Here is a 53,343-nt window from a genome sequence, read left to right as displayed (position 1 = left end):
GGCGCTGGCCGGAGCGCTGGGAGGTGACGACGCCGGCACGCTCAAGGGCCTGCAGGTGCTTGGTCGTCTGTGGCTGGCGCGCCTGGGCGAGCTGAGCGAGAACACCGACCGGCCGCGGCCGCTCGGCAAGCAGGCCCACGAGCCGCCAGCGGGCCGGGTCGGCCAATGCGGTGAACAATGCGTCTATGGACGGAAGTATTCACTATAACGAATATTCGTGCTAAGGAATATCTGGGGAGTGGTCGGGCAGGATCGGCAGGCCGCTGTTCGGGATCGAACACACCTTCTGAGGTGCCGACCTTGCCGTGAACGCAAGAGGCCTGATCCGAGTCAGCACCGACAAGCAGAACATCCAGCGGCAGCACGACGCCCTCCATCCCATCTGCTGGTAGGTCTTCGAGGAGAAGATCAGCGGCAACTCGCCACCAACGACCGGCCCGATCCGCTGAATACTCTGTCCTACATCCGCGACGGCGACCCGCTGACCGTCCAGGAGGTCGACCGGCTCGGCCGCAACCTCCTGGAAGGGCTGATCGTCCTCAACGACCTGTTCCAGCGCGGCGTCGGCGTCAAGGTACTGGAGGGCATCGCCGCCGGAGTGGAGGTCTCGTCGGCGTCGTCCACAAGACCCTCGCAGCCGCTCGGTCCAAGACCGAGCCCGCCGCGATCACCTCGGACAACTCCTAGCCACCGACCAGAAGGCCGGATGCTCGGGTAGCCGTATGAGCCCCCAAAAGTAGCGCTGAGTAACCGCGATCGCGCGGACGGCCGCCCGCTCCCGGCTCGGAGCGGGCGGCGGTGCGGCTAGGCGCAGTTGAAGCCGACGACCTCACTCGGGATCCTGCTGGCGTAGCCGGCGCCCTTGTTGGGGGCCAGCCAAAGGTGAGCCCGAAGTCATGCAGCGGTCGTACCGACTACCTAGGCGACGGAGAGTCGAGAGATCATCCGCAGGGGGCGGTGGTGACGGCAGAGGTGTTCGGGGTCCGCGGTCAGACACTGGCCGTGCCTACTGCTGCGGGTCCAGATCTTTCCCTGCGGCACGCCGTCGAACTCCATGAACCACTGCTGCTCCGGCGTTTGGGCCGCGGCAAGCGATGGGTTGACGAGAGCCACCCTGGCCGTCGCCACGGCGACGGCCAGGGTGGTCAGACCGGCCAGCGAAAGTGGTTCCCCTTTTCGGGTCTCGGTAGTGTCGACTTCTCAGAATTATGACTCTCTGCAGTAAATCAACTGCACGTAGTTAGCTTGCCGTCGCCGAGCCTCGCTGGTCGACCACCCGCATCAGAACGGCCAGTGGCGATAACCCGAGCCCCGAACGGCGACCTCCACCCATCCGCCTCGGCGGCGCGGCGCGCCAGCCAGCTCCGGCACTCCTTGAAGCACTGCGGTTCGGCCCGCTTCCACATCGACGCGGCGGTGCTCTCACGCTAGATCACGCCGCCCGTGGCGTTGAGGTTCTGTCCCGTTATCCAGCGGGCGGCGTCGCCGGCCAGGAACGCGATCACGTCGGCGACGTCCGCAGGCGTGCCGATGCGGTTGAAGGCGGACATGCCTGCCGCGACCGCCCGATCCCGCTCGGGAAGGAGATCGGTGTCGGTGAAGCCGGGTGAGACCGCGTTCACCGTGATCTGGCGCGCTGCCAGTTCCCTTGACAGCACACGTACGAACTGCTCGACAGCCCCCTTGCTGCCGAGATAGAGCGCCAGTTCGGTGAAGAACATGCGCGTGCCGGCGGTGGAGACGGCGATGATCCGGCCTTGGTCGCACGTGCGCCGCGCGGCCTCCTGCAAGGTGAAGAACACGCCTTTGGTATTGGTGTCGAAGACCGTGTCGAATTCCTCCTCAGTGCATTCGACGACGGGCTTGACGAGCGCGGTAGCGGCGTTGGCGACGACCACGTCGAGCCGGCCGAACGCCGCCTCCGCCTCGTCGAACAACCGCTGAACCTCGATCCGCCCCGACAGGTCCGCCTTGATCTGAACGGCCTTGCCCCCCGCGTCGGAAATGGCGGTGACGACCTCTCGCGCGGCGCGCTCGTCGTTGACGTAATTGACGACCACCGAAGCGCCGTCCGCGGCCAGGCGCCGGGCGGTCGCTCGGCCGATACCACGTGAACTCCCGGTCACCAGCGCGACCTTGTTCTCCAGAGAAAGAAGCGGCATCGAATCCCCACGGTTCGTTGGCAGGCGTGGCGAGAACACCGGTCTTCGCCGACGCCCCCGCAGAAGTCAGCATGCGCGCCCAGGCCGGCTTGATCAACGGCGATCTATGCAAGGATCGATACCATGGGCGCATGGATCTGGCGCGCGGACGCGAACGAAGGCGGCGGTGAGTGAGGTGAGGTTCACCCTCGTCCATGTCGAGGCGTTCTTGACGCTGGCCGAGGAACTCCACTTCGGACGCACCGCCGAACGACTCCATCTATCCCAGCCACAGGTGAGCAGGCTCATCGCCTCGCTGGAACGGGAGATCGGCGCTCCACTCTTCGAACGCACCAGCCGCCGTGCGCGCCTCACCCCTCTGGGCCACCGGCTCGCCGATCGGATGAAGCCCGCCTACGGGCAACTGCTCGCGGCCGTCCACGATGCCCGTACAGAGGCGAGGCAGCCCGCCGGACTGCTGCGGGTCGGGTTCGCCGCGACCGCCGAAGGCCAGGCCTTGACGCAGGTCGTCGAGGCCTTCGAGGCACGCCATCCTGACTGCCGGATCGCCCTGTGCGAGATCAACGTCACCGATCTTTACGGACCGTTGCGCCGGGGCGAGATCGACATCCTGATCAGCTGGCTCATCCTGGACGAGCCCGACCTGACCGCCGGCCCGGTGATCGACTCACGGTCCCGCGTGCTGGCTGTGGCCAGCGCCCATCCGCTGGCGGTCCGGCGATCGGTGTCCGTCGAGGACCTCGGTGATGAGGAGATCGCGATCATGCCGCAGTATCCGGCGGCGCTGCACGACGCCATCACGCCCTTGTACACGCCATCGGGCAGAGCCGTCCACCGCACGTACCGCGTCGGCACCATTCATGAGACGGCTTCCCTGGTGGCGCGCGGACGCGTCATCCATCCCACCGTCGAGCACATGCCGCTGTTCCGCCGCTCGGACATCGTGACCATCCCCATCCGGGATATGCCACCCCTGCCTCTGGGGCCGATCTGGTGCACCGCGCACGAGAACGCACGCATCCGCGCCTTCGCCGAGATCGCCGCCGGCAGGGGGCCGGCACCCTCGTAAGACACCCACCTCACGAAGGTGCCGGTGCCCATCACGGGTCCTTGGCTCCGACCGGTGCCGGCGCGCCGAAGAGCCTGCGCGCCGTCCCGTTCCTTGCGTCTCCCCTCGGATGAGCGGCCGGTCGCCGCGCATGGCGAGGGCGAGTACCGCGGCACCTACCACCATCTGCGGCGCAGCGCCGACCTGCTCGACGGCGAGTATGCCCGAAAGCGGCTGTTCGGCGCGGCCGGCAAGGTCATCGCCGACCACCGTCGCGGCGCCGATCGTCGCTGAATGACGCTACTCCGGCGAGTTCGGTGCGGTTGGCGACACCGAGTTTGGCGTAGATATGGGAGAGGTGGGTCTTGACGGTGCTTCGGCTCATGAAGAGTCGTGCTCCGATCTGCGGGTTGTTGAGGCCGGTGGCGGCCAGCTGGGCCACGCTCACCTCGGTCGGGGTGAGGCTGTCCCAACCGGTGGCCGACCGGTCGCGGGTACCCCGGCTGCGGCGGACGTAAGCGACCGCGTCGTCGAGGGACAGCTCGGCGCCCGCCGCCCATGCCGTCGCGAACTGTTCACCGAGCCTCTGCCTGAGCCGGGCGAGCAGTTCGTCGTACTCACGTCGTTCGGCCACGGCCCGTGGATATCCCAGGGCCGCGCGTGCCGTGGTGCTCGCGGCCAGCGTCCGCACCGCGTTCGGCGGGGGCAGCCAGGCGGCGATCGCGTCCAGGCTGTCCACCCAGAACGTGCGCAGCCCGTGGGCGACGCGAATGGTCAGCGCCTCGTGGTGCAGGTCGGGATCGCCGGTGAGAAGGGCCTGTTGCTGCAGCACGTCCGCGAGGACGCGTGGCATGCCGAGCTTGCCGGCGATGGCCGCCGCCCGGTCGAGCTCGCCGCGGGCGTCTTCGTACCGGCCGGCGCGTCGTAGGGCCTCCGCGTAGCCGGCGTACGCCTGCGCCGCGAGGTAGGTCGGCGCGACGTGCTCGGCCTGGCCCACATCGTGCTCGAACCAGCGCAGCGCCCCGTCGAGATCGCCGCCGGCCATCAGCACTTGTGCGAGTGCCGACCCCATGCCGGGCACGAAGACGGCTGCTTCGGCGTTCTCCATGAGCAGCAGCAGGGGCCGCATCGCCTCCAGCGCCGCGCTCACGTCTCCGGACGCGGTGTACGCCGCGGCCAGGGCACCGCGTGCCATACCGACGCGCAGGTAGTCGCCGAGCGGCTCGGCGAGTTCGAGCGACTGCTCGGCCAGGCGGCGGGCCTCGGCCGGCCGGCCGGTCGCGAGCGCTCCGCTCGACAGGTAGGCCAGCGTGGTCGACGCTATCCCGCGGTGACGGTGGCGCAGGCCGTCGAGTGCCGCCTCCAGCAGCGGGCGGGCCTCGTCGTGCCGGTCCTGCAGCTGTCTGATCATGCCCTGCAGCGCCAGCTGAGAATGTTTGAACAACTGGTCGCCCGCGAGGTCGGCGGAGCGGATCGCCTCGACGGTCAGGTCCCAGGCGGCGGTGAAGTCGGTGTAGAACCGGCCGACTGCTGCCAGGGAAAAGCACTGGCCGCGCAGGCTCTCGTCTCCGTGGGCGGTGGCCAGTTCGAGCGCCTGCCGTGCCACGTCGTATTCCATGTCCAGCGGGCTCGTGGTGTCCGCGACCAGCGCTAACCCGGCGAGCAGCCGCGCCTGCAGCAGCGATCGGTCCGCCGGCACGCGGTCGATGGCGCGGCGCAGGAACCCGATGCCCTCGTGCCCGTGCCGATGCAGATGCCACAACCACGACAGCTCGGCGGCGAGGCGGCGTCCCCTGTCGGGATCGGTGGCCAGCCCCCATTCCAGGGCGGCGCGCAGGTTGTCGTACTCACCCTCGAGCCGGGCGCGCCAGGCGTCGAGATCGGCGGCCCGCTCGGGGCCGCCGGCAAAGGCCAGGAAGTGGCCGAGATGGCGGTCGCGGACGAGGTGGACCTCCCCGGCCTCACGCAGCCGATCGGCGGCGTAGTCGCGGATGGTCTCCAGCAGCAGGAAGCGGGACACGCCGCCGCGGGTCTCCGCGACCACCAGCGACTTGTCCACCAGGCGGCCGATGGCGGCGAGCACGTCGTCGCGAGCGACCACTCCGCCCGCGCAGACCGTCCGTACGGCCTCCAGGTCGAAGCCGGAAGGAAACACCGCGAGGCGGCGGAACACCGCACGGTCCGGCTCGTCGAGCAGGTCGTGGCTCCAGGCGATGGACGCCGCCAGGGTCTGCTGGCGCGCGGCGACGCCACGCGGGCTGCGGACGAGCAGGCCGAACCGGTCGTCCAGGCCGCGCTCGATCTGTTGCGGGGTGAGTGAGCCCAACCATGCGGCCGCGAGCTCGATGGCGAGCGGGACGCCGTCGAGCCGGGAGCACAGCACCCGCGCGGCGGCCGCACCCTCCTGGTCCAGGTCGAACAGCTGCCGCACCTGGCGGCCCCGCTCGACGAACAGCCGCAACGCCTCGTCCGGGACCAGCGGCGGCACCCGCCAGACCACCTCGCCCGGCACGGCCAGCGGCTCGCGGCTGGTGATCAGCACCGACAGCTCCGGGCACGACGACAGCAGCGCGCCGGTCAGCTCGGCGGCGCCGTCGATGACGTGCTCGCAGTTGTCCAGGCAGAGCAGCGCGCGGCGGCCGCGCAACTGTGCCGTCATCGACCGTACGGGACCTTGGAGGGGTTCGACGAGCACGCCGAGCCGCGCCGCGACCAGCTCGGCGAGCCGCGCCTGGTCGGTGACGGCCGCCAGTTCGACCCACCAGACACCGTCCGGCCGGCGCGCGACCTCGGCGGCGGCGATCTGCGCGGCGAGCCGGGTCTTGCCGACGCCGCCGGTGCCGGTCAGCGTCACCAGCCGCCCGGTGTCCAGCAGCGCGCGCACCGCGGCCAGCTCGGACTGCCTGCCTACGAAGGTGGCGAGCTGGACGGGCAGGTCAGGGGGCGTCGCGGACGTCATGGCAGGGCTCAGTCTGCCATCGAAGAGGGGAAATCGGCCACCGGGGAGTCCTGGCCTCGGCCACCTGGCCGATGTTCTGCTCAGCCGCCGAAGGCAGGCTTGCCGCGAACAGCCGAACCCGACGACCAGGGAGCGACGTGATGGGGTCCGTCATCGCCAGCATGTCCATGTCTCTCGACGGCTTCGTCGCCGGTCCGGACGACGAGGTGGACCCCGTGTTCGCCTGGTACGACGCGGCGCGGCCCAGTGCCGAGGTGTTCCCGCCCGGCGCGCTGGGCTCGCTGGTCTGTGGCCGCAGGCTGTTCGAGCTGACCAACGCGTGGGGCGGCAGACACCCGATGGGCGCGCACGTCTTCGTCGTCACCCACAGCGTGCCGGACGCCTGGCCGCGCGAGGACACGCCGTTCACCTTCGTCACCGACGGCGTGGCCAGCGCCATACGGCAGGCCAAGGATCTCGCCGGCAGCCGCGACATCGCCATCGCCACCCCCACCATCACCCAGCAGTGTCTCGACCTGGGGCTGGTCGACGTGCTCGCGGTGGACCTGGTGCCCGTCCTGCTGGGAAAGGGCATCCCCTTCTTCGCCGGGCTCGCCAGGGCTCCGGTCGAGCTGGGCACCCCGGCGGTCATCGAGGGCAAGGGCGTCACGCACCTGCGCTACCCGGTCCACCACTGACACAGCCGCGACTCGAAAGGAGACATCATGTCGGATGTATCGACCTACCGGGATCGGATGCCCGGCCCGCTGGAGGTATCCGCGGACAACCCGCGCTACTTCACCGTACGTTCGGACAACCGGGCGGTGTATCTCACCGGCTCGCACATCTGGAACAACTTCCACGACGGCATGGGGCCCGGCGCGAGCGCACCGGCCGAGCCCGAGAAGATGGACTACCGCGCCTACCTGGACTTCCTGGCCGCTCGCGGGCACAACTTCATCCGGCTGTGGCGCTGGGAACAGTTCCAGTCGCAGGCCGCCGGCGGCGCGTACCACCTGAACATGAGCCCGCAGCCATGGCCGCGCACGGGACGGGGTACGGCCAAGGACGGCGAGGCGAAGTTCGACCTGTCCCAGTTCGACCCGGCCTATTTCCAGCGGCTGCGCGAGCGGGTCACCGCCGCCGGCCGGCGCGGCATGTACGTGGCGGTGATGCTGTTCGACGGCTGGGCGCTGCACCTCAGCCCGGCGCCGGACAACGTCGAGGGCCATCCCTTCCACGCCGGCAACAACGTCAACGGCATCGCGATCACCTCGATCCTCGACCACCAGGTCCTGCCGCTCGACCCCGCCGTACAGGCGTTGCAGGAGGCCTACATCCAGCAGGTCGTCGACACCGTGCACGACCTGCCTAACGTCCTGTACGAGGTCTCCAACGAATCATCCGGAGGTGGCGCGGTCAGCCCGGAGATGGCCGACGCGCTCGGCGTACCGCTGGAGACCGAGTGGGGTGACTCGACCGGCTGGCAGTACTGGGTGATCGAGTTCGTCCGGCAGTACCAGCGGCAGCGGGGATATGACCCGCGCCCGATCGGCATGACCATGCAGTTCCCGGTGGCCGACCAGACCCTGGTCAACGCGCCCCTGTTCGACGGGCCCGCCGACTGGATCTCGCCCGGCTACGATGACGAGATCTTCCGCGAGGGCGGTCACCCCGGTGCTCCGGGCAACCCGCCATCGCGATGGCTGGACAACCCGCCGCCCGCCGACGGCCGCAAGGTCCTGCTCAGCGACACCGACCACTTCGCCCCTGGCCAGGGCGGCGCCCTCTGGGTGTGGAAGGCGTTCCTGCGCGGCCACAACCCGATCTTGATGGACTACGGCCTCATCGACGGTGTCCCGTCGGCACAGGACGCCTTCGAACCGGCCCGCCAGGCGATGGGCGACACCCGGCGCTGCGCCGAGCGGATCGACCTCATCGGCATGGCCCCTCGCGGCGACCTCACCTCCACCGGCTACGCGCTCGCGGACCCCGGCAAGGAGTACCTCATCCTGCGGCCGGACGGGACCAGCGAGGTGTTCACCGCCAAGTTGTCGGCCGGCGGCTACACAGCCGACTGGTACGCCATCGACGAACGGACATCCCTGCCCGGCGACGAGATCACGGTGCCGAGCGACGGCCCGGTGAAGTTCACGGTACCGGCCACGATCCACGGCCCGGCCGTGCTGCATCTGGCGGCCACCTGTGAGTGATCAGAGCCGGTCAGCGCTGTCCCCTCACGCGTCTCGTCCGGCTCTTTCCCCATCTCCAGAGCTCAGGTGCCGAACCAGTGCGTCGAGAACCACCAGGTCCTCCCCCGGCTCGATCGTCTGCGGGTTCAGCGCGATCGCGTCGCCGGGTACGCCGGACACACCGACCGCGATCCGCGGGTCCCCGTCCCACAGAGCCCGCACCAACCCGTCCCGGGTCCAGCCGCTGGTTGTCAGCAATCGGACGACCGCTCGCCCGTGCGGCTGGCCCGCCTCACTCGGGTACCCGCGCTCGGCCACGACACCCGGCACTCCGCGCAGGCCGACGATCCACCGGTCGACAATCTGCTCATAGCTCGCGAGCAGTGCCTCCTCGTCCTGCTCCAGCGTCCACTCGACCGCGGCGTACAGCCCGAGCAGCTCTTCCTTCCCGACCTTCATCCCGCGCCCGATCTCCTGATTCGGCGACGCATGCGCCCGGCACCTGTCGACGATCCACCGCTTCCCCAGCACCAGCCCACTGGACTGCGGTCCGCGCAACCCTTTCCCACCGCTGAAGATCACGGCATCCGCACCGAGCTCCGTGGTGAATCTCCACAGCGAGGAGACGGGTGGAATCTGGGCCGCCGCATCCACGATCACCGGCACGGCCGGTGGACCGGTGGGGCCGGCCGAGGCGAGCTCCCGGGCGACGCGGATCACGTCCTCGATCGGCAGAGCAGCCGCCGCGTAGTGGGCGCCGGCGAACCACAGTACGCAGGCGGGGCGTCGTACCAGGGCGGCTCGGAGTTCCTCGATCGATGGTCCGACTTCTACGACGCGGGCGCCGGTCAGGCGGGCCGCGTAGTCGTAGCCGTTGCGTTGGCTGCTGAACATGACGACCTCGGCATCGGCCGGGAACGCCCGCGCGGGCTCACCGACACACGACGCGACCGTGAGGGTGATCGCCGCCGCGGCACCGGACGTCACGCAGGCCGCCTCGTTGCGGGTGAGCGCGGCCAGGCGCTCACCGACGCGGTCGTGGAGTTCGGGCAGGTCGACGAAGTGGGCCGCCCCCTCCGTCATCGCCTTCAGCGCCGAAGGCGGCATCAGCGAGCCGCCCAGTGCGGTGAGTGTCGCGGAGGCGTTGATGACGGGCCGGACCCCGAATGGATGGGTCATACGAGGAATCTCGACATCGGTGGTACGCCGGAGAGTTCGGCCAGCCAGGCATCCAGGAAGTCGTTGTCGGTGCCGTCGAGGTGGGTCAGCTTGTAGACACTCGCGGCGGGCAAGGCCCCGATCAGTGCGGCACACCAGTCGGGATCGTCGACGGCGAGCAACGTCCGAGCGGTCACCGCGGACGCATGCCGGACCGGATCGAAGTAGGCGAGAGTCTTGTCGACGATCTGCGCCGACGAACCGGCGCGGAGGTGATCGTTGAGCTCCTCGAGCGGATAGCGGCTCGACTTCAGCCGTGCCTCTGTCGCCCGGTAGAACAGCAGCTCCGAGAGCCGGACCGCGCTGAACCCGGGCCGCCGCGCGGCCGTCAGCAGCGCCAGGTCGTCCCCGCTCACGGCCACCCGCGCCGGATCGACCTCATCCAGGCTCATCAGGAACTCCGCGGCCCGCAGGCAGTCCGCCGCGATCCCGCGATAGATGTACGACGCCGGGTCGTCGATGCCCATCGTCAGCAATCCCGGGTACGCCGCCGAGAACCCTTCGTCGGCCAGCCGCTGACCACGGTGCGTCAGGCAGAACACGACGTACCGGCTCCGATCGTTCGGGTGCGGCACGAGGTTGACGCTCCCGTGGCGCGGCGTCCGCAGGAGCGCGGGGAACGGCCCGTCACCGGCCGGGATGCTGAGATGACCGAAGACGCGGTACGGCCCGGTGCTGGTGAGCCGCACGGTGTAGCTGGTCGCCTCGTCCGTCGTCCGCGCCGGCACCAGGTCGAGCCCGGGCCGAGCGGAGATCACGGCCAACTCCTCGTCGACGGCGGACCAGTAGCTGTCGAAGTTCATCGGTTCACCGTCCCGGCGTGAGGTGCTCGGCAAGGAAGTCCTCCACGATCCGCATCACGCCCGGCAGGCCGGCGTGGTGCGCGCAGTGCGGGTAGGCGTGCAGGGTGGTCTCACAGGTCAGCACCCGCCGCAGCGCGAACCCGGTCTCCGGCGGGCACACGTCGTCCTCGAGCCCGAGGTACAGCAGCGTCGGCGCCCGCACCTTCGGCGCGAAGTTGAGCCCGTCGTAGTACGCGACCGTCTCCCGCACCCGGTCGGCGTCCTCCGGGTGCACCCGCAAGTACTCGTTGATCTCCTCGTACGGATACGACCGGGTCAGCGTCGGCGCGGTCATGATCCCGCACAGGTACGGCGCGCCCGCCGCGACGCACCGGATCACGTCCGGCAGGAGCGCGGCCGTCGAGATCCCGAGGCCACCGCCCTGGCTCGACCCCTGCAGTCCGATCCGCAGATCGTCGACTTCCGGACGATCGAGCAATACCTCGACCGCCCGCACCACGTCGAGGTAGAACCCGCGATACCCGTACGTGTTGTGGTCGATGATGTTGTGCGTCAGCAATCCCGGGTAGCCCGGGTTGAACACGTCGTTCGACCGCAGCTTTCCGCGCGGCGCGACCGCGAGCGCGGCGTACCCGAGCTCGGACCATTCCTTCGGGATCGTCGGCTCGGAGATGTAGCCGGGGATCGTCACCAACGCCGGGTGCGGGGCCGGCCGATCGCGCGGGACGGTGTACCAGCCGGCGATCCGCAGACCGCCATAGCTGGTGTAGCGCAGATCGTAGACGATCACCTTGTCCGTGGACAGCGAGGGCATTTCGGTGAGGACCGGGTCCAGCGGGTACGACGCGCAGTCCGCCAGGCCGGCCGCCCAGAAGTCGTCGAAGTCGTCCGGCAGCTCGACCTCGACGATGGCGTTCTCGGGGTCTCTCAAAAGCGTTCTCCTCGATGGGGGGCGGTGCCTACACCCGCTGCGGTGCGTGCAGCGCGGTGTCGTCGGAGGCCCTGAACAGATGCAGGCGGTTCTGGTTGAAGCCGACGTACACCGTGCTGTCATGACCCAGCCGGAACGGCACCGGGACGCGGGCCTTCAGCAGCTCGCCGTCGATCCGGACCGTGACGAGGACGTCCGGACCGAGCGGCTCGGACACGAACACCTTCCCGGGCTGGTAGCCCGCGACCGGGGTCGGCGACAACGTCACGTCCTCCGGCCGGACGCCCAGGACGACGGCCGGGTCGTCCGGCGAAACGTCGTACCGGCCCAGCTCCTGGCTCAACGCGCCGCTGCGGAAGGTCCGGACGCCGTCGACGTCGGCCAGCTCACCGGTGACGAAGTTCATCGGCGGCGAGCCCATGAACGACGCGACGAACCGGTTCGCCGGTCGTTCGTAGATCTCCCCCGGCGTCGCGCACTGCTGGATGACGCCGTCGCGCATCACCGCGATCCGGTCCGACATCGTCATCGCCTCGACCTGGTCGTGGGTGACGTAGATGAACGTCCGGGCGACATCCACGTGCAGCCGCTTGATCTCCGCGCGCATCAGCACCCGCAGCTGCGCGTCCAGGTTGGACAAGGGCTCGTCGAGCAGGTACGCACCGGCGTCCCGCACGATCGCGCGACCGAGCGCGACCCGTTGCCGTTGACCACCGGACAGCTCGCGCGGCTTACGATCCAGCAGGTCCTCGATGTCCAGCGTCCGGGCCGCCTGCAGCACCTGCTCCTCGATCGTCGCCTTGGGCACCCGCATCATCTTCAGCGCGAACCCGATGTTCTGCCGGACCGTCTTGTGCGGGTAGAGCGCGTAGCTCTGGAACACCATCGCGACGTCGCGCTTGTTGGCCGGCAGCCAGCTGACCGGCTTGCCGTCGAAGAAGATGTTGCCCTCGGAGGCCCGTTCCAGGCCGCAGATCATGCGCAGGGTGGTCGACTTTCCACAACCGGACGGGCCGACCAGGGTGAGGAACTCCTGATCCTCGATGGTCAGATTCAGGTCGTTCACCACGGTCTTGCCGCCGAACGACTTGGTGATGCCTTCGAGTCGAACCTCTGCCATCTGTCAGCCCTTCACGGATCCGGCGGCCATGCCCTGGACCAGCTTGCGCTGGAAGAGCAGGGCCAGTGCCAGGGGTGGGACGACCGCGAGCACGCCGGCCGCGGCCATCACGGTGAACTGGGTGTTGAAGTCGGTGGCGAAGTTCGCCGCCACCACCGGGATCGTCTTGGCCGCCCTCGTGCTGGTCAGGAACAACGCGAACATGAACTCGTTCCACGCGGTCATGAACGCGAACACCGCGGCCGCGACCAGCCCCGGCGCCGCGACCGGCAGGAACACCGACCACATGGTCCGGAACCAGCCGCACCGATCCACCCGGGCCGCCTCCTCGAGTTCGCGCGGCACCGAGCGGAAGAAGTCCTTCAGGATCCAGATCGTGATCGGCAGCGCGAACGTCGTGTACGAAAGGATCAGCGCCAGGTAGGTGTCCAGCAGCCCGAACGTCCGCATCAGCAGGTAGAACGGGATGATGATCGCGATCCCCGGCACCATCCGGGTGAGCAGGTAGAGCATGAGCAGCACCTGACTGCCACGGAACTTCAGCCGCGAGAACGAGTAGGCCGCGAACGTGGCCAGCGCGAGATTCAGGATCGCCGTCGAGGTGGCGACGATCAGGCTGTTCCGCAAGGAGTACGGCGTCTCGTCGATCGCCCGGCCGCCGACGAGTTGCTGGGCCTCACTCGGATGAATGAAACCGAGATAGTTCTCCAACGTCGGGTGGACCGGAATCCAGTGCGGCGGAACGGAGATCGCATCCACCTCGTGCATGAAGCTCATCGCGACGATCCAGTAGAACGGCAACACCAGATACAACGCGAACACGACCGCCAGCACGTACAGGACGATCTTCTTCCAGGGGATGCGGTAGCGCAGGGGAACCTTCACCACGGTGCTCATACCTCGAAGTTCCCCTTCCGGTAGAGCAGGCCGATGTAGCCGACCGAGATCAGCAGGGTGATCGCGGTGATCACCCAGGCGTAGGCGCTGCCCAGGCCGAAGTCGGTGAAGGTCAGGACGGTCTGCACGTCGAGCAGGGCGATGGTGGTGGTCGCGTCACCCGGTCCGCCACCGGTCAGCACGTAGATGGTGTCGAAGGCACGGAAGGCGTTCATCGTCTCGAGGATCAGCACGATCAGCAGGGGGTGCAGCAACCACGGCAACGTCACCTGGACGAACCGCTGCACCGCACCCGCTCGGTCGACGGTGGCGGCGTCGTACAACTCTGAGGGGATCGTCGACAGTCCGGCGAGCAGGATGATGACCGAGAACGGGAGCGTGTTCCACACCTGGGCCAGTGCGGTGAACAGGAACGCGCCGGTCCCGGACGTCAGCCAGGCGTGATAGTCGTCGATCAGTCCGAGCTGCGTCAGCAGACCGTTCAGGGCGCCGGTCTTGGCGTCGAAGATGGTCCGCCACATCAGGCCGTTCACCACCCCCGGCATCGCCCAAGGCAGCAAAGCCAGGCTGAGCAACAGCCCGCGGCCGCGGAACCGCTCGTTCAGCACCAGCGCCAGGATCAGCGCGAGTACGACGGTCAGCCCGAGCACCACGAGGACGAACACGGCCGACACCTTCAGCGCGGACAGGAAGGCCTGATCGCTGAGCAGGGCCTGGTAGTTGTCCAAGCCGATGAACTTGTTCGCCCGCGGGCGCTTCAGGTTGTTGCGTTGCAGGCTGACCCAGAACGAGTACGCGATCGGGTAGGCGATCAGCAGGGCGATCACGATCATGGCCGGCGCGTTCAGCGCCCAGGCCTTGGCGTTGTCGCCCAGCGGCCGGCGTTCGGCTTGGACGGCCATCCTCAGCTGTACTTCTTCTTCAGCGTGGCAGCGGACTGCGCCAAGCTCGCCACCGCCGCGGACGGCTGCGTCTGGTTGCTCAGCACGCCCTGCACGACCTTGTGCATCTCGGTTTCGAACTCGGTGTACCACGGCACGCCGAGCACGTTGCGCGGCTTGGCGATCTCGCCCAGATGGGCGTAGATCGCCGGGTCGGCGAACTTCTTCAGCGACGCGGTGATCTCCGGGTCGGTCGCCATCGACCTGTAGGCGAACCCGAGACCACGCTGCAGGAACCAGAACTTCGCGGTATAAGGCTGCTTGTTCGCGTCGAGTCCGCCCAGGTAGGTGAGCAGCTTGAACGCGTTGTCCTTCACCTCGGTGTCCTTGGCCAGCGCATAGAGCCGGGTGTTGCTGACCGTCCCGTGCACCTGACCGTCGAGGCTCGGGATCAGCGCCATCCGGATCTTGCCCGCGGCCTTGGACTTGGTCGCGTCGTTGTAGTCGCGACTCGCGTACCGCGCGCCGATCGTGTACGCGTACCGGTTCGCCTTCATCGCGTTGTCGATCGGGACCGCCAGCAGTTGCAGGCAGGCCGGGTCGATCACCTTCGACTTGTTCGCCGCCTGCTGCAGCCAGGCGAAGACGTCCTTCACCACGGTGTCGGTGGTGTTCATGATCGGCGCCTGCTGGTCGTCGAACATGTTGCCGCCGCTGCCGAAGACCAGCGCCCACACCCAGGACCACCAGGTGTCGGACAGTTGCGCCGGTACGCCGATCGGGTATTTCAGGAGGCCGGCGTTCTTGATCTTGACCGCCTGCGCTTCCAGCTCCTCCAGGCTGGCGGGGGGTTTCGTGATCCCGGCCTTGGCGAGGATGTCGGCGTTGTAGGTCAGGCAGTTGGAGTCGGTGTAGTACGGCAGGCCGTAGCGCTTGCCCTGGTACGTCATCGCGGAGGCGTTGCCCGGGTAGATCGCGTTGTAGACCTCGTCGACGCCGGGCAGGCCGTCGAGCGGCTGGAGGTAGTCCCCCTCGACCCAGCCCGCGAGGGAGTCGTCGTACACGTAAAGGGCGTCCGGGCCGCCGCCACCGGTGAACTCGGCGACTATCTTCTGAACGTACTGCGCACTCGTGATCGGGGTGTAGTCGACCTTGATGTTGCTGGTCTTGGTGAAGTTGTCGAGGTTCTGCTGGACGAGTGCGGCCTCGTAGTCCCAGCCCTCGAACTTCACGCTGCCGTCGCCGGAGCCTCCGGACTTGTCGCTGGAGCAGGCGGACAGCAGGGGCGATGCGGCGGGCAGGGCCAGCCCGAGGCCTGCGTACTTCAGGATCTGGCGGCGATTGAGCTCCATGGTTGTCCCTTCAACGCGATGAGCGCAGTAACGCTTGGGAGATGCGTAGCCGGTACAGACGGGTCGGGCGTCCTTTCGGATGGTGCTGAGCAGTGCCTTCGACGCTCACCAGGCCCCCGGCGTCGAGCGTGCGGATCAGCCGGCGGCCGCTCTGATCCGTGATGCCGAGATGGTCGGCGAGCTCACCGGGCGAGATCGCGCGACCTTCCAGTTCGTGCTCCAGTGCCGCCAGGCGGGAGACGGTCGCAGCGCTGAGGCCGACGGACTTCGCGAGCTGTTCGACGTCGTCGCCGTGCTCGCGGTAGGAGTAGCTGAGCGCCGCCCGGACCGGGCCCATCGGGCCGATGATCACGCCGCTGTCCTCGATCAGGTAGCCGCACGGCTCGCTCTCCCGCTCGGCCCGGGCTGCCGCTTGTTCGGCCAGGGCCACACAGCCGCGGGCGGACGCTCCGACGCCGAACCCGGCCGAGACCTGCGCACCGAGCGCCGCGGCCGCCTCGGCGAGCGCGGGTACGGCGACCCAGTTGCGGGTGATGCGCTCGAACAGGGCCTTGTGGGCGAAGACGACGACGCCGCGCCGGCCGCGGTCCTCGATCCACGCGCCGGCGAACTCGGGAGTGTTGAGCAACAGATTCATCAGGCCGATCCGGGCCCGTTCCTCGTCCTGCGAACGTGAGATCAGGAAGACTCCGGCGGCGAAGCGTTGTGCGCTGGCTCGCTCGGACTCGATCCGGAGCGCGAGCTCGTGCAGCTCGGTCCGGATCGTCGCCGGCACCGGCATGCCGCTCATGATCGGGATCTCGCCGGACAGTTGCTCACGGACGGCGGCGCGGACGCTGATCACGTAGCCGCGGTCGCCGAACCGGTGGTACGCGGAACGGTGGAACTCGACGATGTCCGCCACGGACTGCGTGGGCGCGTACGGCAGGCAGTCGATGGCGTCGGCGTCGAGCTCGAGCGCGGTGGCGACCGCCTCGACCGCCTCGGCGGGAAAGGTGTCGATGCTGACCGGGGCGCGACCCCAGCCACGCTCCTGGGCGCGGTAGAGCGCGAGGGTCAGGTCGAGCGCCGACGAGCGGATCACGCCGACCGGGAGGCCGGGCGGGAGGAGTTCACGGCTGGCCGTGTACGGGACCGGGCCGGCCAGGAAGCCGTCGAGCCGGGTCGTGCTCAGGAACTCGGCGACCTTGGCGCGGATCTCGTCCTCGTGGTCGTAGCTGACCCACTCCAGGTCGACCCCGCCGAGCGTGTTCGCGGCTTCCCGGAACAGCTCCCCGTGCATCGAGTGGGTCACCACTCCGATCACTATCGCCACGGCACCCCTTTACGAACCAGGTTCGTAAGTGACTCGTAAGTCCGATGCCGACCAAACTCTCCCTTCCGGGGGGTCTAGGTCAAGGGATCAGCCCAAAACCGTGATCAGCTGGGCCGGTTGCCCGTCGGGATCACGATCTTGGTTTGTGCTCCCTTGGTGAGGTAGTACGTGGTCCACTTCTTGACCATCTCGTCGAGGAGCCAGGCGGCGGCGGGCACCAGCGGCAGCCCGATCAGACCCTCCCGGAAGCGCACCAGTAGCGGCCAAGCGGTCTTGACCGCCGGGTCCCACAGCGGCTCGCGTCGGATGCCGTTCCAGTCGGCCACCTGGTCGCCGGTGAGGTACCTGGAGAACGCGTTGACGAGAGGCTTGTCGACGCCGCCGGGGCTGGTCAGCTCCGCGAGCATGTCCCGCAGGATGGCGTTGAGCTCCACCCCCTCCGAGGTCGGCCCCATGTTCCTGGGCAGGACCAGATCCGACTGGGCGTAGGAGGAGCCCCAGGTGGCGGGGAGGAACTCGTCCCTGATGCCGAGCATGTGCCCCAGCATCTGTACCGAGTGCAGGTACGCCGCGGCCTCGGTGGAGGAGATACGCACCTGCCACTCCCGCATCCCGCGCATGGAGTAGGTCGCCAGGGTGTGCCACGTGACGAGCATGTCCTCCTGGCTGATCGGGATGGGGCCGGACCAGTGGGGAGACGACTTCAGCAGGTGCCGCACCGCCGCGTGCACCAGCCGGGTCTTCACGGCCTCGACCACGGCCGTGCCGCCGGGACCCCAGGCGTTCTGGGGTCTGACCGCGTACGCCAGGATGTTCGTCTTGGCGATCCGGTCTTTCAGATCCGCACCGCCCGCGGAGTAGTAGACAGCGCGTGCCTCCTTGGGGATGGCGGTGGCCAGCATCCCGGCGCCGACAATGGTGAGGACGACGATGTAGTTGCCCTTGAGCGCGTGGAAGCGGCCCGCGGCATCCAGCATGGCGGGGTCGGCCCACGACGGCAGCTGACGCGCCTGCTCGATGAAGGCCCGCAGATCCTCCGGCAGCCCCGCGGGCAGGGGCTGGTCGTTGCGGTTCCAGTCGTGCAGCAGCCGGTTGACCTCGGGTATGGCACCGCGGTCGAGCAGGGAGGCGAGAAGCGGATCGGCCACGTCGTCCCACACCCATCGGGGGTCGGCGCCGCTGCCGGAACCGGCGATCGAACCACTGGCCGGCCAGCCCCAGTCGCCGGACAGGGAGTCCGCCTGGGCCGGGGAGGCCATCCCTAACGCGCCGAGGGCCCCCAAGGCGGTGCCCGACATCAGTACCTCGCGCCTGCTCAACTCTGCCATGCTCGGCACTCCTTCGAGGTGGGGGGGTTCTGCTCAGGGCATGCGAGAAAGGGTTGATACGGAGAAACAAGTCATGAGTCTGTGTATCATCATCAGAGCACAGTGTGACGAGCATCACAAGACCGCGTTTGAGGCAGAATTCCTACAGGAGGTGAGCGTGGACTCTGTGCTGTCCGGATTCATGGCGCCGTCGGACTCGGATTCGTTGCTGGAGCGCGCCTACGTCGATGCCGTCGAGCGCGTCGACGACAGCGACGAGCTACGGGCGCGCATCCTCGACGCGGCGTACGAGCAGTTCTGCCGGATGGGCCTCAGGCGATCCACCATGGAGGACGTCGCCCGGCTGGCGAAGGTGTCGCGGATCACGGTCTACCGCCGCTTCGACACCAAGGACACGCTGATCGAACACGTGGTACGCCGGGAGTTCCGCCGCTATTTCGACCAGTTCCTCATCGACATCGAACAAGCCGGCACCGCTGCCGACAGAGTGGTGCTGGGCTTCGTGACCTCATTGCGGGCCATTCGCGGCAACCCCCTGATCGGCGGACTCATCGCTACGGAACCGGACCTGCTGGTCCCCTCCATGACGGCTGACGGGGGCCGGACCCTCGCCACCGTGCGGCATTTCGTGGCCGGCCAGCTCCGCAGCGAGCAACGCGCCGGCAACGTGTCGAGCAGCCTTGACGTCGATCTCGTGGCCGAGATGATGGTGCGGGTCTCCACCTCTTTCCTGACGATCCCCAGTGCCATCATCGACCTGGATGACGACGACGAACTGGCCGCGGTGGCCCGGCGGTTCCTCGTGCCCATGCTGGAGCCACCAGCCGGGACGTCAGCTGCCGGATCCGTCTGAGTAGCGGGCAACGAGGGCCTGGAGGCCACGGACGAGAGCGCTCCGGACTTCTACGCCGAGATCACCTTCGACGGGTTCGACACCTACACCACGCCCCGAGCTCCGGACGACCAGGTCCAGGTCGCGCCGAACTGGTCGCTGACCAAGCAGATCCCGACCACCAAGACCGAGCAGAAGAAGCGTCCTGATCAAGGATTACGACTACACCAGCCCCGACGACTGGGGTAACGCCTCACCCCGCCACGACGACCCGTACGCCCGCTTCACCGTGAACCTCATCCACGGCACCGTCACCGGCGACCTGACCTCCTCGACGGGCTGCGTCGCGGGCAACGGCGAGCCGGGCGGCGGGATCTTCGGGCCGGACCCGAAGCTCTCGGCCCAGGTCTGCGTGGACATCACGCCGTACCCCAGCGCGGACACCGACGGGGACGGGTTCACCGACTACGAGGAGTACTGAGCCGGGACTTCAACAACGACAACGTGGTCGACCTGACGCTGCCGGGCGCGGACGCCGAGCGCAGGGACGTCTACGTCGAGGTGGGCTGGATGCGGGGCGAGGACCCGCAGTCGGGCGTGCTGCAGGACGTCGAGAGTGTCTTCGACAACGCGCTCGTGATCAACGACCAGCACAGGACGGGCATCGGACTGCACCTGCCGGCCGACGAGGTGGTGCCGCACGTCGCCATGCCGACGCCGAGGGTGAGGCGGCCGCCGCTGAGCCGATCCAGCGCCGCGGTCTCTCGCGCGACCTTGGCCGGCCGTCGACGGGGAAGCGGCGACACCATCGGGCCGAGCCGTAGCCGCTCGGTCTTGGTCGCGATCGCCGCCAGCGCGATCCATGGATCGCCGACTTGTTGAACCGGCGCCCGCCAGCACAGCTGATCCCACACGAAGCAGCCGTCCCATCCAGCCTCCTCCGCGTCGGCGGCAAGGCGCGCGACCACTCGGGGGTCGGCGAGGTCGTCGAAGAGCGGCAGCCAGAGCGCCGATCGCAACCGGTTCATGAGCGGCCTTCTTCCGCGTGCTCGACCAGGGCTTCCGTGTGCTGTACCAGGGCCGTCACGAGGTCATCCCACACCCGCCCCGGCAGGTCGTGTCCGGCCCCTTCCAGGACCATCAGTTCGACGCCGGGGATGGCGTCGCGGAGCGCCTTGCCGTGCGGCAGCGGCAGGAGTGGGTCGTGGTCGCCATGGGCCACGAGTGTCGGGGCCGCGATGTCGCCGAAGGTCTCCACGCACAGCTCGACGTCGTTGATCGGCTGGAGCTGCTCGCCTTGGGATTGATGAGCGTTCATGTCTGGAAGGCTAAGTACCGCGACTTCATCGTGAAAAGCGATGATTATCGATAAATATGATCGCCTTCAGCGATGTTCACAGAATCTGGCTGGCCAGCTCTTTGGCGCCTTCGACAGCGATGGCGATGGCTCGGGTCGCGAGCGGCGACTGGGTGCGGCCGGCCGGCCAGTACAGATACCACGTGGTGGCCGGCGATGGTCGCAGTTGGTGGATGCTGAGCCGGTCGTCGGACCAGGCATCGGATCCGTGAAGGGCGAGCCACGGCAGCACCGCCGACCCTATGCCCGCCCGCACCATGGACACGATGGTTTCGTGGCCGGCGGTTCGGAACACGATCCGTGGCCGCGCGCCGGCGCCGGCCAGCTCCCGCTCCAACCATGTTTGGTGATAGGTGGGAGGCCAGGCGACCATCGGAGCATCGTCGAGCAGCTTCACCCGCACCGGACCATCGGGGAACGCGCCGGCGCCGGCCACCAGGAGGTAGGGCTCGTCGAGCAGCTCGACGTGCTCGACGTCGCCTTCGATCCGGCCGTAGTGGAACAACAGGTCAAGATCTCCGATCTGTGGATCCTCCGGTTTCACCTCCGAAAGCCTGATGTCGCAGCCGGGGTGCTCGCTCAGCAGCCGGCGCACGACGGCCGGCAGGATCACGTTGGTCGCGCCCTGAAAGGTGCCGATGTCGATCCGGCCGTTACCCGCCCTGAAGCGATCGACGGCGTCGGCCAGCGCCTCCGCTCGCGTGAGCAGATCGCGTCCGTGGGCCAGGACCACCTCGCCAAGGCGAGTGATTCGTACCGGCCTCGGGCCTCCAGGCCGATCGAAGACGGCGCCACCGACGGCCTTCTCCAGCGCGGCGATCTGCTGGCTCACCGACGATTGGGTGTAGCCGAGCCGGAGCGCTGCCCGCCCGAATGTTCCTTCCTCGGCTATGGCAGCCATGGTCCTCAGGTGGCGTAGCTCGACGTCAGCCATGACGTCGAGCATAGCGAACAGCGATCGACTCAATCCAAAACAATCGCTTCTCTTAATGTGTTGACACTTCCAGGGTCATCGACATTCAGGACGACGCCGCTCCGCCAACCTGACGCGCGGCCTGTTATTACGGGTCGGGGTCGGCGACCAGCTCGAGGGTAAGACCGGATTTCTTCGCCATGCGGACACGCTCGCGCTGCTGGCAGCCGGACCCACCGCGAGCGAACAGGCGCACGGACTCACCACCGACGTCCCGCCCGAAGCCGCCCCGTTCTCGGTGACCGCCGCGCCAGGTCGTCAGGCCGGCCACTGGGCGATGAACCCGTCCACTCCGGCCGACAAACTGTCCACACTGGCCGTGGAGCAGATCGTGTGCACGGCCGCCGCCACGACACCGGAAAGCCCTGTCCAGGTCACCGTCGTCGGTGCTGGGCAGGACGTCGGCCGCCGGAACGGCCCGGGGTAACGGTACGCCCGCGTGGCCATCGGTCAGATCGTCAGTCCATGATCACAGCGGCACGCAGGGCGGCGCGGATGCTGGTGGCCGGGTCGTCGAGGTGGTAGATCCGCTCCGACGGTTCGATGCCGTCCAGGAACTCCTGGTAGCGGACGGCGTAGTGAAGATGGGACAGGGGTTCGGCAATCGCGAGTGCTCGCGCCGCGTCGCAACCGGGCACGTGGGCGGTCCAGGCCGCGATCCAGGCCTCGGCGGCGGCGGGTCGGCTGGCGGGAGGAAGCCAGTCACGAGCCCGTATTCCGTCCAGCACCGGGTTGCCGACGTGCGCGTCGGCGAAGTCCACCACGGTCGGCGGGCCGCCGTCGCTGCGCCAGTTTCCCGGGTGAAAGTCGCCGTGCACGATCGTGTCGGGCAGGCCGCACTCGGCCAGCAAAGGCCAACGTTCGACCAGCTCGTACGCCCCCGCCAACTCCTCGGCGGTCAGCTCGCGGCCCACGTCACCGGCGAGCAGGTCGCGAACCCGGTCGGCGACGGCGGTTCCGCGCCTGTCAGGCACCCCGGGCGGGATCACACCCGCCAAGCCGGCCTGGGCGGCGACCAGTCGCGTCACGGCGCTGTCGATGATCTCGACGGGAGCGTCCCAGCAGTCCTCGCCGGGAAGGTGCTCCAGCACGACGCGCCGCGGTCCCGACACCACGACCGTGGGAACCAGGCCCGGATCCAGGGCCGCGAACGCGTCGATGACGGTGGCCTCGTCGGTGGCGAAGTGGGGCGTGGCCTTCAGCCATAGCGGTCCTTGGGCGGTGGGCAGGAGGAACAGCCCGGCCAGATTCCAGGTCTTGCGTTGCCGGATCGGCCCCGTCGGCGGTCGCCCGGCCGCCCTCAGCGCGTCCGCCGCCCAGCTGAACAGCTCCCGCAGCCCGTCGATCCGCGCCCACGGCGTCCGCAGCGGCTCGGGCCTGTCGAGCACCGCATGATCGGCGGGCAGCGCACCCGTCAGCAGCCCGGGCGCGGGCCGCTCCAGCGCTTCGACGTGATAGATCACATGACCACCACGGCCGCCCTCGCCACCATCCACGTCCAACAGGCGCAGCACCAGGACGTCCACGCCGAGCGTCTGGCGCAGATGCGCGACGACCGGCTCCACTTCGGCCCACCACGGCACGTCCACTGGGAACGGGCCGATGACACCGAGCCGATCGCCACCCGATGTGACCCATGCGCTGACTGTCCTGTCCATTGCGCCCAGTGTGATCGCTCCCCCGCGACATCCGCCACGGAATATCCGGCCAGGGCCGCACCACATGAGCCTCGCGACGGCACTCGTGGCCGTCGGGCACGTACGGCCTCACATCCGGGATCTCAGCACGTCGACCTCGCAGCCTGGCAAGAACGGGTCGAAGCCGTGCTCGACCAGCCAGCGGATCGCCACCAAGCTGCGCAACGACCACCACGCGCGGATCATGTCAAGGTCGACGTCGGTGCCGTAGCCGGCGACGACGTCACCAAGGCGCTCCTCGTGTCCGAACGTCAAGATGGCCAGGTCGGACAGGGCATCGCCCTGGGCCGCCTCGGACCAGTCGATCACGCCGGTGATCTCGTCACCGTCGACGAACACGTGGGTCACCTGCAGGTCGCCGTGTGTGAACACCGGCGTCCACGGCCGGAGCACGGCCTCGGCGATCCGGCGGTTGCGCGTGACCAGGTCGGCGGGAAGGACGCCGTTCGTGACGAGCCGCTCGCATTCGCCGTCGAGGCGCGAGGCGATCTCGTCGATGCTCCGGCCGGGCCATGGCGGCAGTGGCGCGTCGTGCAGCATCCGTACGGCGGCACCCGCCGCGGCCCACGCCGCCGACGACGCGGTCGACGGCTCGCCGAGGCGGCCGAGTGCCGTCCCTGGGAGGGCGGCGAGCGCGAGCACGGGCGGCTTGCGCCACAGGACCTCCGGAGTCGGGATCGGCGCCATGGCCATCGCCTCGACCTCGACGTCGGTGCGCGTCTGATCGGCGTCGATCTTCAGGAACACGTCGCCGACGCGCAGGGTCGCGCGCTCGTTATGGGCGACGACGACCTGGACCTCTTGTACGTCGACCTGCTCCATGCCGGCCATTGTCGCGGGATGACCACCGACGTCGCCACGAGTTATTCGCGGGCGACTGCTTGATCGCGGGCCGCCGGTGTACGCGCCCCAGGGGCGAGCAGGTCCGCGATGCCCCGGGCGGGACAGACCAGGGCGTAGGGCCATGGCGGCTCGACATAGCTGATCAGAGTGCCGAACACCGTCGGCATCAGCAGCAGGCCCTTGCCGGCCAGCCGGTGCCGGGCGCACTCGGTACGCGAGCCCGTACGCACCTCGATGGTCCCGGCCTGCCCCTCGGAGCGCCGGCTCACCCGCAGGTCGAGATCGGACAGCGCCGCCGCCCTGTCCCTGACCGTCTACGCGGCAACCGGGTCTCCGCTGATGTCGGCGCCGGCGTATGCGGCAGGCTTCCTGCCCTATGCCCTGAGCGGCACGCTGCTGCTGGCCTTCGCCGACCGCTGGCCGCCGCGCACCGCCCTTCTGCCCGATCTGCCCGCCGACCGGATATCGACCCTGTCAGCGGCCCCACTCGGACAGCACGACCTCGACGAACCTCTCCGGCTGTTCCAGGTGCAGGAAATGCCCCGCCTCCGGCCAAACCACGGTCGCGGAGCCGGAGTCTACGGGCAGGCTCGCCTCCCACCGCGCGGCCTCCGGCACGTTGTGAACGGCGAGCACCGGGCAGGTCCGCCTGGCCAGGTAGCGCTCCGACTCCCGGCGCACTCCGAAGGCGCCGGGCGCCGTGTACATCCCGGCGTAGCACTCGGCCAGCACGTGGCCGGGTGTGGCGGCCAGTTGCTCGGCGATCGGCCCGGGCAGCGGCCCGAGCTGCCGCGACGCCGCGTCCGCGCCCTCGGCGCGCAGCGCCGCCAACCGGCTCGGGATGAGCCGCTCTTCCGCCTCGTCCGCGCCGTACGCGGGAGCGATGACCACGAGCGCGCTGACCAACTCCGGATGCTCGACCGCCAGGGCGGTGACCACCTGGGCGCCCATGGAGTGCCCGATGGCCACCACCGGCCCATCCAGCAGCGGCACCACGTCGCGGGCCAGGTCGGCGGGCCGGTATCCGCGGGCGGGAACCGGGGATCTGCCGTGGCCGCGCAGGTCGGGGGCGATCACCCGGCGCTCGCCGAAGTCCAGGGCGCGCCACGTCCGGTGGTCTCCGCCCCAGCCGTGCACCAGGAGCAGCGGCGGCCCCTCGCGGCCCCGGGTCTCAACGTACGGCTTCATCACGGCAACGCGGCTTCATACCGGATCTGCTCGAACCGTGCCGTGCAGCCCTCACCCGCCAGGTCCTGCACCCAGAACCCGGCGAACGCGCCGGTGAAGCCGAAAGCCCGCATCTGGCCGTCGATGCGCTCGTCGGCATGCTCGTCCGACAGGATCGTCGCGTCCAGCTCGGGGCCGTGGTTGAAGCGCACGACCGGCCCGTCGAACTCCACGCGCAGCCTGACCTCGCCGGCCGCGGGGCCGAGCAGGTGCTCGGTGCGGGCGCCCCGGTCGCTGCTGGTCAGCACGAGCCCGTCGGTGGTCACCGCGAGATAGAACCAGTTACGCGAGTTGTAGTACGCGGTGATGCCGGCGGACTGGTGGACGGTGTCCGGCTCGAACCGCATCACCGCCTCCAGGGAGCACTTCTGGGCGGTGACCCGGTGGGCGACCAGGCTCGGGGTACGCAATCCGTACGGCGACTGACCGCCGTGCACGGTGAGGCCGTCGTGGTCGGCGGTCAGCCAGTCCGGCGAGGAGGGTCGCCGCAGCGTGCTCCAGTCCTGCTCCAGCCCGTGCCAGCCGTCGGCCGCCGGCCACGAGTGGGCGGGCAGCGCGGGCGCGGGCACCTCCACGGCGGGCACGCCGCCCGCCACGCGCGGCCAGCCGTCCACCCACTCCACGCGCTGCAGCGCGCTCTCGCGGCCGAGCACGCAAGTGCGGTCGTGGTACGGCCGGCCCACGAGGTGGGCGACGTACCACTCCCCGGTCTGCGTCTCGACGAGGCAGCCGTGACCCGCCTTCTGCAGCTCCAGGCTCGGGTCGTGGCGGGAGGTGAGCATCGGCCCGGCCGGGTCCTCCTCGTACGGCCCCGCCATCGAACGGGAACGCAGCACCGTGACCCCGTGCTCGTACCCCGTGCCGCCCTCGGCCACCATCAGGTAGTACCAGCCGTCGATCTTGTACAGGTGCGGCCCCTCGGTGATGTTGCGGTTGGGCAGGATCAGCTCGGGTTTGCCGCCTTCGAGGGGCTGCAGCTCGATCCCGGCGAACCCGCGTCCGGGGCGGGAGTCGAAGACCATGTTGAGCAGCCAGCTCCGGCCGTCCTCGTGGTAGAGGGAGGCGTCGAAGCCGCGGCCGGGCAGCCGGACCGGGTCGGACCACGGCCCCTCGATCGAGGAGGCGGTGACCAGGTAGTTGGCGATGTCCTTGTAGCCGAGGGCGTAGTTGTCCATCACGCCGTAGACCAGGTGGAACAGCCCGTCGTGGTAGGTCAGGTCGGGCGCCCAGACGCCGCCGGAGTCCGGCACGCCGGACAGGTCGAGCTGCCCGCGCTCCGTCAGGATGCCGCCGAGCGGGCGCCAGTGCACCAGGTCGCGGGAGTGGTGGACGCGTACGCCGGGATACCACTCGAAGGTCGAGGTGGCCAGGTAGTAGTCCTCCCCCACCCGCACGATCGACGGGTCGGGGTGGAAGCCGGGCAGGACGGGATTGCGGATCAAGCTCATTCCTCCGAGAAAAGCATGAGTGCTACCTCGCTGTTCACTGACCCTTGAGATACGCGTCGGCCTGCTTGGCCATCTCCGCCTGGAGCTTGGCCAGGCCCGCCCGGTCCAGCGCCTTCTTCAGCTTGTCCAGGCCCTGGTCGACGTCCACCGCGCCGATGAACAGCGGGTTGGCGAACTGCGTCATGGCGGCGGTGACCTGGGCGTTCTCCCGCTTCACCGGCTCAGGGTCGGGGACGAAGCTGGCGTACGGGTCGACGGTGAAGTTGTCGATGTCCTGCGCCCAGTCGAACCACTTGGCCTCGGACTCGGTCATGTCCTTGATCCGGCGCTCCAGCTTGGCCCGCCAGGCGAGGGCGAAGCCGGGGAAGGTGTAGGTGGAGACCTTCTCGTACTTGTCGTCGCCGACGGGCTTCCAGTCCTTGCCGGGGATGCCGTAGTTGAGCAGGTCGTGGTTCTCCTTGATCGACGCCCAGTCCTGCAGCCGCATGGCCTTCTCGTTGCTCTGGCCCTTGGCGTTGAGCACGACGAAGTTGTCACTCTGGAAGGTCTGGTAGGGCTTGGCGTTCTCGCCGCCCTTGAGCGGCATCACGTTCGCGATCATCGCGCCGGGGACGTTCTTGGTCAGCTCGGGCAGGGCGGCGGAGGACAGGCCGTCGGTCATGGCCCAGGCGGTGGCGACGCGACCGGCCTTGAACTGGGAGTCCAGCGCCTTCGAGTCGAGGGTGAGCGCGTTCTTGTTGAACAACCCGTCCTGGTAGTACTTCCGGACCAGGCGCAGCGCGTCCAGCATGCCCGGAGCCTCCCAGAACGGGATCGGGTGGGACGAGCCGGTCTGCTTGCCGTCGGCGGCCAGCACGAAGTTGAGCGACTCGCCGGTGAAGGAGGCGAGGCTCATGTTGGGGTTCTCCCACATGTAGGGGTTGAGCCAGCCGACCGGGTTCCACGCCACCAGCAGCTTGGGCAGCCGGGAGTTCAGGCCGATCGGGGTGATGTCCTTGTTCTTCTGCTTGACGTCGTACCAGAACTTCTCCAGCCCCGCGAAATCCGTGATGTCGCTCATGCCGTACTTGTCGGCCAAGTCCTGGCGGATGCTGAAGTGGTGGAAACGAGCGACCGAGTTGATCTGGGGCAGGCCGTAGAGTTTGCCGCTCCACCGGTTCAACTCGATGATCTTCGGGTCGATCGTGGCGGTCAGGTTGGGGTACTTGCCGCTGGACAGCAGGCTGCTCAGCTCGACGATCGAGCCGCTCGCCGCCAGCTGGGTCATGTTGAGCCAGCGCGCCTGCAGCGCGGTGTCGAACTTCTCCCCCGCGGTGAACTTCAGCAGCGCCTGCTGGCCGTAGCTGGTCCACGGGATGAACTGCGGCTTGACGGTGAAGCCCAGGTCGGCCTGGAGCTTCTTGTTGACCTCCGCCAGCACGGCGTCCCAGCCGGCCGGCACGTCGCCGGGCAGCAGCAGGCTCAACGCGAGAGAGCCGCCGCCCGCGGCCGGCTTGGAGGAGGAGTCGTCGGAGCAGGCGGCGAGGAGCGCGGCGAGTGACAGGCCGCCGCCGGCGGCCAGCAGGCCGCGCCGCGACATCATGGGGTTGGACATGGTAACTCCAGAAGGTGGGGGGAATCAGCCCTTGGTGGCGCCAAGGGTGATGCCCTTGACGAAGTAGCGCTGGGCGAAGGGGTACGCGAGCAGGATCGGCCCGATGGCGACAGTGGTCAGGGCCAGCCGGAGCTGGTAGACGGGAGTGGCCGTCTCGGCCAGCTGCGGCAGCATCTGCGTGAACGAGATGTTGGAGATGAGGTTCTGCAGCACCAGCGGGAGCGGGAACTTGTGCACGTCGTCGATGAACAGCAGCGCCATGAACCAGTCGTTCCAGTAGTGCACGGCGTAGAACAGGCCCACGACGGCCAGGATCGGCTTGGACAGCGGCAACGCGATCGTGAAGAACATGCGCAGCTCGCCCGCGCCGTCGATCTTGGCCGATTCGAAGATCGACTCCGGCAGCTGACGGAAGGCGCTGACCTGGACGAAGACCAGGAACGGCATGACCAGCAACGGCAGGATGACCGAGAAGTAGCTGTTCTGCAGGTGCAGATACTGCGTGACCAGCAGGTAGAGGGGGACGAGGCCGCCGGAGAACAGCATCGGCAGGTAGGAGAAGACGGTCAGCGGCCGGCTGACGCCGGGCACCCGGCGGGCGATCACCCAGCTCAGGCTCGAGGTCACCGCCAGGGACAGCGCCGTGCCCACAACGGTGATGAAGACACTGGCGAGGTAGGCGTCCAGCACCGCGGGACCCGTGAAGATCATTTTGTAGGCGGTGAGATCGAAATCGACCGGGAAAAGGCTGTATCCGGTCGTGGCCAGCGCGGACTCGCTGGTGAACGATCCCGAGATGATCATCCAGAAGGGGACGGCGCAGCACAGCACGGCCAGGCCGACGCCGATGATGCTGAAGACGGTGAACGGTTCCAGCTTTCTGCCGCTCATAGGATGCTGGTCTCCTTGGAGTACTTGCGCTGGATCAGCACCGCGATCACCACGAGGATGAAGCCGACGACCGACTGGAACAGGCCGACCGCGGCGGTGGTGCCGAAGTCGCCGAGCTGACGCAGGGCGCGGAAGACGAAGGTGTCGATGACGTCGGTGTTCTCGAACAGCGTGCCGTTGTCGCCGATGATCGCGTAGATGGTGCCGAAGTCGCCGTAGAAGATCCGGCCGACCCCCAGGACCAGCAGCACCGCGGCGGTGGGCTTGAGCAGCGGCAAGGTGATGCGCCAGGCCATCTGGGCCCGGGAGGCTCCGTCGATCATCCCGGCCTCGTAGACCTCCTCGGGGATGCCGGTGATCGCGGCCAGGAAGATGACGCTGAGGTAGCCGCCGAGCTGCCAGACCTTCACCACGGTGAGGATCCACGGCCACGGCCCCGGCTCGTTGTACCAGTCCACTGTGGGCAGTCCGAAGCCGGTCATGGCGTCGTTGACCGCCCCACCCCCGCCGGAGGCCCCGGCGAGCAGGACCTGCAGGATGATGCTGATCACGACCGGCGAAACGAAGTAGGGGAAGAAGACTACGGACTGGGAGGCCCGCTTGAAGAAGGTGCCGCGGATCTCGTTCAGCATGATCGCCAGAAGGATCCCGGCGGCGAGCGTCGCGCCCAGGAACAGCACGTTGAGGAAGAGCGTGTTGAACAGGATCCGCGCCGCGTCCCCCGACTCCAGGAAGTAGACGAAGTTCGCCAACCCGTTCCACGGGCTGCCGAAGATCCCCAGGTTGACGTCGAACTCCTTGAACGCCACCACCAGCCCGGCCATCGGCAGGTAGTTGAAGACCAGGAAGAAGACGACCGCCGGCAGCGCGAGCAGCCCGACCGACCAACTCGTCCGGGCCGTCACCTTGCCACGTGTACGGCGTTTGCGGGCGAGCGGCCCGGAAGGCGGACTCGTCCGAGACTCATGCCTCGTCTGTAGCGTGCTCATCACCTAGGTCCCGTCTGAGGGGCAGCAGCTGACTCTCGAAGTGCGATAGAAACCGGTCGCTGCGAACGCTACGACTGAGTGACGTCTGCCTACAAGGTCGCGTTACGAATACGTTACAAATGGGTCCCTACCCTGCCGCAACGTCGTCCGTTGACCGGAAGGACCCCTGCCTCTAGCGTAGAAACCGATGTCTACCGAATGGAGGGCTTCCCCCGTGTCCCCACGCCCGAAGGCGCTGTTCGCCATGCGCGAGGAACACCTCGCACTGCTCTTCCCCGCGCCCTTGCTGCGGCGGCTGGACACGCTGGCCGACATCGACGTGACACTGGTCGCCGAGCGCTTCGACGATCCGCGGCTGAACCTGGCCGATACCGAGATCCTCATCACCGGCTGGGGCTGCCCGCCGCTCGACGAGGCGGTGCTGGCCGCCGCCCCCCGCCTGCGGGCCGTGCTGCACGCCGCCGGCTCGGTGAAAGGCCTGGTCGCCCCCGTCTGCTGGGAACGCGGCCTGCTGGTCTCCTCGGCCGCCGCGGCCAACGCCGTCCCGGTCGCGGAGTACACTGTCGGCACGATCTTGTTGGCGGGCAAGGGGGTCTTCGCTCTGGGCGAGCGCTACCGGCGCGAACGCGGCTTCACCCTGGCCAAGATCGAGCCGCTGGTCGGCAACAACGGCCGCCGGGTCGGCATCGTGGGCGCCTCGCAAATCGGGCGCCGGGTGATCGAGCTGCTGGCGCCGTACGATCTGGATCTGTGCCTGTACGACCCGTACACCCGGGTCCCAGGAGTGCGGCGAGCCTCGCTCGAAGAGGTGCTGCGCCGCAGCGACATCGTCAGCCTGCACGCGCCCGCCACCCCCGAGACCCGGCACATGCTGGATCGCACCCGGCTGGCCCTGATGCCGGACGGCGCGGTGCTGATCAACACCGCCCGTGGATCGCTGGTCGACACCGACGCGCTGGTCGCCGAGCTGAAGTCCGGGCGGCTGTCGGCGATCCTCGACGTCACCGAGCCCGAGCCGCTGCCGCCCGGCTCGCCCCTGTTCGACCTGCCCAACGCCTTTCTCACTCCCCACATCGCCGGCTCGCACGGCAACGAGGTGGCCCGGATGGGGACCTTGGTCCTGGACGAGCTCGAACGCCTGACCGCGGGACAGCCTCTGACGCACCGGGTCACCGCTGACGACCTGGACCGGGTGGCTTGATGAACGCCGATCGGGCCACCGTCCGCGACGTGGCCGCCCGGGCCGGGGTCTCCCCCTCCACGGTGTCCCGGGTGATCAAGGGGGACTACCCGGTCGCCCAGTCCACCAGGACACGGGTGCTGCGGGCCATGCGAGAGCTGGACTACGTGCTCAACGTGCACGCCCGCGCCCTGTCCGGGGCCAGCACCAAGATGGTGGCGTTCGTGCTGGACGACGTCACCGGCCCGTCCTTCGCCTACGTCGCCAAGGGCGTGGAGCAGCAGGCCACCGCCGAGGGCCGCCTGTGCATGGTGTGCGCCACGAACGGCGACCCCGCCCGGGAGCTGGCCGTGGTCGAGGCCATGCGCGAGCAGCGCGCCGACGCGGTCATCCTGGTCGGCGGCGGCGCGCTGGACGACGCCTACCGCGAACGCATGTCCCACTTCGCCCACGCCCTGGACAAGGCCGGCTCCCGGCTCGTGCTGTGCGGACGGCCGCCGCTGGGCGACGACGTGCCCACCACCGTGGTCGAGTACGACAACGAGGGCGGCGCCTACGCCATGACCAGCCACCTGCTCTCGCAGGGACACCGGAATATCGCCCTGATCGGCGCCGACCATCCCGGCCAGGCGAGCACGACCAAGCTCGACCGGGTGCGCGGATTCGTCCGGGCCCACGAGTCGTTCGGGGTGCCCTACGACCCGGACCTGATCGTCCCGGCCGGCTTCGGCCGCGCCGACGGGCACACCGCCGCCCGCCGGCTGATCACCCTCGGCGCCCGGTTCACCGCCGTCTTCGCCGCCACCGACATGGTCGCCATCGGCGTGCTAGCCGCACTGCGCGAGGCCGGACTACGCGTGCCCGAAGACGTGTCGCTGGCCGGCTACGACGACATCCCGTTCGCCGCCGACCTCTCCCCCGGCCTCACCACTGTCCGCATCCCCACCGAGGAGCTGGGCAGGACCGCGGTCAGGCTCGCGCTCGACCGCCGGCAACCCCAGCACGTCGTCCTGGGCACCCACATCGTGGTCCGAGGTTCGGTCGGGCCCGCCACCCCGCGCTGACCGTACGGTCTTCGGCGTTTGGGGGCGCCCATGCTTCCGAGACCGGCTGTCAGGACGGCGGGTCCTCGGAGGCGGGCATCGTGAAGAATCTCAGGAACACCGGCCGCGCTCCCGGCGACGCGTCCTCCTGCGCGCGGCCGAATCTGGACAGCAGTTCCATGTACGCCTCGAAGAACTCGTCGAGTTCCTCCCGGGTCAGGTGAGTGAGCCCGCGGGACGCCCTCGCCCACTCGCCATAGCGCCGATGGTCCCTGAAGAAGCGCCGGGCGAGTTCCAGCTCCTGGTCGACCTTGAACTCGGTGATCTCGTCGAGGAGCTTCTGCGACTCCTCGTCCATCTCACCCGGCGGGGGCCACCTCAGGTCGGCGCTGATCTGCCGCCACCAGCGCTCCTTTCCGTTCGACCGCTCCGGGATCTCCTCGATGAACCCGTTGCGCTCAAGCTGGCGCAGGTGATAGCTGAGCGTCCCGGTGTTCTCACCGAGCGCCCGGCCGAGCGTGGTGGACGTGGCCGGGCCGTGGATGCCGAGATGCCGCAGGATCCGCTGTCGCAGCGGATGGCCGAGCGCCTTGTGCGCACCTGGATCACTGAGCTGCCGGATCGACGGTCTGTTCGCCACGTTGTGAGCCTACAACCCCTCGTCCCCACATTGCAGAATTTTCGCTGCAGCATTTCTTCTGCAATACTCCGTCGCGGTGACCCCCGTTGCCATGACCGACGCGACAAGGAGTGACCGATGACATCAGTGGCCGCGGACGAGCAGGCGGACGAGCACGTATCGAGACGGCGCTCACTCGCTGCCGGACTTCTGGCCCTGGGCGTGCTCCTGCTGATCGCCGTCGGCGCGATCTGGGACACCACCCCCACCGCCGTGAGCCCGGCCACCGCCCCCGACCGGGAGTTCAGCGCGCAGCGGGCCTTCACCCAGGTCGAGCGCTTCGCCGTCAAACCCCACCCCGTCGGCACGGCCGAGCACACCCGGGTCCGCGACTACCTGGTCGGCGAGTTGCGGCGGCTGGGCCTGCGGCCCGAGGTGCAGGAGGCGGTGGGCGTCTCACCCATCGACGAGCGGGGCGACCCGATCACCGCCGGGCGCGTCTTCAACATCGTCACCGTGATACCCGGGACCGCTCCCACAGGCCGGGTCTTCGTCACCGCTCACTACGACTCGGTCCCCGAGGGACCGGGCGCGAACGACGACGGGGCCGGTACCGCGAGCGCGATCGAGACGGCCAGGGCACTGATCGCGGACGGCACCCGGCTGCGCAACGACGTCGTGTTCCTCATCACCGACGCCGAGGAGGCCGGCCTCCTGGGTTCGGAGGCGTTCGTCAAAGCCCACCCGCTCGCACGGGGGCGGAGCGTGGTGCTCAACAACGAGGCGCGCGGGGCCAAGGGGCCGGTGCTGATGTTCCGGAGCACGGAGTCGAACTCCGGCCTGATCTCCATGTTCGGATCGGCGGCGCCCATGCCCGTGGCCGACTCCGTGTACTCCGAGCTCATGAAACTGCTCAACAACGACACCGACTTCACCGCCTTCAAACCCGGCGGGATGGCCGTGCTGGACTCCGCCTACGCCAACGCGGGGACCCTGTACCACAGCGTGCTCGACGACCCCGCGCACGTCGATCTCGCGGCGCTGCAGCAGATGGGCGACAACACGCTGGCGCTCGTGCGCGCGTTCGGCGGCACCGACCTGGCGCGGCTGACCACCGGGAACGACCTGGTCTACTTCAACGTCCCGCCCGGCCTGCTGGTTCGCTATCCGACCTGGGCGGCCTCCGTGCTGGGCGGCGTCGCCCTGCTGGCGGCGCTGGCACTGATCTTCCTGGCCCGCCGCCGGGGCGTGGTCACGTTGCGGCGCACGCTCCTCGGCACCGCGCTCGCCCTGATCCCGATCGCGCTCGGGGTGGGCGTCGGTGTCTTCTTCTGGGACCTGCTCAAGGCGATCCGCCCCGAACTCAGCGGAACCGCCACCACGACGCCGTATCGCCCGGAGCTGTTGTGGCTCGCCGTGCTGATGCTCGCGGGCACGATCCTCATCGCGTGGTACGCGCTGCTGCGCCGTCGCGTCGGCCCCGCCGAGCTGGCGCTGGGCATGCTGACCTGGGCGGCCCTGATCGGTCTCGGACTCGGCATCGTGTCGCCCGGCGCCTCGCACCTCGCCGCGTGGCCCGCCTTGGGGGCGGCGCTGGGCGGGCTGGCCGCACTCCGCTGCCCGCCGCGGTGGCGCGTCCTCGTTCTCGCCGCCGCTCTCGTACCGGGCGCCCTGATCCTGCTGCCCAGCGCGTGGAACACCCTGGCGACCGGCCTGCAGTACGCGGGCTACGCCCCCATGCCGCTGATGATCCTGTTCGGCGGCCTCCTGCTGCCGCTGATCGAGGTGGTCTGGCCGCGCAGGCGGTCCCCGCTGATCCCGCTGACCGCGCTGGTCGTCTCCATCGCCCTGGTGGCGGCGGGGCTGCTGGTCGAGCCGATCGACAAGGAGCACCCGCGGCGAACCAGCCTGGCGTACGGCCTCGACACGGACACCGGCAAGGCCGTCTGGCTGACCTCGAAAGCGCCCGACCAGTGGGCCCGCCGCTATGGCGGGACCGTCGCGACCGGCCGGCCGCTCGCGGAGCTGTGGGGCGGGTCCAAGCTCCTCAGCCCGGCGAAGGCCGCCGCGCTGCCGGCGCCCTCGCTGCGGGTGCTCGCGGACACGACCCAGCAGGGCGTGCGAACCCTGCGCGTCCGGATCCACTCCGAGCGCGGAGCGGACACGATCGGCCTGCGGGTGGACGGGGGCACCGCGACGCTGCGTTCGCTGACCGTCGAGGGCCGCTCCATAACGACCGATCCGGCGGGCTTCGTCTTCCACGCCCCGGGACCGGCGGGAGTCGAGGCGTCCCTGACCGTACAGGCGCCCGGGGACAAGATCCGGCTGCGGGTCACCGATGTGAGCCGGAATCCCAGCGAGATGTCCACGCTTCCCGGCTTCATCGCCCCACCGGACTGGCTGTTCCTCGGCGACACCAGGATCTCTGTCACCAAGGCCTACGCCATGTGATGACCCAACCTGGCGACGGCGGCGGCGGTGACCGGGGTGAAGAAGTTGACGAGGTTGCCGTCGGGGTCGCGGAACAGCAGCGACCGGTTGCCCCAGGGCATCGTGGTGGGCTCGGTGACGACGTCGGTGACGAAGCCGGTCAGGTTCTGATGCACCCGGTCCACGTCGTCGACCAGGAACTCGATGATCACGCTGTGGTTGTCGGCCAGCCGGGCGGACCCGGGTGCGAACAGCGGAACCGTGCGGGTGCCGGCGATCGCCAGCGTGGCGCGGGAGGTCTTGAGCTCGGCGAAGTCCTCCGTGGACCAGACCGCCGGCACCCCGGTGACCTTCTCGTAGAACTCGACGAGGCGAGCGACATCACCGGTGATGATGCGGAGCGAAACGAAGTTCATGGCGTTCCTCCAGAATTGTTAAGCCTTGGCGCTTCGTACGTTAGGGGCAATACTGGACAGAATCGGTCCAGTATCAGCCGTAGGCTCGGACCCATGTCCCGTCCTACCGGCCGCGTGCTCACCCTTCTGGAACTGCTGCAGTCGGGCGGCACCCGGACGATGGCCGAACTGGCCGACCGGCTCGGCGTCGACGGCCGCACCGTGCGGCGGTACGTCGACCAGCTCGTCGACCTCGGCGTACCCGTCGAGGCGGTGCGAGGCCGCTACGGCGGCTACCGTCTCGGCCGCGGCTACCGGCTGCCGCCGCTCATGCTCGACGACGACGAGGCGCTGGCCGTGCTGCTCGGCCTGGTCGCCGGCCGGCGTACGGGGTTGGCGACGGCGACCGGCACCGCGAGCGAGACGGCGGCGGCCAAGATCCGGCGGGTGCTTCCCGAACGCCTCACCCGCGGGCTCGACACGGTCCTGGAATCCCTCGCCTTCACCAAGCCGGCCGGCGAGCCGGCCACCCCGGACGCCGGAACCCTGCTCACCATCGCCGACGCGGTACGCCACCGCCGTCCCGTCTCGATCAGGTACACCGATCGGGACGGCCGGCGCAGCGACCGCACGCTGCACCCGTACGGGATCGTCAACCACTCGGGCCGCTGGTACGTCACCGGCGCGGACCCCTCGATCGACGAGAACCGGACCTTCCGCCTCGACCGCATCACGGACGCCAGAACCCTGCCCGGCTCCTTCGAAGTACCCGCCGGACCGGACCCGGCGCAGCGTGTCTTGTCCGGGTTCGCCACCGCCTCCTACCGGTACGAGGTGACCTTGCGGATATACGGGACGGTCGAGCAGATCCGTGTTCACCTGCCCGCGAGCCTCGCGCGCGTGGCGGAGACCTCCCCCACCACGGGCCAGGATCCGGCGGCCGAGCGTTGGCTGCGCATCGAGCTACGGGCCGAACGGCTCGACTGGTTGCCCGCGCTGCTCGCCGCGCTCGACCGGCCGTTCGTCATCGAGCGTCCCGACGAACTACGCGACCTCGTCGTCGCGCTCGCCGACCGGCTCGCCTCCCACGCCCGCCGAGCCTGACAGCCCGCACGCGTGGATCGCCCCGACACCGCAGGTGCCGATCGGTTCAGCTGGTCACCCCAGTGGGCGTGCTGGGTGCAGGGCCGCGAACCAGCGGCCCTGCTCCTGCCAGCTCTCGGCGAGGTCGAAGCCGCTGGATTCGGCGAGCCGGCCGATGTCGTCGGCCGACACCACGGCCCAGGCGAACCAGTCGCCCGCGATATCGGCACGGCGCAGGCGGACGCGGTCGACCCGGCTGGTCACGCCCGGCGGTTCGACCTCGGTGACGACCTCGCCGCCCGGCCGTACCAGCTCGCGCACCCGGCGCAGCAGGACACGTGGATGTCCGCCGATGCCGATGTTGCCGTCGGCGAGCAACGCGGTCTGCCAGCTTCCGGTCCTGGGGATCACGTCGAAGACGCTCCGGAGCAGCGCGTAGCCGCCCGCTCGCCGGGTCAGGTGTACGGCGCGCGGCGCGATGTCGATGCCGAGAGCGTGTACGCCCCGATGGCTCAACGCGACGGTCAGCCGGCCGGGGCCCGATCCGATGTCGAGTGTGGGGCCCGTGCACCGGCTCAGCATCGCCTCGTCCCCGTCGATCGGCTCGAACCAGCTGGCCACGTTCAGCGGGCGACATGTCCCGTCGGCGTGCTCGACCTCGACGGTGGCGCCGGACAGTGCCTCGGCGTAGATCTCGCCCATCATCGGCGCGCACCCGCCTCGGCCGGCGGTCCAACCCTGGCCGGCGGAGTCAGCTGGACCTCAGCCAGCGGTGTCAGCCGGGCCGACGGCGCCACCTCGGCCAGTGTCGCCGCGAAGCGGGAGCCTGGAGCTTCGGCGGCGACGTGGAAGGCGTCGGCCGCGGTGTCGATGTCGGTCAGCTCGGGCAGGTGCCGGACGCTCAGGCCGGCTTCGGCGAGCCGGTCGAGCTGGGCGCGGCCGGTGTACGGCTGGGACATGGGCACCCCGAGGAGCAGGCGCGGATCGGGCCGCCGCAGGCCGAGCAGCCAGAAGCCGCCGTCGGCCGCCGGGCCGTAGACCGCGTCGTGCTCGACCAGGGCGCTGGTGGCCGCGTCCAGCAGGGCGGGGCTGACCTGCGGGGTGTCCATGCCGATGAGCACGACCGGCTCGGGGCGCAGCCGGTAGGTATCGGCGAAGGCGGCGGCCAGGCGCTCGTCCAGGCCGTTCCCGCGCTGCGGGATGACCACGAAGCCGTCGGGCAGCCAGCTGCCGGGCAGTCCGTCCAGGGCCAGGACGCGTTGGGTGGCGGGCGCCCGTGCCACGGTGGTCAGGCTGTCTTCCAGCGAGGCCTCGGCCAGGCGGGCCGCCTGGTTCGGCGTGAACGGTGGCGTCAGGCGGGTCTTGACCCGGCCCGCGACGGGTTCCTTGGCGATGACCACGAGCTGCGCCGCCCCTGGAGTGATCTTCATGGTCCGACAGTAGGGCCGGTGACCTGGGGCGACCCTTACGGGATTGTTACGGGTGGCCGTCTCTTACGCTGTCCCTTACGGGGTTGTTACGGGTGGCCGTGGCGACGGTCCAAAACAGGCCGAGGGTGACACGCTCGGTTCGTGAGCAGATACACGGTGTTCGCCGGCGCGACGCTTGTCGCCCTGGTGCTCGTCCTGATCCGGATGGCGTTGGGCAGGCCCGGCCTGCTCGGCTGGTACCTGCTGGCATGGGGGTTGTTCGCGGCCGCCTTCTGGTGGGCGCGCAAGGTGCCGAAGCGGGAGCTGACCGTGCTGGTCGTGGCGGGCGGGATCGTGGTGACCGCCACCGGCCTGATCGCGCCGCCGAGTACGAGCACCGACTCCTTCCGGTACGCGTGGGACGGCCGGGTGCAGGCAGCCGGGCACTCACCGTACGACTACGCGCCCGCCGATCCGGCGCTCGGCCCGCTGCGCGATGACTGGCTCTTCCCTGATGACTGCACGGGGCCCGACCTCGCCCACGTGGCGGAGGGGGCCTGCACGCGTATCAACAGGCCGCTCGTGCACACCATCTACCCGCCGCTGGCCGAGGGCTATTTCCGGCTGGTGCACTGGTTGTCGCCGGATGGGGCGCGGAACAAGCCGTACCAGGTGGGTGGCGCGCTGATGGCGATCGCGGTGCTGCTGGCACTGCTGCGATGGATCGGCGTCAGGCAGGCGGCGTGCTGGGCGTGGTGCCCGGCCGTGCCCGCGGAGGCGGTCAACAACGCGCACATCGACATGCTGGGCGTGCTGCTGGTGGTGCTCGCCTTCTGCGTGGTCCGGGGCAGAGGAGCGCTGCTCGGCGCCGGGATCGCGGCCAAACTGCTGCCGGCCGTCACGCTTCCCGGCGCGCTGTCCGGGGTGTTGCGCGACGGGGTCGCCTGGCGGCGTGTCCTGGCCGTCGTGCTGCCCGCCGGGGCCGTCGTCGTGCTGGCCTACCTGCCGTACGTGCTCGCCTCGCGGGCTTCCGTGCTGGGCTACCTGTTCGGCTACCTCCAGGAGGAAGGCTACGAGGCGCCGTCGGCGAGAGCGCGCTACGGGGTGTTGCGGCTGGTCATGCCGGATTCTTGGACGCCGTTCGCCGCCATCGCCGTCCTGGGGCTGGTGATCTGGCTGGTGCTACGCCATGGCGACCCGGACCGCCCGTGGGCGGGAGCGCTGGTGGTCAGCGGATCGCTCCTGCTGCTGCTCACCCCGGCCTACTCCTGGTACGCGCTCCTGGTCGTCGCGCTGGCCGCCATGGACGGGCGATGGGAGTGGCTGGGCGTGGCGCTGGCCGGCGCGGTCGCCTACCTGTTCGGCCCGTCCACCCTGGCCTATGCCCTGGCCACGGTGGGGGTCGTCGTGGGCTGGGCCGTACGGCAGAGGCGTGCGGCCGGCACCCTCGAGGAGGCAGGAGCACGATGATGTTCATCCAGACGCTCTCGGCCAGGTTCACCAGCCGCCTGAGGTCGGAGCAGGTGTCGGCCAGGCTGGGCATGTGGCTGGGGATCAGCTTCACGCTCGCCTTCGCGACGGGGCTGTTCAGCCACTTCACCCAGCATCCCCCCGCCTGGCTGCTGTGGCCGTCGCGGCCGGTCAACCTGTACCGCGTCACGCAGGGCCTGCACGTCATCGGCGGCATCGCCACGGTGCCGCTGCTCCTGGCGAAACTGTGGGCCGTCTACCCGAAGTTGTGGCAGTGGCCGCCGCTGCGCTCGGCGGGCCACGCGGCCGAGCGGCTGTTCGTCCTGCTGCTCGTGGCTGGGGCGCTGTTCCAGCTCGTCACCGGGCTGATGAACATCGCCTACGACTACGCCTGGCCGTTCGGATTCATCCAGGCGCACTACTGGACGGCTTTCATCGTCTACGGCGCGCTCGTCGTCCACATCGTCAACGAGTGGGCCAAGCTCCGGCGGCACCTGTGGACCAGGGTTCAGGACCCTGACCGCCGTCGCTTCCTGTACACGATCGCCGCCGCCTGCGGCGTGGCCGCCCTGGTCACCGCGGGCGAGACCGTCGCCCCGCTGGGACGGCTGGCCGTACTGGCGCCGCGCAACCCGCGCATCGGCTCCCAGGGTGTGCCCGTGAACAGGTCCGCGCTCGCCGCCGGCATCGCCGGCATTATCGGCGACCCGGGCTACCGGCTGGTCGTGACGGGCGCCGTCCGCACGCCGCTCTCCCTCACCTACGCCGATCTGGTACGACTGCCGCAGCACACGGTCAGCCTGCCCATCTCGTGCGTGGAGGGCTGGAGCGTGGAGTGCGAATGGACCGGAATCCGGCTGCGCGACCTGATCGCCCAGGCAGGGGGCTCCCCCGAGGCGTTCCTGACGGTCGAGTCACTCGAACAGAGCGGCTACTACCGCGGCAGCGAGATCCGGCCACCGCACTGGAACGATCCGCTGACCCTGCTCGCACTGAAGATCAACGGCCGGACCCTGGACGCCGACCACGGCTACCCGGTCCGGCTGATCGCGCCGAACCGGCCCGGAGTCATGCAGACCAAATGGGTCACGAAGGTGAGGGTGTCATGAGGTGGCTCGGCTACGCTTTCGGCGGCGCCCTGGTGGCGCTCGGCTTCGCCGGGCTGCTCATGGACAGCGACCCGCCCGGCTGGGCGTTGTGGTTCGGCGGCGTCCTGATCGCGCACGACGCCGTGCTGGTGCCCGCGGTGCTGCTCGCCGGCGTACTCGTGGCCAGGGCCGGCGCGGCGCTGAGGGCATGGCTGATCGTGGCGGGGCTGGTGACGCTCGCGACTCTGCCGACGGTCTTGGCGCTGGGCAGGCGGGCGGACAACCCGTCGATCCTGCCGCACGACTACGCGCTCAACCTGCTGATCGTCCTGGCCGGGACCGGGCTCGTCGCCGCCGTCATCCGTCTCGCAGGACGGCTCGCATATCGGAGATCGCCCGAACGGTCCCGCGAACGGTCCCAGTGACCTTCGACCGCCCGCGACGGGCCAGGTAGTCGATGTCGACCTCGGCGATCCGCCACCCGGCGCCCGCCGCCCGCAGCACCATCTCCAGCGGGTAGCCGAACCTGCGGTCCCGCAGCCCGAGCGCGAGGAGTTCGGCCCGGCGGCAGGCCCGCATCGGCCCCAGGTCGTGCAGGGCCGCACCGGTACGGCGGCGCAGCTTCGCGGCCAGCACCGCGTTGCCCAGCCTGGCGTGCAATGGCCACGACGCGCCAGGCCGGCGCACCCTCCTGCCGAGCACCAGATCGCTCTTCCCGCCCAGGACCGGGGCGACGACTTCGGGCAGCTGCCGCGGATCGAGGGAGGCGTCGGCGTCCATGAAGCACACCAGCTCGGACGTGGCGGCCAGCAGCCCCGCATGGCAGGCCGCCCCGAACCCGCGCCGCGGCTCGCTCACCACCAGGGCGCCCAGCTCCGCGGCGATCTTCGCCGAGGAGTCGGTGGAGCCGTTGTCGGCCACGATCGGGCGGTAGCCCGGCGGCATCCGTTCAAGCACCCAGGCGAGGGCGGCTTCCTCGTTCAGGCAGGGCAGCACTACATCGATGGTCGTTGTCGTGGCGTCCTCAGAGCGGGTCATGGCGTCCCCAGAGCGGCGGTGGCGAACTCCTTCATGCCGGTCTCGAAGCCGATCTCGGCCTCGAAACCGAGCTCGGCGCGGGCCCGGCCGGGCGCGGCGACGATGTGCCGGACGTCGCCCAGCCGGTATTCGCCGGTGACGACGGGCTCGGGGCCACCGCACTCCGCCGCGAGGGCGGCGGCCATCTGCCCGACGGAGTGTGGGACACCGCTGGCGATGTTGTACGCGACCAGGCCGCCCGCGGCCGGTTCGGCCTCGGCGGCCGCCAGGTTCGCCCGCGCCACGTCGCGCACGTGCACGAAATCGCGCATCTGACGGCCGTCCTCGAATACCCGGGGCGCCCGTCCGGCTTCCAGCGCCGACCTGAAGATGGCGGCGACCCCGGCGTAGGGGGTGTCGCGCGGCATCCGCGGCCCGTACACGTTGTGATATCTCAGCGCCACCACGCTCCCGCCGGTCTCTCTCGCCCAGTTCGCGGCCAGGTGTTCCTGGGCCAGCTTGGTCGTGGCGTAGGCGTTGCGCGGGTCCATCGGTGCGTCCTCCCCGATCACGGCCGAGCGCACCACCTCACCGCAGACGGGACAGGACGGGTCGAACCGCCCCCGCTCCAGGTCCGCCGTCGAGCGCGGGCCGGGCCTGACCCGGCCGTGTTCGGCGCAGTCGTAGGCACCCTCGCCGTAGACCACCATCGAGGAGGCCAGCACCAGCCGTCCGACGTGATGCCTGGCCATCGCGGCCAGCAGCACGGCGGTGCCGTACACGTTGACCGAGGCGTAGTCCGGCAGGTCGGCCACGTCCACGCCGAGCCCGACCTTGGCCGCCTGGTGCACGACCAGATCCACACCGGGCAGCAGCAGATCCAGGGTGTCCGGGTCGCGAAGATCAGCCCCGTCGCGCAGATCGAGTCCCGACACGTCATGCCCGGCCGCCTCGAACGAGGCGACCACATGACTTCCAATGAAACCGGCCGAACCGGTGACCATCACCTTCACCTGACCGACAGTAATCATCGGAACCGGTCCGCCGAAGGAGGCGGGGGCTGACGTTCGCACCCTGTAAGAACCTCAAGCCGATCGTGGCGCTGGAGATCACCTCTTTGAGTCACGGATTTCCTTTAAGGGTTCAGCGTCGTAAGGCGAGGGCCGGCTCGGTGGCGGCCGCGGCCATCTCGGTGAGCCATCCAGGGCGCCACCGACTACAACGACGGCGGCGTGGTCCCAGCGGGGACCTGCGAGCCGCCGGCCAACACGCCGTTCCCGCCGTACTACGGCATCCAGATCATGACCAAGCTGGGTGCGGGCGACCTCGTCCGGCTCGCTGCTGTCCGCCCACGCGGCTTCACCCTCAACGCTGCCTGTACTAGCTGATCGGGACCGTCAGGCGGCGTCTGGTGGGTGGTGGCTCCTTGCGCTCGCCGAGGAGGGTCATGAGCTGGTCCATGGCCACCTCGCCGAGCTTCTCGCCGTCCACGTCGATCGAGGGGACGTCGTCCAGGCCGAGGCTCTCGACGATCATGCGTTCCGAGCTGACCACGACATCGCGGATGCCGCGGCTGAGCAGGGCGAACATGAGGCCGAGGCCGATCGAGGTCGCATAGGGGACCACGGCGGTGGCGCGGGCGGCGATCACGGCCTCCGCCGTCCCCACTCCGGCGGCGAACGTCGAGGGGTACGGGCCGAGCATGGTCAGCGTCGCGCCGCTCGACTCGGTCGCGGCGCGGATGGCCGCCTGGCGCTGGCGATCCTGCCAGGAGCCCGCCGGACCGCCGATGTAGACGATGCGCTCGTGGCCCTTCTCGACGAACCAGGTGACGAGCGCGCCGAAGGCGGTGGCCGTGTCGGCGACCGCCGAGGTCATGCCCTCGATCTCGCGGTCGATGAGCACGGTCGGCTTGAACGACGCGGCGGCGCGGACGATCTCGTCCGAACCTCGGGGCGCGGTGAGCAGAAAGCCGTCGACCTGGTGCGCGAGCTGCTCGACCGCGGCGATCTGGGCCGCGTGCTCCAGAGAGTGCACCGAGATGGTCAGCTGCATCCCCGAGTCGGCCGCGCGCGCCTGGGCGCCGCCGATGATCGGGGTGAAGAAGGTATTGTCGAGCGTGGGCACCACGACGGCGACCACCCCGGTCCTTCCGCGGGCCAGCTGGGTGGCTGCCCGGTTGGGGACGAATCCGAGCTGCTCAGCGGCGGCACGGACGCGGGCCACCGTTTCCGGGGCGGCCTGGTCCGGCCGGCCCAGCGCGCGGGAGGCCGTCGCCTTCGAAACCCCGGCCAGCGCGGCGACGTCCGCGAGTGTCGGCACCCATCCTCCTTGATTCTTCACGAAGATTCGTCACACGGATTTCACACGGGGGTTTGTGCGCGAGGCCGCTCATAACTTATGGTCAGGCTCTTGGAACCGGTTCCGCAACCGGTTCCAGGTAAGCGTACGCCACTGAGAAAGGACGCCGACATCTCCCGCACATCGGCCTTTCTACTGGTGCCTGGTCTCGTCCTTCTCGTCGCAGGCTTCCTCATCCCCTCCGCTGCGATGCTCTTCGCGCCGCCGGACGTGGCGACCGGTGAGATCTTCGCGCGCCTGGGCGAGATGCTCACGGATCCCTACGACCTGGCGGTGATCGGGCGCACGGTCGGGCTGGCGCTGGCTGTCACGATCATCTGCGTCGTCCTCGGCTTCCCCATCGCGTACTGGCTCGCCCGCTCCCCGTCACGCTGGAGCGGCGTCTTCCTGGCAGTGGCGATCTTCCCATTGATGCTGAGCAACGTGGTGCGGACCTTCGGCTGGCTGGTGATCCTCGGCTCCAAGGGGGCCCTCGGCCAGCTGCTCGTCCAGCTAGGCATCGTCGAGGTGGCGCCGCAGCTGCTCTACACCAAGCTGGCGATCATCCTCGGCCTCACCCAGCTGTTCCTGCCGCTGGCGATCATCTCCTGCTACTCGGCCGTCGCCCAGGTCGATCCCGGCCTGGACGACGCCTCGCGCGGGCTCGGCGGGGGCAGAATCCGTACGATGTGGAGCGTCGTCATCCCGCTGACCATGCCGGGCATCGTGGTGGCCGCCACCCTGGTCTTCGCGGGGTCCGTCACCGCCTACACCACGCCCTACCTGCTGGGCGGATCCAGCCAGCGGATGCTGTCCACGCAGCTGTTCAACTACGCCAGCACCACGGTCGACTGGGCCACCGCCTCGGCGACGGCGCTCATCATGACGGTCCTGGTCTTCCTGGTCTCCGGGCTGTCCTCGCTGATCGGGCGGAAGGGGGCCACCTCATGAAGCGGCCGATCACGGCGGCGCTCGCGGTCATCGGCTACGTCATCATGATCGTGCCGATCATCTTCGTGGTCGCCACCGCCTTCACCTCGGGCAGCACCCTGAGGTTCCCGCCCGACGGGTTCTCGCTGCGCTGGTTCGACGAGGCGCTCGGCTACGAGCCGTTCATCGGGGCCGCGATCTCCAGCCTGGAGCTCGCCGTAGTCGCCACCGCGCTCGCGCTGCTGGTCGGCGTGCCTGTCACCCTCGCCGTCCACCGGGGAAAGCTGCCTGGTAAGAGCCTGGTCGAGGGGTTGTTCCTGTCGCCGCTCATCGTCCCTGAGCTGGTCGTCGGCCTCGCCCTGTTCCAGCAGCTGATGGTCGGCCTGGACCTGGACAACTTCAGCACCCTGCTGGTCGGGCACACGGCGCTGATGCTGCCCTACGCGGTACGCGTGACCGGAGCCTCGCTCGCGCTGGCCGACCCCGCGCTGGAGGAGGCCGCCCGGGGGCTCGGCGCCTCGCCGCTGCGCGCGTTCTTCAACGTGACGCTGCCCATCCTGCGGCCGGGAATCTTCTCCGCCGGGTTGCTCAGCATGGTCACGTCCTTCAACAACGTGCCGCTGTCGCTCCTGCTGCAGGGACGCGACTTCCGTACGTTGCCGGTGACGATGCTCGACTACGTCCAGCAGTCCTACGACCCGATGGTCGCCGCCGCGTCCACCCTCGTCCTGGCCGCCACCGTGGTCATCGCGGTGATCGCCGAGCGCACGGTCGGATTCGCCAAGATCTTCGGAGGGATCAACCAATGACCGCCGCCGCCGAGCTGATCGGAGTCACCCAGAGGTTCGGCTCCTTCACCGCCGTCGATGAGATCGACCTCGTCGTGCCGTCAGGGCAGCTGACCACGCTGCTGGGCCCGAGTGGCTGCGGCAAGACCACCACGCTCCGGATGATCGCGGGCTACTCGGCACCCACGTCGGGGACGATCCGCATCGACGGGGTCGACAGCACGCGCACGCCGCCGGAGAAGCGGCATCTGGGGATGGTCTTCCAGTCGTACGCGCTGTTCCCGCACATGACGGTGGCCGACAACGTCGGTTACGGGCTCAAACTGCGCAAGGTTCCGTCCGCGGAACGACGGGCGCGGGTCATGGAGACGCTCGAGCTCGTCGGGCTCGCGCACCTGGCCGACCGCAAGCCGAAGAAGCTGTCCGGCGGTCAGCAGCAGCGGGTGGCGCTGGCCAGGGCGATCGCGATCAGGCCCAAGCTCCTGCTGCTCGACGAGCCGCTGTCCAACCTCGACGCCCGGCTGCGCGTCCAGATGCGGGCCGAGATCAGGCGCATCCAGGCGGAGACCAGGCTGACCGTCATCCTCGTCACCCATGACCAGGACGAGGCGCTGGAGATGTCCGACGAGATGGTCATCATGAACGAGGGCAGGATCGTGCAGCAGGGCTCTCCGCAGCAGGTCTTCCCCCGTCCGGCCGACCGCTTCGTCGCCGAGTTCCTCGGCTACGAGAACTTCCTCACCGCGGCCGACGGCACCCCGCTGACCATCCGGCCCGAGCATCTGCGCATCGCCGAGCAAGGTCAGGGCCTCGACGCGAAGGTGGTCGACGTGGCCTTCCGCGGCGTCGACCTGCTGGTCTCGCTCGACGTGGTCGACCCGTCGGGCGCGACCGTCAGGCTGCGTGCCGACGTACGCAACGACGCGCCCCTGACGCCCGGATCGAGCGTCACGGTGATCGCGCCGGACGACCACCTGGTCTCACTCCCCCGCTGAAAGAAGGAACTCCATGCCAACGCGCCGTGCCGTACTGGCCGCTGCCCTGACGCTGCTCGCCGCAGCCGGATGTGCCGGCTCCGGCTCCGCCGAGAAGCAGGCCGATCAGAACACCATCGTCGTCAGCACCTTCCCCTTCGGGGTGAAGGAGTTCGAGCAGGCGGTCGTCGCTCCGTTCACCAAGCAGACGGGGATCAAGGTCGAGCTGGACACCGGGTCCAACTCCGACCGGCTGTCGAAGCTACGGCTCGCCAAGGGCAAGCCGGAGGCGGACGTGGTGCTGATCTCCGACTACTTCGCCGCGCTCGGGCAGAAGGACGGCCTCTTCCAGAAGGTGGACGTGCCCAACATCAAGGAGCTGGCGCCGTTCGCGACCGAGGGCGCCTTCGAGGGGCCGGCGTACACGCACCAGCTCAACGGGATCATCTACAACACCGGCAAGCTGAACCAGAAGCAGGCCGCCGACTGGGCGCTGTTCGCGGACCCGGCGAACAAGGGGAAGGTCGCGCTTCCCGATATTTCGGTGACCGCCGGACAACTCATGATTTCGGGGGTGGGTGAGTCGTACGGCAAGGGCCCCTACGACATCGACACCTCGTTGAAGACCCTGGCCGGGTGGGCGCCGAACGTCCTGCAGTTCTACACCTCCTCGACCGAGGTCACGAACCTGCTGAACCAAGGCGAGATCGTCGCCGCCGACGCGCTGAGCGGCTTCGCCACCAAGCTGGTCACCTCGGGCGAGCCGATCGCCTGGACGGCTCCCGCCAAGGGCCGCTACATGGCCACCAACCGGGCGATGATCCCCAAGGGCGCGCGCAACCAGCAGGGAGCGGCGAAGTTCATCGACTACATGCTGTCGGCCGAGGCGCAGAGCGCCATGGCGAAGGCCGTCGGTGACCTGCCCACGAACCCGAAGGCGGAGATCCCGGCCGACGTCGCCAAGGTGACGGGCGAGGCGGCGAAGGACCCCGTGGCCGCCGGGTTCAAGACCCTCGACCCCGCCCAGCTCGTCGACACCCGCACCACCTGGGTCGACCGCTTCACCCGCGAGGTGGCCGGCAAGTGAACCTCGACCTGATGCCCAAGGTCGATCTGCACTGCCACCTCATCGGCACCGTGCGCGCCTCGACCTTCGCCGAGCTGGCCAGGCGGGAGGGGCTCGACCTGCCCGACACCCCCGAGCGGATCTACGCGGATGTGAACTCGCTCCCGCCGGACCCGGCGCTCTACCTGAACACCCGGATCCCGGTCCCGCAGGGCAGGAGCGCGGACGAGCCCGCGGTCTCCTACTCGCTGTTCCAGGTGTCCTCGTGGGTTCTCCAGGTCCTGCGCGACGCCGACGATCTCACCAGGATCACCTATGAGGCGTTCGAGGACGCCCATCGGACCAGCGCGACCAGGCATCTCGAGGTGTCCTTCGACACGCTGACCGAACACCAGGAGAAGCTCGGCTACGCCACGGTGGTCGAGGCGTACGCCGAGGGCATCAGGATGGCCGAACGCGACTTCGGCATGTCGGGCCGGCTCATCGCGGCCGTCGACCGGAGCACGTCGGGCGAGGAGGCGCTCTCCTGGATCCGTACGGTGGTGGACAACCCGCACGACTACGTGGCCGGGATCGGGCTGGACAACCTGGAGACCGCCGGGCCGCCCGAGCGGTTCGAGGCCGCCTTCCGGCTCGCCGGTGCGGCCGGGCTCCGCCGTACCGCTCACTCCTCCGAGCACGCGCCCGTCGCCGTCAACACGGTCACCTGCCTCGACGTGCTCGGGTGCGACCGGATCGACCATGGCTATTTCGTCCTCCAGGACGACGAGGTCGTCGCCAGGGTCAGGGACGAGCAGATCCCATTCACGGTCATCTCGACCACCTCGCGGCGCTCGTGGCGGCCGTGGCGGCGGGCGTCGATCGCGGCGATGCTGGAGGCCGGGCTCAACGTCATTCCGGCTTCCGACGACCCTGGGATGTTCCCGACGTCGCTGGCGACCGAGTATCGGATCCTCTCCGAGCAGCTCGCCGTACCGGATGAGCGGTTGCGTGCGATGGCGCTGGCCGGGGTGGAGGCCTGCTGGCTGCCGGAGCCGGAGAAGGACGCGCTGCGCAGGCGCTTCGAGCGCGAACTCGCGAACCTGGAGTAACCCAGACGGGACCGTGAGAGCAAACCGCCAGCTTCAACGGTGGTAGTTGATTGACGACATACGCCTTTCCTTTGGTGGAGGCCGTGGGAACGATCTCCACTCTGGCGGCACCGTCGTGATGATCTCTGCCTGCGACCGTGGTCGCACCCCGGTAATACTCCAGGCCGGAATCCGGGAACTCGACCTGAAGACCGGCATGACCTCGCACGACACCGCGACACCGGTCCGACTCCCCCATTGAGCCCCGCAGGGCATTTATCGAGTTCTGACCGTCTGTCAAATTTAAATGAACAACAGAAAGGATTTCCCCTCCTTTACCAAATTCGTTCCCCATGGATTTTATGGTGAATTTATACTCGCCGATCACCCGATCGCAAAAGCGAGCGCCGGGCGCACCCATTCGTTCACCTCGAAGGCAGCCGGAGGGCGGGTTCCGCAGCAACCCCACTGCGTCTTCCCAGGCCAGAGTCACCTTCTCGAGAAATTCGGGCGCGTTACGCAGTTGTTATCAAGTTTCCCCTTGCTCTCGGCTCAAGAACTATTCACTATTCGACCCTGGACCCTAGAACCTTTTGTCCGGTACGGCCTGCGTGGGGGGAACAACATGCGCGGAGGCGGAACTACCTCGTTCTGGGTGCGGCTGTTAGCCGTGCTCGCGACGCTCGTCGTGCTGGTGCCGATGGGCGGGGTGGCCGTCGCCACGCCCGCCATCGCACCCGGCGCGTTCATGCAGATCGTGGCGCATGAGGACGACGACATCCTGTTCATGAACCCCGACATCGACGACTCGATCCAGTCGGGGGCGGCGAACGTGACGGTCTTCATCACCGCGGGACAGGTCACCGGCGACGGTGATACCGACGAGCAGCGGGCCCGTAACCGGCAGCGCGGCATGCTGGACGCCTACGCCCGGATGGCGGGAGCGCCGGATGTGGATCCGGCCGCCCAGGAGGAGTGGACCGGGGTCGCCTGGACGATCGCGGATCGGCAGGTCGAGCGATACACGCTCACGAGCCATCCGCAGATCCAGCTGGTGTTCATGAACATGCGGGACAACGAGATCGGCTGGTTCAACGTCGTGGACGACTTCGTCGATCACACGATCATCCCTGAGAACGGCCTGGTGAGCGAGTCGTACACGTACGAGCGCGCTGACGTGATCGCCGTACTGGCGGGGTTGATGAACCACTACCAGCCCAACGTGCTCCGCGCCCAGGACCCCATCGTCGACAGCCGCTACGACCCGGGCCACGGCGACCACGTGGCCGCGGGACGGTTGGCCGGGGACGCCGCCGAGGCGTCGGGCTTACCGATTCTGCTGGTGAACTACCGCGACTACAACATCGCCGACGCGCCCATGAACCTGACGACCGCGATCAGCGCCCGCAAGAGCGCGATCATCGATCACTACATCCAGTACGACCACGCGTTCGACCCGAACGTGTGGCCGACGCGGATGTACTACCGCTGGGCCAGGGGAACCCATTGGGCAGGCCGGAACGCTGACGGCAGACCCCAGATCTTCGTGGTCCGCAACGGTGTGGTGACCACCTACGGGCAGACCCCGGCCGGAGCGTGGGACGGCCCGTACACGCTGGCCGGCGCGGGCGGCGCCTTGGCACCCGCGATCAGCGTGGGCAAACAGGCCGACGGCCGCTTGGCGATCTTCGCCAGACGGATGACCGACCACCACATCGTCACCATGTCCCAGATCGCGGCCAACGGCGCCTGGACAGGAGGCTGGACCGACCTTGGCAATCCCCACACGAACTGGGAAGTCCAGGAACAGATCGGTCTGCCCGTTGTCGCCTCCAACGCCAACGGCCGCATGCAGATGTTCGTCAAGAACGGCAATGGCGGGGTCAGCAGCCGCGTCCAGACCGCGGCCAACGGCGGCTGGGGCGCGTGGCAGAACCAGGGCGGCACCGACGTGCAGGACGGCCTCAGCGCGATCACCACGCCACTGGGCCGCATCGAGCTGTTCGCCAGTTCCAGGACTCGGCTGCTGCGCTGGTATCAGTCCATCCCCAACGGCGGTTTCACCCGCGACACCACCGTCCCGTCGATGACCCCGGCCAGCCCGCCCTCGGTCGCTCTGTCCCAGGACGGGCGCCTCCACGTGGCCTACCGCCGCGCCGGCACCGCCGCGATGGTCGTCAGCTACCAGCTCGTGGCCGGCGCCGCCTGGAGCACCACGCCTGCCGTGATCGGGGGACACGCGGGGGTCGGTGAGCCCGCACTCGTCACCACGCCGGCCGGTCTGGACTCGCGGATCCTGATGTTCGAGCGCAACGCCGGGACCGGGGTCAGCATGACCAAGCAGTCGATCGCGAACGGCAGCGGTTACGGCACGTGGGCCGACCTCGGCGGGACCATTGTCGATTACCCGGCGGCCATCCTTGACGCGAACGGAGCGGCCGTGATGTTCGCCGTGGGGACCGATGGCGTTGTCCATGCCCGCAGGCAATCGGCTCCGGGTGCCGATAGTCCGTTCGGGGACTGGGAAGCTCTGCCCTGAGCAGTCAGCCGGATTCCCGGCACTTCGGGCTGCTTCCGGTAGGGGACGTGGTGGGGGTCGCGTTCGGGCGGATCGGCGGCGGCGCTCTGGACGTCAGGAGGTCGCAGCCCGTGGATCACGGGCTGCGACCGAAGTGGGTCATGGCGTCACCGGCTAGCCGAAGGTGACGACCAGGCGGCCGTCCGCGGCGAAGGACCAGTGCAGGGCGCCCGAGTAGGAGGAGCACCGGGACCCGTTCGAGCCGGACCAGAACTGGTTGGAGCTGTCGGCGTTACCCACGATCCTGTCGTTGGTCCCGCTGCCGCTGCGGCACGAGACGTTGTTGCGGAACACCGAGGTACCGGCGTCGAAGGAGTAGTTGCGCTCGGTGTTGTCGATGCTGACGTTGTCCGAGATCGACATCGTGCCGGGGTTGCGGTTGTAGGTGAACCCGTGCTTGCCGTTGCGGTAGGCGATGCTGCGCCGGATCACGTGATTGACCGCGATGTCCTCGCCACCGAGCTTGTAGCCGTTGCGGTCGCCGTTGCCGGCCTGGCTGCCGTCGCTGAGCGTGCCGTTGTTGTAGGAGAGGGAGTCCTCGATGGTGACCGGGCCGATGGCTCCGGTGTCCGTCTTGGTGTAGAGGTCCCAGCCGTCGTCGATGTTGTTGTGAGACACCGCGTAGCGGAAGACGTTGCCGGGGCCGGCGGTGAGCTTCGCGGCGAAGCCGTCGGCGTCCTCTCCGTCGGAGTCGGCGTTGTCGTGCGACTCCGCGCTCAGGACGAGGTTGTTGGCCGGCCACTGATCATGAGGGGTGTCGGAGGCGATCCGCGAGATCTGCAGCCCCGAGTCACGGTTGAAGCGCGTCACCGTACGCTCGATGATGTTGTTGCTGCCGCCGACGAAGATCCCGTTGTCACCGGCCCGCTCGACGACGATGCCGTAGAGGTGCCAGTACGACCCGTTCAGGGCCAGCCCGCGGTTGGCCGAGTCCTCACTCATGGCCGAGAAGTTCAGCACCGGGGTCTCACCCGGGTAGGCGGACAGTTTCTTGCGGGCACTGGCGGTGCCGTTGTTGCCCGGCGCGATGGTGAGCGTCTGCGCGAGGTTGTAGGTCCCGCCGCGCGCGTAGATCACCCCGCCCGCGGTGACGCGGGTGATCGCCGAGGCGAGCGTCGTCGGGGCCGACTCCGTTCCGGGCGCGCTCGCGCTGCCGTTCGGCGACGCGTACAGCGTGCCGGCGGGTGGGGGTGTGCTTCCCGTCGTGACGTCGAGGTAGTCGATGTTCGCCAGGCCGGTGCCGCCGGTGGGGTTGAGCCGGATGGTGTTGCTGCCCGAGGCCAGGTTGACGGTCAACGTCGTGGTGGTCCAGGCGTCCCATGTGCCCGTGCCTTCGAACGGCACCGACTGGACGGCCGTACCGTTGACCATCAGGCTGGCGGGACGGCTGCTGGTGGTGCCGTTGGCGAACCGCACCCCGAGCGTCGCCGTACCCGCCGCCGAGGCGTTCACCGTGAACTGGACGTAGGCGCCGGCGGCGTTGGTGCCGTTGCAGAAGCCGCTGCCGGAGTAGCCCGCCCAGTTGGCGTCGATCGTCCCGGTGCAGGCCGCCGGCGAGGTCTCGGCCTCGTACCGGGTGGTCGCGGCGTACGCGTTGGATGGTGACAGTGCGACGAACACGCCGGCCAGCAGGCCGGCGCACGCCATGACGGCTTTTAGGCGCATCCTTCGTCTCCGTGAGCTTGGTAAGCGCTTTCCGATGTAGGGTCGGGGGCTGGCGCGGTGGCGTCTCCTGACGGTAGGGCCTGGGGCCTTCATGTTCCGCCGGTTTCCCGGTCGGTTGTGCCACCCCAGTGACCGTGGCCAGGTTCGTTGCTCCGTTTCCAG

53 protein-coding genes are annotated in these 53,343 nt (G+C 69.0%); 21 read left to right on the top strand and 32 right to left on the bottom strand.

Features of this window, described 5'->3' with window-relative positions:
- Window positions 1–178 (bottom strand): ArsR/SmtB family transcription factor (locus LDL49_RS51060; protein WP_225302212.1); only part of this gene is annotated, 178 nt, incomplete at its 3' end.
- A gap of 39 nt (window positions 179–217) precedes the next feature.
- Here LDL49_RS51060 and LDL49_RS58885 point away from each other — a divergent pair.
- Entirely contained in the window at window positions 218–718 is a 501-nt protein-coding gene (locus LDL49_RS58885) for a recombinase family protein (RefSeq protein ID WP_308016296.1), read from the top strand.
- A gap of 709 nt (window positions 719–1,427) precedes the next feature.
- Here LDL49_RS58885 and LDL49_RS51050 read toward each other — a convergent pair.
- A complete protein-coding gene (locus LDL49_RS51050; RefSeq protein WP_225302208.1) occupies window positions 1,428–2,201 on the bottom strand; it encodes an SDR family oxidoreductase in 774 nt (257 codons plus the stop codon).
- Window positions 2,202–2,328: 127 nt separating this feature from the next.
- Here LDL49_RS51050 and LDL49_RS51045 point away from each other — a divergent pair, with 127 nt between their 5' ends.
- On the top strand, window positions 2,329–3,231 hold the full coding sequence (locus tag LDL49_RS51045) for a LysR family transcriptional regulator (protein WP_225302207.1): 903 nt from the start codon (window positions 2,329–2,331) through the stop codon (window positions 3,229–3,231).
- Between the two features lie 93 nt (window positions 3,232–3,324).
- Window positions 3,325–3,504: a hypothetical protein gene (locus tag LDL49_RS51040; protein WP_225302206.1), complete on the top strand. Its 180-nt coding sequence runs from the start codon at window positions 3,325–3,327 to the stop codon at window positions 3,502–3,504.
- Here the strand turns inward: LDL49_RS51040 and LDL49_RS58880 are convergent.
- Window positions 3,467–6,169 (bottom strand): helix-turn-helix transcriptional regulator, encoded by a 2,703-nt coding sequence (locus LDL49_RS58880; protein WP_308016295.1) that lies wholly within the window; start codon window positions 6,167–6,169, stop codon window positions 3,467–3,469. The two genes, LDL49_RS51040 and LDL49_RS58880, sit on opposite strands and share 38 nt — an antisense overlap.
- A gap of 140 nt (window positions 6,170–6,309) precedes the next feature.
- Between LDL49_RS58880 and LDL49_RS51025 the strand changes: the two genes are divergently transcribed.
- The gene (locus LDL49_RS51025; RefSeq protein WP_225302205.1) at window positions 6,310–6,846 is read left to right on the top strand and encodes a dihydrofolate reductase family protein; all 537 of its coding nucleotides are present in this window, start codon (window positions 6,310–6,312) and stop codon (window positions 6,844–6,846) included.
- A 27-nt stretch (window positions 6,847–6,873) separates the two neighbouring features.
- Entirely contained in the window at window positions 6,874–8,361 is a 1,488-nt protein-coding gene (locus LDL49_RS51020; protein ID WP_225302204.1) for a hypothetical protein, read from the top strand.
- Window positions 8,362–8,385: 24 nt separating this feature from the next.
- Here LDL49_RS51020 and LDL49_RS51015 read toward each other — a convergent pair whose 3' ends face one another.
- The 9 genes from LDL49_RS51015 to LDL49_RS50975 all read right to left on the bottom strand — a co-directional run bounded on the left by LDL49_RS51015 (window position 8,386) and on the right by LDL49_RS50975 (window position 18,185).
- On the bottom strand, window positions 8,386–9,519 hold the full coding sequence (locus LDL49_RS51015; protein WP_225302203.1) for a hypothetical protein: 1,134 nt from the start codon (window positions 9,517–9,519) through the stop codon (window positions 8,386–8,388).
- Complete coding sequence (locus tag LDL49_RS51010) at window positions 9,516–10,361, bottom strand: acetylxylan esterase (RefSeq protein ID WP_225302202.1); 846 nt, start codon at window positions 10,359–10,361, stop codon at window positions 9,516–9,518. The genes LDL49_RS51015 and LDL49_RS51010 overlap by 4 nt, the downstream gene beginning before the upstream one ends.
- A 4-nt stretch (window positions 10,362–10,365) precedes the next feature.
- Entirely contained in the window at window positions 10,366–11,292 is a 927-nt protein-coding gene (locus tag LDL49_RS51005) for an acetylxylan esterase (RefSeq protein WP_225302201.1), read from the bottom strand.
- A 28-nt stretch (window positions 11,293–11,320) separates the two neighbouring features.
- Window positions 11,321–12,412, bottom strand: a complete 1,092-nt coding sequence (locus LDL49_RS51000) for an ABC transporter ATP-binding protein (protein WP_225302200.1) — start codon at window positions 12,410–12,412, stop codon at window positions 11,321–11,323.
- A 3-nt stretch (window positions 12,413–12,415) separates the two neighbouring features.
- Complete coding sequence (locus LDL49_RS50995; RefSeq protein ID WP_225302199.1) at window positions 12,416–13,309, bottom strand: carbohydrate ABC transporter permease; 894 nt, start codon at window positions 13,307–13,309, stop codon at window positions 12,416–12,418.
- On the bottom strand, window positions 13,306–14,211 hold the full coding sequence (locus LDL49_RS50990) for a carbohydrate ABC transporter permease (protein ID WP_225302198.1): 906 nt from the start codon (window positions 14,209–14,211) through the stop codon (window positions 13,306–13,308). The genes LDL49_RS50995 and LDL49_RS50990 overlap by 4 nt, the downstream gene beginning before the upstream one ends.
- A 2-nt stretch (window positions 14,212–14,213) precedes the next feature.
- Entirely contained in the window at window positions 14,214–15,542 is a 1,329-nt protein-coding gene (locus LDL49_RS50985) for an extracellular solute-binding protein (protein WP_225302197.1), read from the bottom strand.
- A 10-nt stretch (window positions 15,543–15,552) separates the two neighbouring features.
- The gene (locus LDL49_RS58875; RefSeq protein ID WP_225302196.1) at window positions 15,553–16,857 is read right to left on the bottom strand and encodes a helix-turn-helix domain-containing protein; all 1,305 of its coding nucleotides are present in this window, start codon (window positions 16,855–16,857) and stop codon (window positions 15,553–15,555) included.
- A gap of 104 nt (window positions 16,858–16,961) precedes the next feature.
- Window positions 16,962–18,185, bottom strand: coding sequence for an oxygenase MpaB family protein (locus tag LDL49_RS50975; RefSeq protein WP_225302195.1), 1,224 nt, complete (start codon window positions 18,183–18,185; stop codon window positions 16,962–16,964).
- A gap of 181 nt (window positions 18,186–18,366) precedes the next feature.
- Here LDL49_RS50975 and LDL49_RS50970 point away from each other — a divergent pair, with 181 nt between their 5' ends.
- Both LDL49_RS50970 and LDL49_RS50965 read left to right on the top strand, forming a co-directional pair.
- Window positions 18,367–19,038, top strand: a complete 672-nt coding sequence (locus LDL49_RS50970) for a TetR/AcrR family transcriptional regulator (RefSeq protein WP_225302210.1) — start codon at window positions 18,367–18,369, stop codon at window positions 19,036–19,038.
- A gap of 268 nt (window positions 19,039–19,306) precedes the next feature.
- Window positions 19,307–19,498 carry a hypothetical protein gene (locus LDL49_RS50965; protein WP_225302194.1) on the top strand — a complete coding sequence of 64 codons (192 nt, stop codon included), beginning with the start codon at window positions 19,307–19,309 and terminating at the stop codon, window positions 19,496–19,498.
- 70 nt (window positions 19,499–19,568) lie between these two features.
- Here the strand turns inward: LDL49_RS50965 and LDL49_RS50960 are convergent, their stop codons facing one another.
- The 12 genes from LDL49_RS50960 to LDL49_RS50905 form a co-directional block, all read right to left on the bottom strand.
- Window positions 19,569–20,045 (bottom strand): LLM class flavin-dependent oxidoreductase, encoded by a 477-nt coding sequence (locus tag LDL49_RS50960; protein WP_225302193.1) that lies wholly within the window; start codon window positions 20,043–20,045, stop codon window positions 19,569–19,571.
- A complete protein-coding gene (locus LDL49_RS50955) occupies window positions 20,042–20,335 on the bottom strand; it encodes an alpha/beta fold hydrolase (RefSeq protein WP_225302192.1) in 294 nt (97 codons plus the stop codon). The genes LDL49_RS50960 and LDL49_RS50955 overlap by 4 nt, the downstream gene beginning before the upstream one ends.
- Window positions 20,336–20,411: 76 nt before the next feature.
- A complete protein-coding gene (locus LDL49_RS50950) occupies window positions 20,412–21,308 on the bottom strand; it encodes a LysR family transcriptional regulator (RefSeq protein ID WP_225302191.1) in 897 nt (298 codons plus the stop codon).
- Window positions 21,309–21,605: 297 nt separating this feature from the next.
- On the bottom strand, window positions 21,606–21,794 hold the full coding sequence (locus LDL49_RS50945) for a hypothetical protein (RefSeq protein WP_225302190.1): 189 nt from the start codon (window positions 21,792–21,794) through the stop codon (window positions 21,606–21,608).
- 11 nt (window positions 21,795–21,805) lie between these two features.
- The gene (locus LDL49_RS50940; protein ID WP_225302189.1) at window positions 21,806–23,005 is read right to left on the bottom strand and encodes an aminoglycoside phosphotransferase family protein; all 1,200 of its coding nucleotides are present in this window, start codon (window positions 23,003–23,005) and stop codon (window positions 21,806–21,808) included.
- Between the two features lie 108 nt (window positions 23,006–23,113).
- The gene (locus LDL49_RS50935; protein ID WP_225302188.1) at window positions 23,114–23,866 is read right to left on the bottom strand and encodes an aminoglycoside phosphotransferase family protein; all 753 of its coding nucleotides are present in this window, start codon (window positions 23,864–23,866) and stop codon (window positions 23,114–23,116) included.
- 41 nt (window positions 23,867–23,907) lie between these two features.
- Window positions 23,908–24,156 (bottom strand): hypothetical protein, encoded by a 249-nt coding sequence (locus tag LDL49_RS50930; protein ID WP_225302187.1) that lies wholly within the window; start codon window positions 24,154–24,156, stop codon window positions 23,908–23,910.
- A 205-nt stretch (window positions 24,157–24,361) separates the two neighbouring features.
- Window positions 24,362–25,075 carry an alpha/beta fold hydrolase gene (locus tag LDL49_RS50925; protein WP_225302186.1) on the bottom strand — a complete coding sequence of 238 codons (714 nt, stop codon included), beginning with the start codon at window positions 25,073–25,075 and terminating at the stop codon, window positions 24,362–24,364.
- Window positions 25,075–26,562 (bottom strand): glycoside hydrolase family 43 protein, encoded by a 1,488-nt coding sequence (locus LDL49_RS50920; RefSeq protein ID WP_372470708.1) that lies wholly within the window; start codon window positions 26,560–26,562, stop codon window positions 25,075–25,077. Before LDL49_RS50920 ends, LDL49_RS50925 begins: the two co-directional genes overlap by 1 nt.
- A gap of 34 nt (window positions 26,563–26,596) precedes the next feature.
- Window positions 26,597–28,156 carry an extracellular solute-binding protein gene (locus tag LDL49_RS50915; RefSeq protein WP_225302184.1) on the bottom strand — a complete coding sequence of 520 codons (1,560 nt, stop codon included), beginning with the start codon at window positions 28,154–28,156 and terminating at the stop codon, window positions 26,597–26,599.
- 24 nt (window positions 28,157–28,180) lie between these two features.
- Window positions 28,181–29,047, bottom strand: coding sequence for a carbohydrate ABC transporter permease (locus tag LDL49_RS50910; protein ID WP_225302183.1), 867 nt, complete (start codon window positions 29,045–29,047; stop codon window positions 28,181–28,183).
- The gene (locus LDL49_RS50905; protein WP_225302182.1) at window positions 29,044–29,952 is read right to left on the bottom strand and encodes an ABC transporter permease; all 909 of its coding nucleotides are present in this window, start codon (window positions 29,950–29,952) and stop codon (window positions 29,044–29,046) included. Before LDL49_RS50905 ends, LDL49_RS50910 begins: the two co-directional genes overlap by 4 nt.
- Window positions 29,953–30,250: 298 nt before the next feature.
- Between LDL49_RS50905 and LDL49_RS50900 the strand changes: the two genes are divergently transcribed.
- Both LDL49_RS50900 and LDL49_RS50895 read left to right on the top strand, forming a co-directional pair.
- A complete protein-coding gene (locus LDL49_RS50900) occupies window positions 30,251–31,237 on the top strand; it encodes a hydroxyacid dehydrogenase (RefSeq protein ID WP_225302181.1) in 987 nt (328 codons plus the stop codon).
- Window positions 31,237–32,280, top strand: a complete 1,044-nt coding sequence (locus tag LDL49_RS50895) for a LacI family DNA-binding transcriptional regulator (protein WP_225302180.1) — start codon at window positions 31,237–31,239, stop codon at window positions 32,278–32,280. The genes LDL49_RS50900 and LDL49_RS50895 overlap by 1 nt, the downstream gene beginning before the upstream one ends.
- A gap of 49 nt (window positions 32,281–32,329) precedes the next feature.
- On the opposite strand, the gene LDL49_RS50890 is transcribed toward LDL49_RS50895, so the two are convergent.
- Window positions 32,330–32,899 (bottom strand): ArsR/SmtB family transcription factor, encoded by a 570-nt coding sequence (locus tag LDL49_RS50890; protein ID WP_225302179.1) that lies wholly within the window; start codon window positions 32,897–32,899, stop codon window positions 32,330–32,332.
- Window positions 32,900–33,016: 117 nt separating this feature from the next.
- Here LDL49_RS50890 and LDL49_RS50885 point away from each other — a divergent pair, with 117 nt between their 5' ends.
- Complete coding sequence (locus LDL49_RS50885; protein ID WP_225302178.1) at window positions 33,017–35,329, top strand: M20/M25/M40 family metallo-hydrolase; 2,313 nt, start codon at window positions 33,017–33,019, stop codon at window positions 35,327–35,329.
- Here LDL49_RS50885 and LDL49_RS50880 read toward each other — a convergent pair.
- Window positions 35,317–35,724: a VOC family protein gene (locus tag LDL49_RS50880; RefSeq protein WP_225302177.1), complete on the bottom strand. Its 408-nt coding sequence runs from the start codon at window positions 35,722–35,724 to the stop codon at window positions 35,317–35,319. The genes LDL49_RS50885 and LDL49_RS50880 overlap by 13 nt on opposite strands.
- Before the next feature lie 93 nt (window positions 35,725–35,817).
- On the opposite strand from LDL49_RS50880, the gene LDL49_RS50875 reads away from it, so the two are divergent.
- Window positions 35,818–36,807 carry a helix-turn-helix transcriptional regulator gene (locus LDL49_RS50875; RefSeq protein WP_225302176.1) on the top strand — a complete coding sequence of 330 codons (990 nt, stop codon included), beginning with the start codon at window positions 35,818–35,820 and terminating at the stop codon, window positions 36,805–36,807.
- A 54-nt stretch (window positions 36,808–36,861) separates the two neighbouring features.
- Here the strand turns inward: LDL49_RS50875 and LDL49_RS50870 are convergent, their stop codons facing one another.
- Both LDL49_RS50870 and LDL49_RS50865 read right to left on the bottom strand, forming a co-directional pair.
- Window positions 36,862–37,491: a class I SAM-dependent methyltransferase gene (locus LDL49_RS50870; protein ID WP_225302175.1), complete on the bottom strand. Its 630-nt coding sequence runs from the start codon at window positions 37,489–37,491 to the stop codon at window positions 36,862–36,864.
- Complete coding sequence (locus LDL49_RS50865) at window positions 37,488–38,216, bottom strand: TIGR04282 family arsenosugar biosynthesis glycosyltransferase (RefSeq protein ID WP_225302174.1); 729 nt, start codon at window positions 38,214–38,216, stop codon at window positions 37,488–37,490. The genes LDL49_RS50870 and LDL49_RS50865 overlap by 4 nt, the downstream gene beginning before the upstream one ends.
- A gap of 141 nt (window positions 38,217–38,357) precedes the next feature.
- Between LDL49_RS50865 and LDL49_RS50860 the strand changes: the two genes are divergently transcribed.
- From LDL49_RS50860 to LDL49_RS50850, 3 genes are read left to right on the top strand one after another with little or no spacing between them, the layout of a single operon-like run.
- On the top strand, window positions 38,358–39,665 hold the full coding sequence (locus LDL49_RS50860; protein ID WP_225302173.1) for a hypothetical protein: 1,308 nt from the start codon (window positions 38,358–38,360) through the stop codon (window positions 39,663–39,665).
- Window positions 39,662–40,774: a molybdopterin-dependent oxidoreductase gene (locus LDL49_RS50855; protein ID WP_225302172.1), complete on the top strand. Its 1,113-nt coding sequence runs from the start codon at window positions 39,662–39,664 to the stop codon at window positions 40,772–40,774. Before LDL49_RS50860 ends, LDL49_RS50855 begins: the two co-directional genes overlap by 4 nt.
- Window positions 40,771–41,178, top strand: a complete 408-nt coding sequence (locus tag LDL49_RS50850) for a hypothetical protein (RefSeq protein ID WP_225302171.1) — start codon at window positions 40,771–40,773, stop codon at window positions 41,176–41,178. Before LDL49_RS50855 ends, LDL49_RS50850 begins: the two co-directional genes overlap by 4 nt.
- Here the strand turns inward: LDL49_RS50850 and LDL49_RS50845 are convergent.
- Together LDL49_RS50845 and LDL49_RS50840 are read right to left on the bottom strand one after the other, a co-directional pair.
- Window positions 41,111–41,791, bottom strand: coding sequence for a glycosyltransferase family 2 protein (locus LDL49_RS50845; RefSeq protein ID WP_225302170.1), 681 nt, complete (start codon window positions 41,789–41,791; stop codon window positions 41,111–41,113). The two genes, LDL49_RS50850 and LDL49_RS50845, sit on opposite strands and share 68 nt — an antisense overlap.
- Window positions 41,788–42,783, bottom strand: coding sequence for an NAD-dependent epimerase/dehydratase family protein (locus LDL49_RS50840; protein ID WP_372470707.1), 996 nt, complete (start codon window positions 42,781–42,783; stop codon window positions 41,788–41,790). Before LDL49_RS50840 ends, LDL49_RS50845 begins: the two co-directional genes overlap by 4 nt.
- A 219-nt stretch (window positions 42,784–43,002) precedes the next feature.
- On the opposite strand from LDL49_RS50840, the gene LDL49_RS50835 reads away from it, so the two are divergent.
- On the top strand, window positions 43,003–43,158 hold the full coding sequence (locus LDL49_RS50835; protein ID WP_225302169.1) for a hypothetical protein: 156 nt from the start codon (window positions 43,003–43,005) through the stop codon (window positions 43,156–43,158).
- Here the strand turns inward: LDL49_RS50835 and LDL49_RS50830 are convergent.
- Window positions 43,151–44,092 (bottom strand): LacI family DNA-binding transcriptional regulator, encoded by a 942-nt coding sequence (locus LDL49_RS50830; RefSeq protein ID WP_225302168.1) that lies wholly within the window; start codon window positions 44,090–44,092, stop codon window positions 43,151–43,153. The two genes, LDL49_RS50835 and LDL49_RS50830, sit on opposite strands and share 8 nt — an antisense overlap.
- A 228-nt stretch (window positions 44,093–44,320) precedes the next feature.
- Between LDL49_RS50830 and LDL49_RS50825 the strand changes: the two genes are divergently transcribed.
- The 6 genes from LDL49_RS50825 to LDL49_RS50800 all read left to right on the top strand — a co-directional run bounded on the left by LDL49_RS50825 (window position 44,321) and on the right by LDL49_RS50800 (window position 51,477).
- The gene (locus LDL49_RS50825; protein ID WP_225302167.1) at window positions 44,321–45,061 is read left to right on the top strand and encodes an ABC transporter permease; all 741 of its coding nucleotides are present in this window, start codon (window positions 44,321–44,323) and stop codon (window positions 45,059–45,061) included.
- Window positions 45,058–45,849: an ABC transporter permease gene (locus tag LDL49_RS50820; RefSeq protein ID WP_225302166.1), complete on the top strand. Its 792-nt coding sequence runs from the start codon at window positions 45,058–45,060 to the stop codon at window positions 45,847–45,849. Before LDL49_RS50825 ends, LDL49_RS50820 begins: the two co-directional genes overlap by 4 nt.
- Complete coding sequence (locus LDL49_RS50815; RefSeq protein ID WP_225302165.1) at window positions 45,846–46,823, top strand: ABC transporter ATP-binding protein; 978 nt, start codon at window positions 45,846–45,848, stop codon at window positions 46,821–46,823. The genes LDL49_RS50820 and LDL49_RS50815 overlap by 4 nt, the downstream gene beginning before the upstream one ends.
- Before the next feature lie 13 nt (window positions 46,824–46,836).
- Complete coding sequence (locus LDL49_RS50810; RefSeq protein WP_225302164.1) at window positions 46,837–47,889, top strand: ABC transporter substrate-binding protein; 1,053 nt, start codon at window positions 46,837–46,839, stop codon at window positions 47,887–47,889.
- The gene (locus tag LDL49_RS50805) at window positions 47,886–48,959 is read left to right on the top strand and encodes an adenosine deaminase family protein (RefSeq protein ID WP_225302163.1); all 1,074 of its coding nucleotides are present in this window, start codon (window positions 47,886–47,888) and stop codon (window positions 48,957–48,959) included. The genes LDL49_RS50810 and LDL49_RS50805 overlap by 4 nt, the downstream gene beginning before the upstream one ends.
- A 634-nt stretch (window positions 48,960–49,593) precedes the next feature.
- Complete coding sequence (locus LDL49_RS50800) at window positions 49,594–51,477, top strand: DUF8189 domain-containing protein (protein WP_225302162.1); 1,884 nt, start codon at window positions 49,594–49,596, stop codon at window positions 51,475–51,477.
- A 153-nt stretch (window positions 51,478–51,630) separates the two neighbouring features.
- On the opposite strand, the gene LDL49_RS50795 is transcribed toward LDL49_RS50800, so the two are convergent.
- A complete protein-coding gene (locus tag LDL49_RS50795; RefSeq protein ID WP_225302161.1) occupies window positions 51,631–53,181 on the bottom strand; it encodes a right-handed parallel beta-helix repeat-containing protein in 1,551 nt (516 codons plus the stop codon).
- Window positions 53,182–53,343 lie beyond the last annotated feature (162 nt).

Origin of the sequence: Nonomuraea aurantiaca, assembly GCF_020215705.1 — a bacterium.
Lineage (GTDB): Bacteria > Actinomycetota > Actinomycetes > Streptosporangiales > Streptosporangiaceae > Nonomuraea > Nonomuraea aurantiaca.
Note: the sequence above shows the minus strand (reverse complement) of the source record. Positions and strands in the feature narration are given on the sequence as shown.

Bases quoted from the DNA above. Each gene is read 5' to 3' on its own strand.
- LDL49_RS50940 (WP_225302189.1), bottom strand. From the start codon at position 23,005: ATGGACAGGACAGTCAGCGCATGGGTCACATCGGGTGGCGATCGGCTC.
- LDL49_RS50995 (WP_225302199.1), bottom strand. From the start codon at position 13,309: ATGAGCACCGTGGTGAAGGTTCCCCTGCGCTACCGCATCCCCTGGAAG.
- LDL49_RS50820 (WP_225302166.1), top strand. From the start codon at position 45,058: ATGAAGCGGCCGATCACGGCGGCGCTCGCGGTCATCGGCTACGTCATC.
- LDL49_RS50815 (WP_225302165.1), top strand. From the start codon at position 45,846: ATGACCGCCGCCGCCGAGCTGATCGGAGTCACCCAGAGGTTCGGCTCC.
- LDL49_RS50845 (WP_225302170.1), bottom strand. From the start codon at position 41,791: ATGACCCGCTCTGAGGACGCCACGACAACGACCATCGATGTAGTGCTG.
- LDL49_RS50920 (WP_372470708.1), bottom strand. From the start codon at position 26,562: ATGAGCTTGATCCGCAATCCCGTCCTGCCCGGCTTCCACCCCGACCCG.
- LDL49_RS50795 (WP_225302161.1), bottom strand. From the start codon at position 53,181: ATGCGCCTAAAAGCCGTCATGGCGTGCGCCGGCCTGCTGGCCGGCGTG.
- LDL49_RS50910 (WP_225302183.1), bottom strand. From the start codon at position 29,047: ATGAGCGGCAGAAAGCTGGAACCGTTCACCGTCTTCAGCATCATCGGC.
- LDL49_RS50950 (WP_225302191.1), bottom strand. From the start codon at position 21,308: ATGGCTGACGTCGAGCTACGCCACCTGAGGACCATGGCTGCCATAGCC.
- LDL49_RS50955 (WP_225302192.1), bottom strand. From the start codon at position 20,335: ATGAACGCTCATCAATCCCAAGGCGAGCAGCTCCAGCCGATCAACGAC.
- LDL49_RS50935 (WP_225302188.1), bottom strand. From the start codon at position 23,866: ATGGAGCAGGTCGACGTACAAGAGGTCCAGGTCGTCGTCGCCCATAAC.
- LDL49_RS50885 (WP_225302178.1), top strand. From the start codon at position 33,017: ATGACATCAGTGGCCGCGGACGAGCAGGCGGACGAGCACGTATCGAGA.
- LDL49_RS50825 (WP_225302167.1), top strand. From the start codon at position 44,321: ATGCTCTTCGCGCCGCCGGACGTGGCGACCGGTGAGATCTTCGCGCGC.
- LDL49_RS58880 (WP_308016295.1), bottom strand. From the start codon at position 6,169: ATGACGTCCGCGACGCCCCCTGACCTGCCCGTCCAGCTCGCCACCTTC.
- LDL49_RS50865 (WP_225302174.1), bottom strand. From the start codon at position 38,216: ATGAAGATCACTCCAGGGGCGGCGCAGCTCGTGGTCATCGCCAAGGAA.
- LDL49_RS50945 (WP_225302190.1), bottom strand. From the start codon at position 21,794: ATGGCCACGCGGGCGTACCGTTACCCCGGGCCGTTCCGGCGGCCGACG.
- LDL49_RS51015 (WP_225302203.1), bottom strand. From the start codon at position 9,519: ATGACCCATCCATTCGGGGTCCGGCCCGTCATCAACGCCTCCGCGACA.
- LDL49_RS50990 (WP_225302198.1), bottom strand. From the start codon at position 14,211: ATGGCCGTCCAAGCCGAACGCCGGCCGCTGGGCGACAACGCCAAGGCC.
- LDL49_RS50850 (WP_225302171.1), top strand. From the start codon at position 40,771: ATGAGGTGGCTCGGCTACGCTTTCGGCGGCGCCCTGGTGGCGCTCGGC.
- LDL49_RS51010 (WP_225302202.1), bottom strand. From the start codon at position 10,361: ATGAACTTCGACAGCTACTGGTCCGCCGTCGACGAGGAGTTGGCCGTG.
- LDL49_RS50985 (WP_225302197.1), bottom strand. From the start codon at position 15,542: ATGGAGCTCAATCGCCGCCAGATCCTGAAGTACGCAGGCCTCGGGCTG.
- LDL49_RS50875 (WP_225302176.1), top strand. From the start codon at position 35,818: ATGTCCCGTCCTACCGGCCGCGTGCTCACCCTTCTGGAACTGCTGCAG.
- LDL49_RS50855 (WP_225302172.1), top strand. From the start codon at position 39,662: ATGATGTTCATCCAGACGCTCTCGGCCAGGTTCACCAGCCGCCTGAGG.
- LDL49_RS50925 (WP_225302186.1), bottom strand. From the start codon at position 25,075: ATGAAGCCGTACGTTGAGACCCGGGGCCGCGAGGGGCCGCCGCTGCTC.
- LDL49_RS50970 (WP_225302210.1), top strand. From the start codon at position 18,367: ATGGCGCCGTCGGACTCGGATTCGTTGCTGGAGCGCGCCTACGTCGAT.
- LDL49_RS50895 (WP_225302180.1), top strand. From the start codon at position 31,237: ATGAACGCCGATCGGGCCACCGTCCGCGACGTGGCCGCCCGGGCCGGG.
- LDL49_RS51025 (WP_225302205.1), top strand. From the start codon at position 6,310: ATGGGGTCCGTCATCGCCAGCATGTCCATGTCTCTCGACGGCTTCGTC.
- LDL49_RS50915 (WP_225302184.1), bottom strand. From the start codon at position 28,156: ATGTCCAACCCCATGATGTCGCGGCGCGGCCTGCTGGCCGCCGGCGGC.
- LDL49_RS50810 (WP_225302164.1), top strand. From the start codon at position 46,837: ATGCCAACGCGCCGTGCCGTACTGGCCGCTGCCCTGACGCTGCTCGCC.
- LDL49_RS51000 (WP_225302200.1), bottom strand. From the start codon at position 12,412: ATGGCAGAGGTTCGACTCGAAGGCATCACCAAGTCGTTCGGCGGCAAG.
- LDL49_RS50975 (WP_225302195.1), bottom strand. From the start codon at position 18,185: ATGGCAGAGTTGAGCAGGCGCGAGGTACTGATGTCGGGCACCGCCTTG.
- LDL49_RS50960 (WP_225302193.1), bottom strand. From the start codon at position 20,045: ATGAACCGGTTGCGATCGGCGCTCTGGCTGCCGCTCTTCGACGACCTC.
- LDL49_RS51020 (WP_225302204.1), top strand. From the start codon at position 6,874: ATGTCGGATGTATCGACCTACCGGGATCGGATGCCCGGCCCGCTGGAG.
- LDL49_RS50870 (WP_225302175.1), bottom strand. From the start codon at position 37,491: ATGATGGGCGAGATCTACGCCGAGGCACTGTCCGGCGCCACCGTCGAG.
- LDL49_RS50880 (WP_225302177.1), bottom strand. From the start codon at position 35,724: ATGAACTTCGTTTCGCTCCGCATCATCACCGGTGATGTCGCTCGCCTC.